The organism is Jeongeupia sp. HS-3 (assembly GCF_015140455.1).
GTDB lineage: Bacteria > Pseudomonadota > Gammaproteobacteria > Burkholderiales > Chitinibacteraceae > Jeongeupia.
Map to the genome: position 1 here is coordinate 624,931 of NZ_AP024094.1, position 57,671 is coordinate 682,601.

Genomic DNA, 57,671 nt, shown 5'->3' on the forward strand with positions numbered 1-57,671 from the left:
AGGCGGCTGGCGTAGATCGGGTCGAGCGCGTTTTCCGCGTCGATGTAGGCGGCGACGCCACCCAGCTTCTGGATTTCGGCAACGACATGCAGGCACAGCGTGGTTTTACCCGACGATTCCGGCCCGAAGATTTCGACCACCCGGCCACGCGGCAAACCGCCGACGCCGAGCGCGAGATCGAGACCGAGCGAACCGGTCGAAACGACTTGCAGGTCGTTCTCGATCTGGTTTTCGCCCATCTTCATGATGGAGCCCTTGCCGAACTGTCGTTCGATCTGGGCCAGTGCCGCCGCGAGCGCCTTGCTCTTGTTGTCGTCCATGTTCACCAATCCGCTGGGTCATTTATCTTGTTGCCGATTGTAGAACAATTGTTCTACGAATAAAAGGACGTCCGTCAGGATTGTCGTGGCCGGATCACCTTGGCAAAAGGATTGTTTTTTTCTGCAACAGATTTATCCAGATCAACGCGAGTCCAACTGGGCAGGCGGCTTGAAATCGCGCACGGCATAATGCGGGTCTTGCCGGGGGGAGGAGAGTCGCATGCGGGTGATCGTGCTGGGCGCAGGGGTAGTCGGGGTAACGTCGGCGTGGTTTCTGGCACAGGCCGGCCATGAGGTCACGGTGATTGATCGCGAGCCCGAGGCAGGGCTTGAGACCAGTTACGCCAACGGTGGGCAGATTTCGGTGTGCCATGCCGAACCGTGGGCCAACCCGAAGGCGCCGTGGAAAACCCTGCAGTGGCTCGGCGAGGAAGACGCGCCGCTGCTGTTCCGCTTGAAGATGGACCCGGCGCAGTGGCGCTGGGGGCTGCGCTTCCTGCAGGAATGTACGCCGGCGCGGGCGCGCAGCAATCTGCAGAATCTGGTCCGCCTCGGCCTTTACAGTCGGGCGCAACTGCAGCAAGTACGTGCCGATACCGGCCTGCATTACGACGAACTCTCGCGCGGCATTTTGCATTACTACACCGATGACGCCGACTTCAGCGCGGCGATTCCGGCGGCGGCGGCGATGCGCGAAATAGGCCTCGATCGTGAGGTGAAGAGCGCGGCCGAGTGTCTGGCGATCGAACCGGCGTTGGCGAACAGTCATTTGCCCATCGTAGGTGGTACTTATACGGCTACCGATGAGTCGGGCGACGCCTGCAAGTTCACCCAGGAACTTGCCGAACTGGCCGCGAGCCGCGGCGTGGTGTTCCGCTACCAGACGCGGATCGTCCGGCTGCGGCAGGCCGGCGGGCAGATCGCCGGGGTCGATATTGAATACGACGATGATGGCGAGGTGATGGCCGAAACGCTGGCCGCCGATGCGTATCTGGTCTGTTTGGGCAGCTATAGCCCGCTGCTGCTGCGCCAGGTCGGCATCACGCTGGATATCTATCCGGCCAAGGGCTATTCGGCGACGATTCCGCTGGTCGATACCGATCTTGCGCCAACGGTAAGCCTGACCGACGATGGCTATAAGCTGGTGTTCTCGCGCCTGGGCGACCGCTTGCGCGTGGCCGGCACGGCCGAGTTCAACGGCTACAATCTCGAGCTGAACGAGGTGCGCTGCAAGGCGCTGATTGCGCGAACCAGCGAAATCTTCCCGCAGATCGCCGGTTACGACGACGCCGAGTTCTGGTGTGGGCTGCGGCCGGCGACGCCGGGTAATCTGCCGTATATTGGCCGCAGCCGGATCGGCAATCTGTACCTGAACACCGGTCACGGCACGCTGGGCTGGACCGAGGCGTGCGGCTCCGCTCATGCGATTGCCGAGCTGATGTCCGGCCGCAAGCCGGAGGTCGATTTTCCATTTTTGTAAGGATCTGTTCTGATGCGTGCCTGCCTTGGCATCGTGATCGGTTTGATGATGGTGGCACAGGCCTTGGCCGCGAAGCCGGTCAGGCTCCGCGCGCAGGTGCAGGCCCCCGCTTGCAAGCCGGTGGACGCTGATTCCGCATCGCAAGGCTGTTCGGCGATGGTCAGGACGCAGTTCGAAGTCGACGGGTTGAGCGGATTGCAGTCGCGCCGCGTGCTGGTGGAGTACTGATGAAATACTGGATGACTGTTTTCTTGCTGTTGCAGGGCGGGTTCGCACATGCGGATACCCGCGGCATGCCGGTGACCGCGTCGGTAGTGGGGAGCTGCAAGTTCAGCAATGCCGACGATGTGGTCCTGGATTTCGGTTCGCTGGTTCCCGGCCAAGGGCAGCGGCAGGTGTCACAGCCGGTGGCGTTCACGTGCAGCAGCGGAACGAATTATACGGTGACGATGGATCTGGGCCGAAATCCGAACGGGTCGCAACGGCGCATGCGCGGCGATAACGACGCCTATATTCCCTATGCCCTGAGTGCGGATCCGATGGGGGGCACCGGTCAGGGCGAGCTGACGCCGATTACGCTGACGCTGACCGCGAGCGTTGACGCGACGGCCTATGTCGACAGCCCGATCGGCAGTTACAACGACAACGTGGTACTGACCGTCTCCCCCTGATGGGTGCGTGGGTTTTACCGTATTGCCCCGGTAATTTGATACATAAGTTGATTATCCCGTTTGGGTAATCTTGCTCCTGTCGAATCAATTCGTTTTCGGTTCGGAAACAACGGGAGAAAATAATGAAAAAGGGAATCTGCTGGGTTATTGGCGCCACCATGCTGGCGATGGCTGCGGGCGGTGCATATGCGGCCGACAAGAACGTGCAGGTCAAGGCAAAGGTTGAGGGGACATGCCAGTTCGTCGATGCCAACGACGTCGTGATCGACTTCGGCACGCTGACCCCGGGCGGCGGTGATCAGAGCAAGTCCGCCGGCACCAGCTTCTGGTGCACCAATGGCGTGAATTACACCGTGGCGCTCGATAACGGCCTAAATCCGGATGGCAGCAGCAAACGCCAGATGAAGGGCGCTACGGATACCGATTTGATCGGCTATACGCTGACCGCGGACAACACGACCGGGGCCGGCACCGGGTCGAGCACGCCGATCCCGGTGTTGCTGACCGCCGGCGTGAAAGGCACCGACTATCAGGATGCCAAGATTGGTGATTACAATGACACGGTGATTATGACTCTCGATCTGGCTCCGTGACCTTTAAAACCTTGATCAGTGCCGGCGTTGCCGGCCTGTTGTTTTCGGCAAGCGCCGCCCATGCGACCGGCTTCGGCGTGTCGCCGGTCCGCATCGACTTCACGCCACAAGATCGCGCCAACGCGATCACGGTAACCAATAACAGCGACGCCATGCTGCGGGTGGCGGTGTCGCTGAAGGCCTGGCAGCAGGATACGGCCGGCAAGGATCAATACACGCCATCCGATGCGCTGGTGTATTTCCCGCGCCAGCTCGAACTGCCCCCCAAGGGCAGCAAGGTGATCCGGCTCGGGCCAAAGGCCGCGCGTGGCGAAAAGGAACAGGCGTTCCGGCTCTACGTGAGCGAGCAGCCTGAAGCCGGCGCGTCCCGGCAGGGGCAGGTGGCGATGCTGGTGAGCTTCGGCATACCGGTGTTTGTCCAGCCGCTGCAGCCGGCGCCGTCGGCCAAGGTCACGCCGACAGTCGCCAAGGGCCGGCTCGATGTCAGGATCGAGAACGACGGCAACACGACGCTCAAGATCAAGCAGGCCAAGTTCTCCGACGGCAGCGCGGTCGATCATTTCGACGCGTGGTATTTGCTGCCGGGCGTTGCGCGCCGTTACGGCCTCAAGCTGCCCGAGGCGCTGTGCAAGCAGGAGAAGCCGGTGCTGACGCTGACATTCGATCAAAAGACGCTGGCCTTGCCGTTGGCTTTGAAACCGACCGACTGCAAAGCCTGATGTTGCGTTTTTGGTGGGGGCTGGTGCTCGTGTTGCTGGCCGGCACGGCCTGTGCCGAGGCCATTCTGGTCGCCGTGCGCGTCAACGATGTCGACCGTGGCGCGCAGCGCGCCTGGCTGGCGGACGGGCAGGTCTGGCTCGCCAGCGACGACGTGCGCCAGCTCGGGCTGAAGCTCGACGGCCAGTCGGCCGAGTTCGACGGCGTCCGCTATCTGCAACTGGCGTCGCTCAAGGACATCCGTAGCCACTACGACCCGGATCAGCTCGCCGTGTCGCTGACCGTGGCGCCCGAGCAGATTGGCGAGCAGACGATTTCGCTCTACGGTGTGTCGCGGCCGGCCGAGGTCTGGCGTGGCGGCGTTTCCGGCTATCTCAACTACAGCGCCTCGACCTTTCGCAACCCGGACGGCAGCGACGGTTACGGCTTTGCGCCGCTGGTCAATGTGGCTGCCGGCGGCTGGAATTTGCGCAGCGACCAGAACTATCAATCGTCCGGTCGTGACGAGCGCTGGCAGCGCGTCAGCACCACCGCGAGCTACGACTGGCCGGACAGCATGGCGCGGCTGACGCTCGGCGATCTGTCGCCGGTGACCGGCACGCTCGGCAGCGCACCGCAACTGGCCGGGATCGGCTATTCACGCGTGTTCTCGATGCAGCAGGATTTCGACAGTTCGCCGTCGATGTCGGCGAGGGTGCCGGTGACGACGCCGTCGACGGCCGAGGTCTACCTCAATGGCGAGCGCATCCGCACCGACAAGCTGAATCCGGGGCTGTACCAGTTCCAGGACCTGCGCTACTTCGCCGGGCTGCAGAACGTGCAGATCGTGCTGCGCGACGAATACGGCAACCGCCAGACGATCAGTGTGCCGTATTACTTCGATGACAGCCTGCTCAAGGCCGGGCTCAACGATTTCAACTACAACGCCGGCGTCTGGCGCCAGCCCGAAGGTTTCGACAATTACGGCGGCCTCGCGTATTCGCTGTATCACCGCTACGGTGTGAGCGATGCGCTGACCGTCGGCGCGCGCGCCGAAGGCAATCCGGATTACGACTCGGTCGGTGGCTTGCTGACGATGCGGCTCGGCCGCGCCGGCGTGCTGTCGGGCGCGTTCTCGTGGGCACGACACGACGATGGTAACGAAGGCGAGGCGCAATACCTGGCGTACCGCTTCGACGACCGCAGCTGGAGCCTGCGCGGCTTCGCCCAGCACATCGAACCGGGCTACGTCGCCGCCGACACCAGCTTTGCGCCGCCGCGCTGGAGCGGTGGCGCCGGTGCCAGCTGGGGGGCGCCGGTGTGGGGCAACTGGAGCCTCGACTGGTCGCGCCAGCTCGGCGGCGCGCTGCCGACGCAGAACCAGTGGCGGCTCGGCTATTCGGTGGCGCCGCTGCGATCGGTGTCGCTGTCGATGAACCTCAACGTCACCGACACCGGCGATCGCAGTACGCTCGGTGGCTATATCAACCTGTCGTGGTTCTTCGACAGCCGGAGCAGCGCGTCGGCCAGCAGCCAGCGCAGCAACGACGGCAACTGGCAGAGCACGCTGGCGCTGGCACGCTCGACGCCGTTCGGCGAAGGCTGGGGCTATCGGATCAATGCGGAGCACGGCGATAGCGGTGACGAGGTCGACGGTTCGGTCGATGGCCGTTTCGCGCCGGGGCAGCTGTCGCTGAGCGCGTCGCGCAGTGAAGGGCTGGAAACCGCCTGGCGGGCGAGCTGGGCCGGCTCGCTGCTGTATGCCGATGGCGCGGTCGAGCTGTCGCGCCAGGTGAACCAGAGCTTCGCGATTGCCGAGTTCCCGCTGGCCGGCGTAGGGGTCACGCAGAACGGCCAGATGATCGGCCGGACCGGCGCTGACGGTCGCGTGGTGCTGCCGGATCTGTCGAGCTACAACACCCAGCAGATCGCACTGGTGCAGAACGATATCCCGCTCGACTACGACGTGCCGCAGTTGCGCCGTGACGTCCAGCCCGCGTACAACGCCGGCCACGTCATCCGGTTTGCGGCGACGCCGATCCGCGCCTGGGCCGGGCAGTTGCTCGACGAGCAGGGCGCACCAATGGCCAATGCCGTGGTCCGGCTGGCCTTGCCCGAGGGCACGCGCAAGCTCGAGACCGTACTCGACGGCAGTTTCTATATCGACGACCTTGCCGCCGGCGAGTACCGTTTTGTCGTCACCGACGCGCAAGCCGTCCGCTGCCAGGGCACGCTGGTGCTGCCGGCCGGCAACGAAGCCGTTCAGCAACTGGCGCCGGTGCGCTGTGCAGGAGAAAGCAATGTTCCGAACGATTAGTATCCTGGCGCTGTTGTTCATGGCGCGGCTGGCCAGCGCGGGCTGCTCGATCGGCTCGGGGCAGGACCCGTCGTTCGGGCAGTACAACCCCGAACTGACGACGACCAGCATCCAGAACTTCTATATTGCGGTGGTTTGCGACACCGCGACCTCATACACGCTGCAGGCCGGTCCCGGCGCGCACAGCGGCAGCATCACCGACCGCTATATGGTCAGGGTGGGCGGCACCGAGCAGCTGAAATACCAGCTCTGTGTCGGAACCAACAACGTGAGTTGCTCGGCGATCTTCGGCGACGGGAGTTCAGGCAGCCAGACGATTACCGGCACAAACAGCGGCGGCGGCGCGACCACGCTGGCGAACGCCACTGCGCTGCTCTACGGCAGCCAGCAGGTGCCGGTGGGGGATTATGCCGATACCGTGCCGGTGACCTTGCTACCGTGAATTGCGCGGCCGCAATGTAGTCGTCCGCTTCCGGAACTACGTCAGCCGGAAGCGGTAGAATCGCAGTCGATTTCCAATCCACTCAATGGAGCTAAAGCATGACCAAGCTGTTCATCGAAGACTTGGCCCTCGCCGGCAAGCGCGTCCTGATTCGTGTCGACTTCAACGTCCCGGTCAAAAACGGCGTGGTCGAGAGCGACAAGCGCATCCGCGCCGCGCTGCCGACAATCCGCTACGCGCTCGAGCAAGGCGCGTCGGTTGTGCTGATGAGCCACCTCGGCCGCCCGAACGGTGCGCGCGTCGAAAAGTACACGCTGGCGCCGGTGGCCACCCGTCTGGCCGAGCTGCTCGGCAAGCCGGTGCACTTCCTCAATGACTGCGTCGGCCCTGAAGTCGAGGCCGCCGTGGCCCAGCTCAAGGCTGGCGATGTCGCGCTGCTCGAGAACGTGCGCTTCCACATCGAGGAAGAAGGCAAGGCCAAGGATCTTGAGGGCAACAGCGTCAAGGCCGATCCGGCCGCAGTCGAAGCGTTCCGCGCTTCGCTCTCCAAGCTTGGCGACGTGTTCGTCAACGACGCCTTCGGCACCGCGCACCGCGCGCATTCGTCGGTCGTCGGCGTCAACCTGCCGCGCGCGGCCGGTTACCTGCTGAAGAAGGAACTCGAATTCCTCGGCGACGCGGTCGATCGTCCGGTGCGTCCGTTCGTGGCGATCATCGGCGGCTCGAAGATCTCGGGCAAGATCGACGTGATCCAGGCCTTGCTGCCCAAGGTCGACAAGCTGATCATCGGCGGCGGCATGGCGTTCACCTTCCTCAAGGCCAAGGGCCTCGAGATCGGCAATTCGCTGTGCGAGAACGATCGTGTCGAACTGGCGCGCGAACTGATGGAAGCCGCCGGCGACAAGCTCGAACTGCCGTCGGACACCATGATCACCAAGCATCTGGACTTCGATGCCCGCACGCTCGACGGTCTGGTCCAGGTCGATTCGACCGCGATCCCGGCCGATCAGGAAGGCGTCGACATCGGTGAAGCATCGCGCAAGCGTTTCGCCGAGATCATCAAGTCGGCCAAGACCGTGCTGTGGAACGGCCCGATGGGCGTGTTCGAGATCGACGAGAGCGCACAAGGCACCTTCGCCGTGGCGCATGCGCTGAGTGAGGCGACAGCCAACGGCGCGATCACCGTCGTCGGCGGTGGCGACTCGGTCGCGGCGGTCGAAAAGGCCGGTCTGGAAGACAAGGTCTCGCACGTGTCGACCGGCGGCGGCGCTTCGCTCGAGTTCCTCGAAGGCAAGGCACTGCCGGGCGTCGTGGCGCTGAGCGACAAGTAAGCGTTCTTCGCTTCGCCAGAAACCGCAGCTTAGGCTGCGGTTTTTTTTCGTCCGCCGTGCAGAGGGGACGTTCGGTAACCGTCTGTAAGGAATCGGGAGAGTGAGAATGGAATTCATTTGATATTCCGCCTGTTCCGAGTCCGGGTGGGCAAGATGAGCGATACGGGCATGCCGTCGCGCTGGCGGCGCTGGCATATGTGGGCCGGTGTGATCCTGGCGCTGCCATTTCTGGCGATCTGCGTCACCGCCTTGCTGATCTCGCACAGCAAGACGCTGGAACTGAAAAAGATCGATGTATCGAGCCGCTGGCTGTCCGACTACGCGCCCGAGCGGGTCGAGGCGAAAGCGCTGCTGCAGCTGGCCGATGGCACGCTGATCATCGGCGGCAAGCACGGCCTGTGGGAAATCCGCGGCGGCCGCGCCGAGCCGGCGCTGACCGGCAAACGGATCGAGGTGTTCCATTCGTCAGTGCGCCACAGGGCGTGTTTGCCGCGACCAACAGCTGTCTGTACCCGAAACCGCGCTCCACTACGATCTGGCCAATATCGACGACGCCCTGAAGGGACTGACCGCTTACGCGACCTATGTGTACACCAGGGCGACGTCGGAGCAGGGCGCCTTCGCCGGCAAGGACCTGCCGTTCTACTCGCGCAATGTCGCCACGCTCGGCGCGCGCTACCAGCGCGCGCAATGGATGTTCAACGTCGACGGCTTCGCGCAGTCGAAGCAGCACTCATCGGGCGCCGGTCCGAACTACATCACCAGCGAAACGCCGGACGGCCGCTACGGCGACATCGCCGGCTACGCGACGTGGAACGTGCGCGGCGAATACGCATTCGGGCCGCAGTTCTACAACATGAAGCTCGCCGCCGGCATCAAGAACCTGTTCGACCGCGAGTACTACACCCGCTCGACCGACAACAACTACGGCAAGTACGTCGGCCAGCCACGGACCTACTTCATGCAGGCGTCGTTCGACCTCTGAGTGTAGCGATTGCCGGCTCACCGACCGTGAAGCCGGCAATTTGCTTGGATTCGACCGCTCGGTCCGTCGGGGCTGGGTCCCAGAACGGCAGGCGCACCATTTGCCCCAGCCCTTGATGAGGCAACCGGATCGGTAGCAGGTCTGGCGCAGTCTCTCTGCCGATTATCCGAGCTGATAACGGTAAGGCATTTAGCGCCGGGCGATGCTGCACCGACGCAGCGTTGGTGAAGTCTGCCGGTGCGCTTCAAGCTCCATTCATCCCGAAGACCCGCAGCGCCGACTGGGTACGTGACCCGTCGATCCGTCTTAAATCATGGAGCGATGGAATATGGGCGTACCGCATCCCGGGCTGGCGTGTGTGGGTGAATGATCGTCGTGACCGGGACGTGTGGTGTTCATGGACCAGGGTGCTGAACTGGTTGGCTTGGACCGGGGGGCCGTACAGATAGCCTTGTACACGTTCGCAGCCGAACTGGCGTAGCGGGATCAGATCGTCCTGGTCCTCGACACCTTCGGCAATGACGCAAATGCCGACCTCGCGGGCGAAGTCGAGAATGGTGCGCAAGGCCGCCATGAGTTTCGGATGACGCAGGGCATCGTGTACGAGCGAGCGGTCGAGTTTCATTTCGTCGAATGGTGCGGCCACCAGATTGCTGACCGAGGCATAGCCGCAGCCGAAATCGTCGAGCGAGGTCCGGAAACCGGCCGACTTCAACGCGGCGACCCCGGCGACGTAGTGGTCGAGCGTCGCGGTTCGGGTGGTTTCGGTGATTTCCAGCGTGACCCGGGCCGGGTCGCCGGCATGTGCCTCGACGACGGATCGTAATGCATCGGCGGTGCCGGGCTGCTGCAACAGCGTGCCGGGCAGGTTGAACGAGATCGGCACGACGTGGCCGGCGTCGGCCCAGCAAACTTGCTCGATCAGTGCACGCCCCAGCAGCAGCGCATTGAACGCTTCGATATGCGGCCCGTTCTCGATTTGATCGATGAAGTGCGCTGGCGCAACGATACCCCGCTCCGGGTGGTGCCAGCGGGCCAGCACTTCAACGCCGAGTAGCGTTCGGCCGTCGATGGAAAACTGCGGCTGAAACCAGGGTTCGAACTGTTTGGTCTCGATGGCATGCCGCAGGATTGCCTGGGAATACAGGGCCGCTTCGGGGGCGGACCGGCAAGGTCCGGATGCCTGTGTGGTCATCGCCGTCTCCTCGGTACATGAAACTGGAATATGCCGAGTAGACGTCGCCAGGACGCAGAAAAACTTGAGAAGGATCAAGAAGCGGCCTGTGTAATCAAGTGCCTACGCCAGCTTCGGATTTCCCCTGCATTGGGTACGGAAACGGTCGATTCCGACGGGGCGTTACATAGGACATGCCTTTCGATGTTTGACCCGATCGCCGCGAATGCCCTGGTTCTGGTGTTGTCGATTTCTGGTGGCGCTACTTATTCGTGCCGTCCTTTTTTTGATTCATAGTTTAACTACCTGAGCTTCAGAGTTTCCTGACATACGACATTGGCATCGATGCGCACACTGCAAGGCGTTCAAATACGCAAACGCAGGAGCAGCATCATGGCAAACCTCGACTACCGTTCGACCCCGAAAACGGGGATCAAGTGTCGCAGCCTCCCGGTACGTATGGCTACCTGGTTGTTTGCAGGGCTGGTCGGGTGCGGCATTGGGGACGCTGATGCTGATACCACGGTGGCAACCGCGGGCGGCGTGGGCATAGACAGCAGCGGCACACGCAGCGGTGAAACCGTCAAGCTTGGTGCGACAGGGACCACCGGTCTAGCAGCCGGCGCTGGCGAAAACATCCAGTTCGATACTGGGCGAGTCGAAAGCAGTGCGCTCAACGCAGCTCAGGCCAAGGATCAGCTTGGCTTTCACGCCATGGACGGCGGCCATATCGCTGCGAGCGGTAGCACCGTGATGCTAGAGCCCAAGACCGCTGCTGGTGCTGTTTTCACCGCCAACGACATGACTGGTGTGAAGGTTGAGACCGGCGGTACGGTGACATTGACCGATACCAGTGTGGTGGTAGGGGGAGGGGCCAAAGGTAACAACAATCGCGGCGTGGTCATTACCGGACCGGGATCCGAGCTGGATATGCGTGGTGGTTCGGTCGGCACGTCGTCGTGGGGTGCAGTCGGTATCCTGGTCGAGGATGGCGGTTCGGCCTTCTTGAGCAATGGCGCCACCATGACCACTACCGGTGCGCGCAGCGCCGCTACCGGCGGCAGTCACGGCGTGCGTGTGACCGGGGCCGACAGCCAGCTGCATGGCCGCGACATCACGGTCACCACCAGCGGCGGTTCGGCGTACGGCATGCGTGTTGACGCCGGTGGCCGCGCCGAGCTGATTGACGCTACCGTCAATACGGCTGGCGGCAATGGTCACGGCGTATTGGCCGATGGCGCGGAGGTCGACATCGATGGCGGTGCCATCGGCACCACTGGCAAGGGTTCGGTCGGGGTTTGGGCGCGCAATGGCGCGACCATCGCGCTGAGTGGCACCGAGGTGCGGACCAGCGGTGCAGCCGTCTCGACTGCGTCACCCGTCGATGGCGAGAAAGCGCTGAGTCTGAGCCACGGCCTGCTGGCAACCGGTGTAGGCACCATCATTGCAGCGGACGATGTGTCCTTGCTGATCGGCGGGACCAGTGCCAGTGCAGCGCGTGCCGAGGACGGCGCCAGAATCACGCTGACCGACAGCGCCATCGACGTGAGCAGCGGTGCAACCAGTACGACGACCACCGCGGCACTGCACGCGACCGGCGCCGGCCAGATCGTTGGCTCGGGGCTAGCGGTGAACGCTAGCGGGGTTAACGTCGGCGGCGTTCGCGCCGAAGGCGCCGGTAGTAGCGTCATGCTGGACGACAGCGTGGTGGATGTCAGTGGCGCGGGCAGCGTCGCCAATCCTGCTGCCGCCGCGCGTGCCCTCGATGGTGGTCGTGTCGTCATCGACCACAGCACGCTGACCGCAGAAGGCCAATATGGCCACGGTGTGTCGGTGGAAGGCGCCGGCTCGCAGGCCGAGGTAAGCGACTCGGACATCAGCGTTGGCGGCAACCGCGCTATCGGGCTCAATATCACCGGTGGCGCTAGCGGTAAGGTCGACAACAGCCGCATTACGACCACTGCGGTCGCCGGCGCGGTCGGCCCCTTTGCGCCGGGCGTGCTGGTCGAAGGCACTGGCTCCCGCCTGATGCTGGACAAGAGCGACGTACACACCACGCAAAAATCCAGCCACGGCCTGCAGGTGTCCAATGGCGCCGAGGTTGCGATCAATAGCGGCTCGATCACCACCGATGGCAATTACTCGACCGGGATCGGCGCCGGCCATGCCACCGTGACCGCCAACAACGTCACCGTGACCACGCACGGCAACGACAATGCGATGGGCGTGGTGGCCAACGATGCGTCGACCGTCACCCTCAACGGCGGCTCGGTCACGACCACCGGCAGCGGCTCGCCGGTGCAGTCCAACATGACCTTCCCGCACGCCCTGGCCTCGCGCAACCCGGGTGCATTGTTGATCGCCAGCGGCACCAGCGTCCTGACCCTGGGTACACAAGCCTATGGCGCGGCGGTCGACGATGGCGGCAGCATGGTGCTGAGCGACCTTGCGGTGAAGACCGAGGGAGCGCATTCGATCGGCCTCTATGCCGGCATCGGCTCGATCAAGCCCGGGCAGGTGCGCCTCGACGCGAACAACGTCAGCGTGGAAACACTGGGCGACCATGCCGCCGGCGCGCTCACCAGCCGGCGTTATCAGCAGGGCACCGCCGTCTTGAATCTGGCCGACACCACCATTCGTACCCACGGCCTGCAATCGCACGGCCTGCAGGCGGAGTCCGGGGCGGCACTCAGCGCCAGCAATACGGTGGTTTCGACGACCGGCATCGGCGCACTGGGCGCTGTGGCCAACAATACGGCGACCATCGGGCTCGACGTGGTCGGTGTGGCCACCAGCGGCAACCTCGCGCACGGCGTGGTGGCCAAGCAGGGCGGTACGGTTGACGGTCGCGATGTCGTCGTCACCGCGAGGGGGGAGCAGGCCGCCGCACTGTATGTGCAAGGTACCGATGCACTCAAGGGCACGGCCAATCTCGAGAACGCAGTGCTGAGCAACCGCGATGGCGCGACCGTTGCCGTGGCCGGGGTCGGGGATGTCGCGCTGCAGAATGCGATCGTCGGCGGCAGCGGCCAATGGCTGTATGTGGACCGTTCGCTGGCAAGTGCGGGTACCGCGATTCCCGACATGGGCACCGGCCAATGGCAGGGCGTCGGCCAGTCGTTCGACAGCGTGGGGCGGGCTAAGGTTGATCTGGCGGGCTCGGTGGTCACTGGCTCGGCGAACACCGCAGCGAGCAGTAGGTCCACGGTCACGCTGCGCGATACCAGCATCTGGAAGCTCACCGGTAATTCCAATCTCAGCACCTTGAGCAACAGTGGCAGCCTGATCGACTTCAGCAAGCCGCAGGGCGGCCAATACAAGCACCTGACCGTCAACGATTACCACGGTGACAATGGCACCCTCGCGCTGAACACCTACCTGTACGGCGACGGCTCGCCATCGGACCGGCTGGTGATCGACGGCGGCAAGGCCAGTGGCGGCAGCAATCTGCGGATCAGCAACGCCGGCGGCGCCGGTGCGCTGACGACCGGCAACGGCATCATGGTGGTTGACGCCATCAATGGCGGTGCAACCGAGGCGCAGGCATTCCGGCTGCTCGCTCAGGTCAAGGCTGGTCCGTACGAGTACACCCTGCACCGTGCCAGTCTCGACGCCAGCAATGGCGAGGCCTGGTATCTGCGTTCGACCAAGGATGCTGTCGATGTGCCCGCTCCGATCAACGAAAGCAAGGACGCGGGTGGCGAGGTGCCGACACCGCCGCAAGTGCCGAATTATCGTCCGGAGACCTCGCTCTACAGCGGCATTCCGGCACTGGCGCTGCGTTACGGCCGGATGCTGGTCGACACGCTGCACGAACGGGTGGGCGAGGAGCGCCGCCGCTCGGTCGATCCGCTGCCGCCTGAGGATCGGGAGCGCTATGAACCGTCGCTGGGCTGGGGGCGGCTGATCTATCAGCGCGGTGACGACCGGTATGGTGCGGCGGAAGAAGACTATACCGTGCGAGCCATGCAGCTCGGCCTCGATCTGTACAGGGGCGACGCCGCCGATGGCAGCACCGATCAGGCTGGTGTTTCGGCCAATCTGGGCAAGATCGAAGGCCGCGTGACCCATGACGACGGCCGCCACGCGGGTGACAACCGGCTGCGTGCCTGGGGGCTGGGCGGGTACTGGACCCATTTCTGGCCAGCGGGCGGTTATCTCGACGGGGTGCTGCAGTTCAACCGCTACCTGGTCGAGGCGCAGCCAACCGACATGGCGGCACTCGAGACCCGGGGGCGGGGCGTGACGGCATCGCTGGAGGTCGGCTACCCCTACCAGCCGGACGAGCACAAGACGCGCTATATCGAACCGCAAGCGCAACTGATCTATTCACGCGTCCGGCTCGATGACGCCCACGATGCTGCCGCCGATGTCCGTTTCGACCAGGCCGATTCGCTCACCGGGCGCGTCGGTGTGCGCCTGCATCGCGACTGGTTCCGCGTGGACGACAACGGCAAGGTCTATCGTTCCAATGGCTGGATCAGGCCGAGCCTCTGGCATGAGTTCAAGGGCAGAGCTACGACCGCGTTGTCGTCGCGCGACGGCGCCGTTCCGTTCACCGCCGACATGGGTGGCACCTGGGGAGAGCTCAACGTCGGCTTCGACCATGAGGCCAGCAAGGACGCCACGCTGAGCGGAACGCTCGGTTACCAGCAGTCACTGGATGGCGACGGAAGCAGCTACGAGGCGATGATCGAGGCAAAGATCCGATTCTGACGCGCAAACCAGGCTGATCCGGTCCGGTGCAACATCGGTCCGGGTCATCGTTTGACGCTGGTGAGCTGGAGTTGCACCGTCACCGTCGTACCGACACCGGGTTCGCTCTGCAGCGTGATTTCGCCCCCCATCTGCTCGACGAAGCGCTTGCACAGTAGCAGACCGAGGCCGCTGCTCTCCCGACCGGCGTAGGTGCCGGTTGGCGGCTGTGGTGCAAAAATCCGGCTTTGCCGATCGGGCTGAATGCCGATGCCGCTGTCTTCGATGCGCAGCTCGATGGTGGTGAGCCCCCACGCCGCCGCTTTCATCGCAAGACTCGCCCGGATAGCGCCCTGATCGGTGAACTTAACCGCATTGCTGAGCAGATTGCCGAACAGGAGCCGGAAGCACCGCACATCGCCCCATACATCCGGTTGGCTCACCGCAGTGGTATTCAGCTCGAGCTGCAACCTTTTGGCCCCAGCTGGTGCCATCGCACCGGTAACCTCAAGGCCGAGCAGGTCAGCAAGATTGACCGGCTCCGGCTCAAGCAGCGAATTGCTGGTATCGAGGCGGATTAGCGCCTGTAAATCGTCCAGGAAAGCGACCATGCGCCGGAGATCGGTACGCAAATTCTCGGTGGCAGCATCCTGCGTCAAGGCGTCTTCCAGTACTGGCTGCAGGCGCTTCAGTGGTGCGCCGAATTCGTGGCCAACTGCGGCAAGCAGCATGCTCTTGCTGCGGTTGGCCGCCTCGGCGCGCGCGGTGATGTTGCGAAGTTCGAGGAGCAGCAGGTCATGCTCGGTCAAATCGATATTGCCGCACAGCATGCCAAGATAGCGCCCGTCATCGCTCAGATAAGGGCTTCCCCAGTGACGTATTACTTTCTCGCGCCCGTTGATGGTGATCGTGCCGTCGCGGATGTAAGGCTGGCGTGTGGCCGCCACGGCCATCAGTGCCTTGTGTATGCGCATCCGGATTTCGGCGGGGAGTTCCTCGGTGTCGCACAGGCGCAGGCCACGGATGTCTTTGAAGTCGACGCCCGTCTGAGTCAGATAATGGCGGTTGCAAAGCAACATCCGGCCTTCCGGGTCACGCACCGAGATCGCGTGCGGCAGGTTATCGATGATTTTGCGCAGCAGTGCCAGTTCGTGTTGTTGTGCATCGTGGAACGGTGTTTCGACCGATGTTGTAGCAGGCTGCCCTTCGATCAGTCCGTGCCGGCGGCCGATATCGACGATTTCGAGCAAGGAACCGGCTTGAAACTTGCGGGCCAGCCTGGTTTTGTAGGTGCTGACCGTCTTGTCACTGAGCGCCATCTGTTCTGCAATGGCCATATTGCTCATGCCCTTGGACAGCAGCTGTAACACGCCGAGTTCGCGTGCCGATAGCGCAGGTAGCAGCGCTTCGCCATTGCTGGTCGGTGCGGAGTGCTTGACCGCGGACAGCAGTTGATCCCGGAAATGGCTGTGGCCGTTCAGTATGGCGTGAATGGCCGCTTTCAATTCATCGAGCGGCGCACGCTTGCCGACGAAGCCTGAAGCGCCGGCGTCGAGGCAGCGTACTGCAAAATATTCGGAATCCTGGCTGGTGAAGACCAGCACGCGCGGGCCGGCAGTGCTGGAACGGATGCGCTGGATGACCTCGAGTCCGCCGAGTCGCGGAATGTTCAACTCCAGAATCACCAGTTCGGCCTCGGTGTACCGGGCCAACTGGATTGCGTCCAGGCCGTTATCCGCTTCGCCTACACACTCATGGCCGTCGGTTTCAAGTAGCAATTTCAGTGCATGACGTGCGATCGGCTGCTCGTCGACAAGCAGAATTCGGGCCATGCTCCATCACTCCTGCCCAAAAATTAATTCGTCAACTGTAAGTATTACATCAATTAATATATAAATTTATTGTGATTTTATTGTTATTAATCTGTGGTTTGGCATCAGTTCAGTGTTTGATGGCATCAGATTGGACTTCTTAAAAAGGGGCCGTCGTCAGTTGCAGGCGCACGGTTATCGAGCGGTGACGCTTCAATGAGCCCGGTTCAGCGCAGGCTTCCATGCTCACGTGGATGGTCGATGAAGCTGTCAGCGGCCGGATTGTCGATGCAGAGCCGGATGCGGAGCACATTGTTGCGCTGGCGTCGGGTGCTTCGGTTTGCTGGCCGAACGTTACAGTACTGTTCATGATGATTTGAACGCAATGCTGGCGCAGGCCAGGGTATTGGCGGCCTTGCCGAGACGCAGGAAATGCTCGACTTCTGCGGCGAGCACGGCATCACCGCCGACGTCGAGGTCATCCCGATGCAGGACATCAACGTCGTCTACGAGCGGATGCTCAAAAGCGACGTGAAGTACCGCTTCGTCATCGACATGGCGACGCTGCGAGGTTGAGCCGGCCCCGCGTTCTGGCGCGCACGCGGGGTTTCAGTGTCAGGTTCGAGCCGGCTGCCCGCACTGCTAGGCATACCGCACCTAGCGGGCCGGACGCTGATCGTCACCTTCGGCAACGGCGATGACGCATATCGCCATTCAGGAAGTACAGGACGGCAAGACGGCCGACTTCATGGAACAGGTCAGCGACGTGCAGTACCAGGGTTGAGCGCGGGCGTTTTCAGCGCCCGTCCCGCGACTCCGGAAAGGATGCCGCTCCGTCCGCCGTCAGCCACGGCACGTCGTGGGCTGTCCAGATATGCGCGGCGGGGCGCTGGCCCGGGTCGGTATCTAGCGTTGCAACCCGAACGATCACGTGCGGCTGCACGGGCCGTTCGGCGACGAGGTGGGTGCCGCAGCGGCTGCAGAAATGCCGCAGCTTGCCCGGTGACGATTCGAACGACGCCAGCAGCGCTTCGCCACGAAGCCAGCGGAAATGCTCGCGCAGGACGCCGGCGGTGCTGGCGTAGGGCGCGGCGTGCGCCTTGCGGCAGGTCTGGCAGTGGCAATGGACGATCGGCATGTCGAGCCCGTCGATCTCGTACGCGATGCCCTTGCACAGACAGGCGCCGCTTAGCGTGTCGGTCATCGTGGCGGTCTCAGCCGAACTGCAGCATTTCGCCGTCGCGATCAAAGGCGAGGAACTGGCCGACGTGGCCCTGTTTGATCATTCCGACCATCCGTTCCAGCGGCTCGCCCGCTTCGTCGCTGCTCGGTGCCCGACCGGCGCGGCCGCCGAGGCTGGCCACGAAACCGATGTCCCAGCTCTGCGCGATCTGCGTCGACTCGGCCTTGAGCTGGGCGAAGTCGGCGATTTCGGACGGCAGCTTGTCGACACACATCACCGGTTCCAGCGTGCCGCCTTCGCCGCGCTCGAAGCGGGCCTTTTCTTCTGCGCTTGCATCGGCCGGCAGTTCGGCACGGGTGAAGACGAACAGCAGCCGCTGCGGCTCGGGTTGCTGGCTGGCGGCGATCAGGAAGTCGGTGAAGCTGGCAATCTGCATGGGGCATCCTTGGTAAGGGGGAGGGGGGGGATATCGTGACACAGCTTGGGCTTTCACGGCATAGGTCAAAGGTAGGGCATGAAAAAGCCCGGCAACAGCCGGGCTGGTGAAGGCGATGACTGTGCTCAGTTGGTGAGCGCAGGGTAGTCGGTATAACCGTGTTCGGCGCCGCCATAGAAGGTGCTTTGATCCGGCGTGTTCAGCGCCGCGCCGCGCCGGAAGCGTTCGACCAGATCCGGGTTGGCAATGAAGGACCGGCCGAAGCCGATCGCGTCGGCGCTGCCGCTCTTGATACGGGCTTCGGCGCTTTCGGCACTGTAGCCGCCGCAAGTGATGATTGCGCCCTTGTATGCCGTGCGTAGCGCACTGCGAAAGGCGTCGGACAGCGGCTCGCCGCCGACCCAGTCCGGCTCGGCGATGTGCAGGTAGGCAAGGCCGCGCTTGGCGAACTCGGCGGCCAGATATGTCGCCATCGGTTCGGATTCGGCGTCCTTGATGTCGTGGCCGATGAAGTTCGGCGACAGGCGCACGCCGACGTGATCAGCACCGATCTCTAACGTAACGGCGTCGACCACTTCAAGCAGCAAGCGTGCGCGGTTTTCCAGGCTGCCACCGTAGGCATCGGTGCGCTGGTTGCTGTTGGTCGACAGGAACTGGTGCAGCAGATAGCCGTTGGCGGCATGGATTTCGACAAAGTCGAAACCGGCGCGCTTGGCTCGCGCGGCGGCGGCGGCGTAGGCGGCGACGATGCCCGGCAGCTCGGCGAGGTCGAGTGCGCGCGGCGTGTCGGTTTGCAGGTTCGCCGGCGTGCCGTCTTCCTGCACCACGAAGCTGTTGGCGCCTTCGGCGCGGATCGCCGACGGCGCGACTGGCGCCTGGCCGTTTTCCTGCAGCAGCCGGTGCGAAATCCGGCCGACGTGCCACAGTTGCAAGGACAGCTTGCCGCCCTTGGCGTGCACGGCATCGACGATGTCTTTCCAGCCGGCTTCCTGCGCGTCGGTATAGATGCCCGGCGTCCATGCATAGCCCTGGCCCTGGCGCGAGATCTGCGTCGCTTCGGTTACGATCAGCCCGGCGGTCGCGCGCTGGGCGTAATAGGTGGCGTTGAGCGCGGTCGGTACGTCACCCGGTTGACCGGCGCGCGAGCGGGTTAGCGGCGCCATGATCAGCCGGTTGGGCAGCGTCGTGTGGCCGACGGTCAGCGGGGTGAGCAGTTTGTCGATGGTCATCTTGAATCCTGAATGAGTGGGGACAGGTAAAGCGTGCAATCAGTCGGCGACGCGGACGACGAGCTTGCCGAAGTTCCTGCCTTCCAGTAGCCCGATGAAGGCTGCCGGCGCGTTGGTGAGGCCGTCGACGATGTCCTCGCGGAACTTCACCCGGCCATCAGCAACCCAGGGCGCCATCGCGTCGAAGAATTCCTGATAGCGGTGGCCGTAGTCGTTCCAGATGATGAAGCCCTGCATGCGGATGCGGCTTTTCAGCAGGTGACCCATCAGCAGCGGCAAGCGGTCCGGGCCGGGCGGCAGCGATTCGGCGTTGTATTGCGAAATCAACCCGCATACCGGCACCCGCGCACGGGCATTCAGCAGCGGCAAGACCGCATCGAACACCGCGCCGCCGACGTTCTCGTAGTACACGTCGATGCCATTGCCGCAGGCGGCGGCCAGATCGGCGGCGAAGCTCGGGCTGCGGTGGTCGACGCAGGCATCAAAGCCCAGCTCGTCGACGACGTAACGGCACTTGGCGGCCCCGCCGGCGATACCGATAACGCGCGCGCCCTTGAGTTTGGCGACCTGGCCGACGACCGAACCGACCGCGCCGCTGGCGGCAGCGACGACGACGGTTTCGCCGGGTTGCGGGTTGCCGATGTCGAGCAGCCCCATATAGGCGGTGAAGCCGGGCATGCCGAGCACGCCGAGCGCCAGCGATGGCTGCGTCAGCGCCGGATCAAGCTTGGTCAGCCCTTCGCCGTTGGAGATCGCGTAGGCCTGCCAGCCGGTGAAGGCGAGCACCAGATCGCCGGGCTTGAAGTCGGCATGGTGCGATTGCTCGACCCGGCACACGGTGCCGCCGACCATGGTCTCGCCGATCTCGAGCGGCGGTGCGTACGACGGCGCGTCACTCATCCGGCCGCGCATGTACGGATCGAGCGACAGGTAGAGCGTTTTCAGCAGTAGTTCGCCAGCGCCCGGTGCCGGCAGCGTTTCGGTTTCGAGGCGGAAATCGTCCGGGGTCGGCGCGCCTTTGGGACGCGAGGCGAGGACGATGCGTTGATTGGTCGTCATGGGTGTGCTCCGGTGGAGGATCAGAGGGCGGCTTCGAGGACTTGGCGGCTCAGCGCCGGCGTGACGTTCTGCTTCTCGCCGAGCGCGGTCATGCCGTGCGCTTCGAGCTGCGTGAGCACTGCGTCGACCGCTTCGATGCCGAGGCCGTAGCCCGCCAGCGTGGTTTTGACGCCCATGGCTTCGAAGAAGTCGCGGGTCTTGGCGATGGCGGCATCGATGCGTTCATCCTCGGAACCGTCACGGATACCCCAGACGCGCTCGGCGTACTGCAGCAGCTTGGCGTGCTTGTCGGCGCGGCGGGTTTGCAGCATGGCCGGCAGCACGATCGCCAGCGTTTGCGCGTGGTCGAGTTCGTACAGCGCGGTCAGTTCGTGGCCGACCAGATGCGTCGCCCAGTCCTGCGGCACGCCGGCGCCGATCAGACCGTTCAGCGCCATCGTCGCGGCCCACATCAGGTTGGCGCGCACCTGATAATCGTGCGGGGTTGCCAGTGCTTTCGGGCCGACTTCGATCAGCGTCTGCAGCAGGCTTTCGGCAAAACGGTCCTGCACCGGCGCGTCGGTCGGGTAGGTCAGATATTGCTCGATCACATGCACGAAGGCGTCGACCGCGCCGTTGGCGACCTGCCGCGGTGGCAGGCTGTAGGTCTTGGTCGGATCGAGCACGGCGAACTGCGGGAACACCTGCTGGCAGTGGAAAGGCAGCTTGGTCTTGGAGGCCTCACGCGTGACCACGGCGCCGTTGTTCATTTCCGAGCCGGTGGCCGGCAAGGTCAGCACCGCGCCAAGCGGCAGGGCGCTGGTGATTTTTGCGCCGCCGGTGGTGAGGATCTCCCACGCGTCGCCGTCGTATTGCGCGGCGGCGGCGACGAATTTGGTGCCGTCGACGACCGAACCGCCACCGACGGCGAGCAGGAAGTCGATCCGTTCGGCTTTGACCTGCGCCACCGCCTTCATCAGCGTTTCAAAGCGCGGATTCGGCTCGATGCCGGCGAATTCGAACACCGTGTGGTCCTTGAGCGCAGCGATCACTTCGTCATAGGTGCCGTTCTTCTTGATGCTGCCGCCACCGTAGAGCACCAGTACGCGGGCGCCGGCTGGCACCAAGGTGCTCAGATCGGTGATGCGGCCTTCACCGAAAACGATGTTGACGGGGTTGTAGAAGTTGAACGATTGCATGGAAGGCTCCGTAAAAATTAGACCGGTCGTCTAGTTGTCGGGTCAAAGAAACGGCACTTGTGGTGCCGTCGTCGGTGGATTCAATCCGTGAGCTCAGTCGCTCACGTTCAGCATGGCGCGGGTGGCAGTCAGCGCGGTTTGCAGCGCACTGTCGTCGCGGCGGATCTTGGTCAGCAGGCTGGCGCCCAGCCAGAGCTGGTAGAGCATCGCCGCGGTATGGGCCGGTTCGAGCACGGCCGGCAACGAACCGTCGGCCAGACCGGCTTCGATCAGCTTTGCCAGCCGGGCGACGACGCGATCGGTGCCGCTTCTGATCGTGTCGCGGATCGGCTCGGACAAATCCGAGACTTCGGCCGACAGCTTGACCACGAGGCATTGTTCCTCGCTGCGGCAGGTGCCCTGGGTCGACAGCCAGCTCTGCCAGTACGCCATCAGCCGGGTCTGGGCGCTGCGGCCGTCATCAAGAAACAGCGCGTCGAGCCACGTCAGATAGTTGCTGAAGTAGTGCTCGAACAGCTCGTTGCCGAACTGCTCCTTGGATTTGAAGTAGTGGTAGAACGAGCCCTTGGGCACGCCGGCGGCGGTCAGGATCTCGGCCAGCCCGACCGCGGCAAAGCCTTTGCCGAGGATGATGGCTTCGCCGGTATCGAGGATGTGCTGCTTGGTGTCGGGCATATCGTGTTTCATGGGCTGTACTTTAATTGGAGTAGACCGGTCGGTCTAGTGGCTGCGGCGTGAAAATCGACAGACGGTTTTACAGTCCGGTATCCCACGGCGGCACCTCGCCCCAGGCGGCACCGAGGAAATCGACAAAGCTGCGCACCTTGGCCGAGAGAAAACGCCGGCTCGGATAAACCGCCCATGCGGTGTATTGCGGCAGCGGATGGGTGGCAAGGATGCGCACCAGCCGGCCGTCGCGCAGCGCGTCGCCGACGAGGAAGCTCGGCTGCGCGATGATGCCGGCGCCGGCGATCGCCGCCTCGACCAGCACATCGCCATTGTTGGCGCGCAAAAAACCGTTGACCTCGATGTTCTGCGGCGGCGTGCCGGCGAACTCCCAGCTCATGCCGCGATCGGTGTAGCTGTAACCGAGGCATTGGTGGCGGCCGAGATCGCGCGGTGACGCCGGCGTGCCGAATCGCGCCAGATAAGCGGGCGAGGCGCAGACGGCAACATGAATCGGCGCCAGCGGACGTGCGATCAACGTCGACGCCAGCGCTTGGCGGCTGATGCGTAGCGCCAGATCGAAGCCTTCGTCGACCAGATCGACGACGCGGTCGTTCACCGTCAGCTCGATGCCGACCTGCGGCTGCTGGGCGCGAAACTGCGGCAACAGCGGCGCGAGATGGCGGACCGCGAACGAGACCGGCGCATTGACACGCAGCACGCCGCTGGCGATCCGGCTGGCGTGGCTGACCGCCGCTTCGGCCTCAAGCAGTTCGGCCAGCAGCGAGACGCATTGTTCGTAATACAGCCGCCCGGCCTCGGTCAGCGACATGGTGCGCGTGGTGCGCTGCAAAAGCCGCACGCCCAGATGCGCCTCCAGCTCGGCCAGCTGGCGCGAGACGGCGGTGGTCGATTGCGCAAGCCGCTCGGCCGCGCGGACAAAACTGCCGGCGTCGACCACGGCGGTAAACACTTGCATCGCGGCAAAGCGATCCATCGCTGCGTCTCCATTGTTGCAATTTACGGGATGATCATTTGCATAATCGCAGATTTATCCCGAGTTCGTCGTGGCCTAAAGTGCAACCACCACAACGCAATGCCCAACGCGATACGCGTACCCACTGGAGTCAACCAATGATCGACAACCGCACCGCACCCTATGCCGCCTTCCTGCTCCGCCTCGCCCTTGGCGTGATGTTTCTCGCCCACGGCTTCACCAAGCTGCTGGTATTCACGCTGCCGGGCACGGCGCAATTTTTCGCCTCGGTCGGCTTCCCGGGCTGGCTGGCTTATCCGACCACGTTCGCCGAAATCGGCGGCGGCGCCTTGCTGATTCTGGGCGTGATACCGCGCCTGGTTGCCGTGCCGCTGACCTTGCTGCTCGCCGGCGCATCGACGGTTCACTTCGCCAACGGCTGGGCGTTCGGCAATCCGAACGGCGGCTGGGAATACCCGGTGTTCCTGACCGTCGCCGCCGCAGTGCTGGCCTTGCTGGGCGACGGCAAGTTCACGCTGGTGAAAAGCCCCGGCTCGAAGTAAAGCCTGGCCGTTGACGATGAACCCGGGTGGCCGCAGCCGGCCATCCGCCACAAGGATCAAGACCATGACCCGTTTGCCCACCTTCTATGTTTCGCACGGCTCGCCGATGCTGGCGCTCGATGCCGGCCATACCGGCGAAGCTTGGGCCGGGATCGCCCGGCATCTGCCCAAGCCGCGGGCGATCGTCATGGTCTCGGCCCATCACAGCGCCGCAATCACGACCATCGGCTCGGCGGCGCGGCACGACACCATCCACGATTTCTACGGCTTTCCCGCCGCCTTGTACCAGCAGCGTTACGACACCCAAGGCGATCCGGCACTGGCGCAGCAACTGGCGCTGGGGCTGGAAGCCGCCGGCTGGCCCACACAGCGCGATCCGCAACGCGGGCTCGATCACGGCGGCTGGGTACCGTTGAAGTCGTTCTATCCGGCCGCCGATATTCCGGTCGTACCGCTGTCCATCAATGCGCGCCAGAGCCCGGCCTGGCATTACCGGCTGGGCCAATTGCTGGCCGCGCTGCTGCCGGACGATGTGCTGCTGATCGCCTCGGGCAGCCTGACGCACAATCTGTACGAGTTCGAGCCTGGTTTCGACGGCGCACCGGCCTTGCCCTACGTGACTGCGTTTCAGGACTGGATGCACACGCGGCTGCAAGCTGCCGATCTGGATGCACTACTCGACTATCGGCGGCAGGCACCCGAGGCGGTGCGGGCGCATCCGACCGAAGAGCATCTGCTGCCGTTGTACGTGGCACTGGGGGCCGCCGGGCCGGGGACGACGGCCGTGCGCCATTACGATGGCGTGACCGAACGCATTCTGGCGATGGATATCTATGGTTTCAATCGGTGAAAGAATGAGGTTGTCTGTCATGGACAGGTTTTATTGGGATGCCGGCCGGCGCAGTTTTGCGCCGGCTTTTTTTTTGCCGGTTGCAGTTCGGGCTGAAAGCCGACCATTGGCGGCAGGCAAGGCAGGTCTGCGGAGATAACCGGGCTGGAGGCACCGAACTCCAGCATCCGGTGCACGATTTTCCTGCCGGTCATACCGTTCCGGTATGCCGTATTTTTCTGGTTTTTATCCGGTAATTTTTCCCAAGTTACTGATATTTATAGCAAATATTTATGTGTTCGGAAGCCGCTTTATTCCTTTCTGGATTGGCATTCGGCATTGGATTCACAAAAAAATCGGATTGGCACCACCCGTTCGGGTGGTTATCGGAAATATCAATGGCATGCATTGATCCATGTCAATAAGAATTCTCTTATATGTTGTTGCTGCTCGCGGGCTTCTCTATTCTCCGGCCGATGACATGGCGATGTAATTAATACAAAAAATCCGTCGTCATTTTCGAATGTCGTTGTGTTTTCTTACAAAAATAGGGAAGTGGAGAGATGCATGAAAACAGGGGTCAATCGGGTTCTGTCGTGGCTTGTTCAGGTCGGGGTACGATCATGAAAATCACGACCAAACTGGTGCTGTTGAACGCAGTCGGCATTGCAACGTTTGCGCTGCTGCTGGCGACGGTGTTCTGGCGGGTTTCGCTGGTCAAGACCGATGCTCATGACATCACCAGCAATATCGTGCCGACGCTGGCGACGGTGCCGCAGATCAATCAGGAGTTCGCCGAGGCGCGGCGTCAGGCGCTGTTGTGGGCATCCGTGCCGCCGCAGGACGAAAAGGCTGTCCGCGAAAGCTTCCTCGTGACGCGGACGAGCCTGGCGAAGGCGCTGCACGGCTATGAAAAGGCGATCGAGCTCGATGCCCCGGACATCAAGGCGCGCGACACCGAGCTTTTCAAGGCGGTCGTCGATGCCCAGGCGAAGTGGGTGGCGCTGACCGACCAGCTGATGACGCTCGAAGGCACGGACGTACAGATCGATTTCGTGCGCAAGGTAACCAGTCCGGCCGCCGACAAGGTGTTTGCCGCGGTCTCCGATCTGGTCCAGTTCAACGTTGACGTGGGCAACCGGCGCAGCACGGAGGTCGCCGCCGACATCCAGACGCTGTACAGCATGGTGATTGCGATCGGTGCCGCCGGCTGTGCTGCGCTGCTGGCGGTCGGCTTCGTGATTTCCCGCAGCATCGCGCAATCGTTGCGCCGGCTGCAGCAGGAAACGGACGCGATCGGCAAGACGCTGGATTTTACGCAGCGCTTCGACGCCCGCGGGCGTGACGAAATCGGCGTGACAGCGTCCGCGCTCAACGGCCTGCTCGACGTGGTGCAGCAGAGCCTGGGGGCGATTGCCGGCGTCAGCCGCAATGTCGGCATGCGCGCCGGCGAACTGGCGACCAGCACGACCGAGCTGTCCGCCGCCAATGAGATGGTCAGCAGTTCGTCGTCGGCGATGGCCGCGGCGGTCGAGGAAGTCACCGTGAGCATTGCCCACGTGGCCGAGCGCTCGCAGGAAACCCGCGTGCTGGCGCAGCAGGCCGGCGATCTGGCTGCGACCGGCGGCACGGCGATCACCGATGCGATCGCCAAGGTCGACCGGATTGCCGAGCGCGCCAACATGACCGCACAGCAGGTCGAGGCGCTGTCGCACAAGGCCACCAATATCAGTACCGTGGTCACTGCGATCAAGGAAATCGCCGAGCAGACCAACCTGCTGGCGCTGAATGCGGCGATCGAGGCGGCGCGGGCCGGCGAGGTCGGTCGCGGCTTCGCGGTGGTCGCCGACGAGGTGCGCAAGCTGGCCGAACGGACCGGCACGTCGACACAGGAAATCGCCCTGACCATCGAGCAGATGCAGCATGAGGCGCAGCAGACGGTGACGGCGATCCGGCTGACCGTGGAAGAGGTCGCCGCCGGCGTGAGCCACGTGACGTCGGCCGGCGAGGTGGTGGCGCAGATCAAGGACAGCGCCCAGGCGGTTCTGGCCAGCGTCAACGATATTTCGGATGCGATGCGCGAGCAGAGCATGGCCAGCAACAGCATGGCGCAGGAAATCGAGAAGGTCGCGCAGATGACCGAGGAAACCAGCGCCAATGCACAAGGCACGGCCGAAGTCGGCGGGCAGCTGAACGACTACAGTCAGGATCTGCTTGGCATCGTGTCGCGCTACAAGGTCTGACGGCCAGCTTGGCGGGAGCGGCGGCATGGCGCAGGAGATCGATAACGGTCGCGCAGATGACCGGGAAACCACTGCCAGCGCACAAGGATTACCGAAGTCGGCGGGTAGCCGAGCGACTACAGTCAAGGAACCGATTGGCGTCTTCGGGCACTGGCAGACCCAAGCCCGCTTCGGTGCGTTGCGCCCCGACGATGTAACTGGAGAAAGCACGGATGCTGGTCGTCGATCCTCCCCCGGCGCGGCCCGGGCTGATGGCTCGGCCGTCATTGCAGGCAAAGCTGAGCTCGCATCTGGCGTCATGCCGGGTGCTGGTCCTGCATGCGCCGGCGGGTTTCGGCAAAAGCTGCGCGCTGCTGCAGTTGTTCCAGTCGCTACCGGCGGGTGTGGCGCAGTGGTTGCTGCCGGAACCGGCCGACCGGCTGCCGCGTCACGCGATTCGGTCCATGCTGGCGCTGCTCGGCGAGCGCCCGGGTGCGGGCCGGCAACCGGTGCTGGTGTTCATCGACGCGCTGGAACGGGTACCCGCCGCGTGCGAAGGGCGCTGGTTGCGGGCCGTGCTGGATGCGCTGCCGGCGAACGTCACGCTGGTGATGGCTACGCGCAGCTTCGCACCGCATGCGCTCGAGCATCTGCGGATCTCCGGCGAACTGGTCGAATTCGGTGCGTCGACCTTGAGCATGAGCACCGACGAAGTGGCGACCATGTGCCGCCGCACCCCGGTGCGTCATCACGGCGAGGCCGGCTGCTGGGAACGTGCCAGCGCTGGCTGGCCCGCCATCGCGAGTCTGTTGCAGGTGAGCGCGGCCAATGACAACGCCGCGCCGGAGGCGGTGGTGCGGTCGGCGGCGTTTTGCCACCGTGTCCGTCGCTATCTGGACGACGAGGTCCTAGCCACAGGCAGCCATGACGAGCGGGCTTTCCTCGCCAGCATCGTGCCGCTGGGCGAGGTATCGGCACCGCTGTGCGACTGCTTGTTCGAGCGCAGCGACAGCGCACAGCGGCTGGCGCGGCTGGTGCATCACGGGATGCCGGTTGAAGCGCTGGGCGACGAGCTGTACCGGGTTCATCCGGTGCTGGTCGCGCACGCGGCAACGCTGGCCGGCGCATTGTCGGCGCAGGCGCAGGCGGCATTGCGCCGCCGGGCGGCCGAATGGTTCATCCGGCAGGGCCTGATCGAGCAGGCCGTCGGACACTGGATCGGCGCAGGCGCGTGGGACGACGCCATGCGGCACTTGCCGGCGCTGGCGCAAAGCCTGCTGTTCCGTGCGCGCTTCCAGCAGGTGGTCGACTGGTGTCAGGTCTTGCCGCCAGCGTATCTGTACAGCAACCCGGGCCTGAGCGTGAGTTATGTCTGGGGCCAGTTTTTTTGTGGAGACCTGCAACGGGCGTTGCAGGTTCTGAGAGAAGTGAAAACGAATATGCGTGGCATGTGTGATCCGCTCGTCGAGCAAACCATCAATCTGCAGGAGCTGATCCTGACCGATTATCCGCAATACGATTACGCCGCGCTCCTGCAAGGGGTCGAAGCGCTGATGCCGATGCTGGAAAACGTGGGCGACATGAACCGCGGCCGCATCTCCAACATGCTGGCGATGATCCAGATCAGCCAGGGCGAGCTGGCCAAGGCCGGCACGGCGGTGATGCAGGCCAAGCGCATCCATCGCGAAGCGGGCAATCTGCAGGGGCTGTTCACGTCCTATTTTCTTGAAGCAGCCACGCTGGCAACCGGTGGCGAACTGAAGCATGCGCTGGATGTGCTGGAAAACGCCGACGAGATGATCCAGTCGCGCTCGGTGCGCACGCTGACCGGCAGCATGCACGTGTTCTGCGTCGGCTATCGGCTGCAACTGCTGTACGAACTGGGGCAGTACGATCTGGCGCGCGACTGGCTCGATCGTTACCAGCGGCTGCACAAGGGCTCGCCATCGGTACTGTCGACCCTGCTCGCGGGCATCATCGATGCGCGGCTCACCCTGATCGACAGGGGCAGCGAACCGGCCTTGCTGGTGCTCGAACGGCTGGCCGACCGCTTTACCCAGGACGCGGCCGTACAGCGCCGGTTGGGTTTCGAAATGGCGCGCATTGCCATCGTCAGCCAGAACCAGGTGCGGCTGCGGGCGCTGGTCGGTGATTTGCTGGGGCATGCCGAGCTTCCCGCAGTCCAGGTCTTCGTCCACCCGAGCGAGGAGCTCGAGGGCGCCGGCATTGAAATGCTGCGGCTAATGCTGCACGCCGGCGAATCGTCCCGGGCCGTCGCGATGCAGCGGCTGGCGGTGCTGGTGACCGAGGCAACCCAGATCGGCCGGTCGTGGCGGCGGATGAAGCTTTATCTGCTGACGGCGGTCGGGCATCTGTGCGCCGGCGAGCAGTGGCTGGCGAGCAAGGCCTTGCACCAAGCACTGCGGCTTGCCACCGTCAACGGCACGATCAGTTCCTTCCTCGACGAAGGCCCCGCGCTGGTCGGGCTGCTGGCCAGCCTGCGCACCGGCGGCGGGCTGACCGGCGCCGAGCAGCGGCACGCCGACCTGATCCTGCAGATCCGTGATCAGGCCACCAAACCGGCGGCCAGCGTGTCGCTGGGCGTGCGCGAGCTCGAAATCCTGCGGCTCGTCGCCGACGGGCTGACCAACGAGCAGGTGGCATCGAGACTGAGCCTGGCCACACAGACGGTGAAATGGTATCTGAGCGGCATGTACGGCAAGCTCGGCGTGGGTAACCGGATTGGTGCCGTCGACAAATGTCGCCGGCTAGGCGTGCTCTGATGCCGGTTTCCCGATCGCGTTCTTACGAAGTCAAGCGCTGGCTGGTGCTGGCACTCGCCAGCGTTACGGTGCTGGCAGCAGTCAATGTCGGCCTTTACCAGTTCGCGCAGTACAGCGTGAAACAGGAGCTGGCCGGCGTGGCGACGACGCTGTCACAACGGGTGACGTCGGTGCTGGCCGAGTCCGGCGTGCTGGCGGACGATGTGCACAAACGCTGGCAGAACCGGGCATCACAGACCGAATCGTGCGATAGCGGCTTTGCCGACCAGCTTGGCAAGCAGGCCGACCTGCGGCCCTACGTCAAAGGCGTCAGCATTCTGAAGGGGCAGGCGCTGCTCTGCACCTCGCTGCCGGGCACCGCGCAAGCGCAGATCGACGGCATGCTGACCCGCTTGATGATCGGCAACGGGCTCCAGCCCGGTTCGCCGCTCAATCTGGACAGCCCGGGCCTGCTCACGCTCTACCCGTATGCCGACGGCTACAACGTGCTGAGCATCCTGCCGGTCGAGTATTTCTTCGACCTGCTGAGTACCCTGGACCCGAAGCGCTACGGACTGGTCGTGCTGCGCATCAACGGCACCTATCTGCGCTCGGACCGGCGCGCCGAAACGCATTTGCCGAAGTTCGGCAATGACTGGACCAGCGCATCGGCGCCGGGCAGCGTGCAGATCTATGTCGAAGCCAGCGACGATCTGTGGTGGCGTTACATCCGGGACAGCGTGGTGACCTGGAACGTCATCGCCATTGGGGCGCTCTGGCTGGTGTTCGGGTTTTCCCGCCGCTTCACCAGTCAGGATCGGGCATTCACGCGGGCGTTGCGCAAGGCGGTCGCCAGCAACGCCATCGTGCCGTACTACCAGCCGGTGTTCGATCTGCCCGATCAGACGCTGGCCGGGGTCGAAATTCTGGCGCGCTGGCAACTGCCCGACGGCCGCTTCGTGTCGCCGGAGCGCTTTATTGCCCAAGCGGAAGCAAACGGCCTGATCGCCGATCTGACCCGCTCGCTGATGACGCAGGTGATCGCCGATTTGCCGCTGCTGGACTTGCCGCCTGCGGCGCGGATGGCGCTGAATCTGCCGCACGAATCGCTCGGTGACGACGTCCTGTTTGCCTGTATCGAGAATTGGGCGAAAGTATTGCAGCAGCACGGTTTGCAGCCGGTGATCGAGGTGACCGAACGCGGCTTCGTGGCGATGTCGCAGACCGAGAAGGTCAACACCCTGTTCGGCCGTCTGCGCGAGCGCGGAATTCAGATTGCGCTGGACGATTTCGGCGCCGAATACAGCTCGCTTGGCTACCTGCACCGCTTCCGTTTCGATTACGTCAAGATCGACGGGCTGTTTCTCGACGGCGTGGGCAAGAGCCGCGAGGTTGAAAGCGTGCTCGACGCCGTGCTTGATGTGGCGGCCAAGCTCGATCTGAAAGTCGTGGTCGAAAAAGTGGAAACACCGGTCCAGTTGAGTTACCTGAACCGGCGCAAGGTGAACGCGGCCCAGGGCTATTACTTCGGCCGGCCGGTAGCGGCGGGCGCGTGGCAAAGCTATGCCAGACGTTGCGCCGTGTGCCGCCATGACTGCCGGCTCAGCATGACCGAATGCGAGCAGCGGTTCACCGTGAACGGGCTCGTGTTTTCCAGCGTACGTGCCGACTGAGTTCAGTCGGCCACGTGCAACACGATCTTGCCGCGCGCATGGCCGGTCTGGCTGTGTTCATGCGCTTCCCGCGCGCTTTCGAGCGGATAAACATCGTCAATCACCACGGTGATGATGCCAGCGTCGATCAGTGCGGCCAGTTCGGCCAGACGTGGGCCGTTGGGCACAACCCACGCCAGCACGCCGCGGGCGCGATGCTGTTTGGCGGTGTCCTGATCGGGCTCGGCGACGATGGAAACCATCACGCCGCCGGGCTTGAGGCAGGCCCACGATCTGTCCTGCGTTTCGCCGCCGATGGTGTCGAACACCACGTCGACATCGGGTGCGCGGACGATGAAATTCTCGCGGGTGTAATCGACGACATCGTCGGCGCCAAGCAGCCGCAGCAGTGCGAGGTTGTCGGTAGATGCGGTGGCAATCACGTGCGCGCCGGCGTGCTTGGCCAGCTGGATGGCGAAACCGCCGACGCCGCCGGCACCGGCATGAATCAGCACGCGCTGACCGGCTTGCAGCCCGGCCTCGTCGAACAGCGCCTTCCATGCGGTCAGCGCCGCCAGCGGCACGCCGGCGGCCTCGTCGAACGAGACGATTTCGGGTTTGAGCGCCGCATCGCTGGCCTTCATCACCATGTACTCGGCGTAACTGCCGTCACGGGCGATGTCGGGGCGGGCATAGACCGCGTCGCCGGGTTTGAATGCCGTGACCGCCGCACCGACGGCCTCGACCACACCGGCGACATCCCAACCCATCGTCAGCGGCAGTGTGTGCTGCAACATCCCGGCAAGCCAGCCTTCGCGGATTTTCCAGTCGACCGGATTGACACCGGCCGCCTTGACCCGGACGAGGATTTCATCGCCGGCCGGCACCGGGGTCGGCACGTCGTCGAGCTGCAAGACCTCGGGGCCGCCGTAGCGGTGGATGCGGATGGCTTTCAATCGTTACTCCTCGTTATCAACGGCCCGTTCGTTCCGGTGGTGACTTTATGTGCCCGCGCTCAGTGCCTTGCTGGCGATCTCGAAGGTATCACCCGACAACCCCGGCTCGCGGCTGATGCGCTCCAGCTCGGCGCGCATCAGTGCGCGGCGCTGTGGCTCCAGTCGAGTCCAGCGGTTGAAACACGAGGCGAGGCGCGCGGCGATTTGCGGGTTGAGCTTGTCGAGTTCGATGATCCGGTCGGCGGCAAATGCGTAGCCATAACCGTCGAGCGCGTGAAAGTGCGCCAGGTTCTGCTGGCAGAACGCGCCGATCAGCGCGCGCACCTTGTTCGGATTCTTGAGCGAGAACGCGTGGTGATTCATCAACGCCTGCACCGTCGAGAGCGCGCCGGGGCGGCTGCAGCTTGCCTGCAGCGCGAACCATTTATCCATCACCAAGGCGTCGTCCTGCCAGACCTTGCCGAAATCGTCGACAAAGGGCTCGCCATCATCGCGTTGCGCCAGTACTTTCAGCGCGGCGAGCCGGTCGGTCATATTGTCGGCATGGCGATACTGGCTGGCGAGCAACTCGGCGGTCAGCGGTTCGTCGAGTTCGCCCAGATAGTCGAGGCAAACGTTCTTGAGGGCGCGGGCGGCAACGGCGGCGCCGTCGTAGCGATACGGCGCGCCATCGTTGAGCTTCTGGTAAGTCGCCAGCAGTTGCGCTCGCAGGCTGCGCGCCAGCGCTTCCTTCAGACCCTGGCGTACCGCGCACAGCTTTTGTGGGTCGACATCGGATAGCGCTTCAAACAGCGCCGCTTCGCTCGGCAAGGTCAGCATCAGTGCCGCCAGCGCCGGGTCGAGTTGCGGGTTGGCCAGCACGGCGGCCATCGCGGCGACGAATTTCTCCGGTGCCGGTGTGTCGGTTTCACCGGCGCGGTAGCGCGCCAGCAGCAATTGCGTTGCGTACTGATTGGCGGCTTCCCAGCGGGCGAAAGCATCGTTGTCGTGGGCCATCAGGAAGATGAGGTCATCATCGCTGTACGGATAAACCAGTTTCACCGGTGCCGAGAAATCACGCAGCAACGACGGTACCGGGTGACACGGAACATTGACGAAGCGGAAGGTTTCAACCGGCTGGCGCAGCTCGAACACGCGGCTGTTGCCAATGGCTTCGGCTTCGTCGGCGAGCTGCAGTGGCAGCTCCTGGCCACGACGATCCAGCAAGCCCAGCGCCAGCGGAATATGGAATGGCAGCTTCACATCCTGCCCCGGCGTAGCGGGGCACGATTGCGTCACCGTCAGCGTGTAGGTTTGCGCGGCATCGTCGTAAACGCCCTCGACGTCGAGTACCGGCGTGCCGGCCTGGCTGTACCAGCGGGCGAACTGCGCCAGATCGGCGTTATTGGCGTCTACCATCGCGGTGCGGAAGTCGTCGCAGGTTACCGCCTGGCCATCGTGACGCTTGAAATACAGATCCATGCCGCGGCGGAAGCCGTCGATGCCGAGCAGCGTCGCGTACATGCGCACGACTTCCGATCCTTTCTCGTACACGGTCCAGGTATAGAAGTTGTTGATTTCCTGGTACTCGTCCGGACGAACCGGGTGCGCTTGCGGGCCGGCATCTTCGGCGAACTGGTATTCGCGCAGGCCGCGAACGTTCTGAATGCGTTGCACCGCGCGGCTGCCCAGATCACTGCTGAATTCCTGATCGCGGTAGACGGTGAGGCCTTCTTTCAAGCTCAACTGGAACCAGTCGCGGCAGGTCACACGGTTGCCGGTCCAGTTGTGGAAGTACTCGTGCGCCACCACCGAATCGATGCCGTCGAAATCGGCATCGGTCGCGGTCTCGGGCTTGGCCAGCACGTATTTGCTGTTGAACACGTTCAGGCCCTTGTTCTCCATTGCACCCATGTTGAAATCGCTGGTCGCGACGATCATGTAGGTGTCCAGATCATATTCAAGGCCGAAGCGTTGTTCGTCCCATGCCATGGCTTTTTGCACCGCTGCCAAGGCGTGATGGCAACGATCGACATTGCCGGGCTCGACGTAAATTTCAATCGCCACCTGGCGGCCGGAGCGCGTGGTGTGGTTGCCGGCGAGCGAGACAAAGCGCCCGGCGACCAGCGCGAACAGATACGCCGGCTTCTTGAACGGATCGACCCATTTGACCCAGTGGCGGTTCTTGTCGAGCGTGCCTTCACCGACGCGGTTGCCGTTGGACAGCAGTACCGGATACTTGGCCTTGTCGGCGATGATGGTCGTGGTGAACTTGGCCATCACATCAGGGCGATCAAGGTAGAAGGAGATGCGGCGAAAGCCCTCGGCCTCGCACTGGGTGATGAAGTTGCCGCTCGATTGGTACAGGCCCGAAAGCTCGGTATTGGCTTGCGGGTTGATGAGGGTAACGATTTCAAGAATCGCCGTATCGGGCATCGCCGGAATCGTCAGGGTATCGTCGGCGTGGGTGAAGGCGTCGGCTGCCAAGGGCACGCCATCAAGCTTGATCGAGGCCAGCGATAGCGACTCGCCATGCAGCACCAAGGGCGTATCGGCCTTGGTTTCGGCATTGCGCTGGATCACCAGACGGCTGGCGACGCGGGTGGCGGTGTCGTCGAGTTCGAAGGTCAGATCGACGCAGTCGATCAGATAGGCGGGAGCGGTGTAATCGAGACGACGAATGGCTTGGCGCGGCTGAGGCATGGCGGATGATCTTCTTGGATGAATCAATACAAGTGGCGTCAGCTTACCGCCGGTACAAGGGCGTCACAATCGCATAAATGGCGGCAACGGCCCCGCGCCTATCCGACTGCGGCCAGCCGGCGTGGTTCCGTCGCGCGCAGATGCCATTCTTATATAGCCAAAGCGTTGAAACTTATAAAAACACGGTTGTTCAGTCCATATGGCGGCAACTGGTACAATTGCCACTTCATGGGGGCGTGTGCGCTTGCCTATGCAGCACCGCAGCACCGTTTGAATTTCTTTCGCAGGCTTTAGGATCGCGATGTACGTTTACGACGAACTCGACCAGAAAATCGTGGATCAGCGCGTAGCGCAGTTCCGGGATCAGACTCGCCGCTACCTCGCGGGCGAGCTGACCGAAGAAGAATTCCGGCCGCTGCGCTTGCAGAACGGCCTGTATATCCAGCGCCATGCGCCGATGCTGCGGGTGGCGGTGCCGTATGGCGAGCTCGCCAGCCGCCAGGTGCGCGTGCTTGCCAAGATTGCCCGCACCTACGACCGCGACTATGGCCACTTCACTACGCGGCAGAACCTGCAGTACAACTGGCCCAAGCTGGAAGACGTGCCGGATATCCTCGCCGAGCTGGCGACGGTGCAAATGCACGCGATCCAGACCTCGGGCAACTGCATCCGCAACACCACCACCGACCAGTTTGCCGGCGTGGCGCACGATGAGCTTGTCGATCCGCGCCCGTGGTGCGAAATCATCCGCGAGTGGAGCACCTTCCACCCGGAATTCGCCCATTTGCCGCGCAAGTTCAAGATCGCCGTCAATGGCGCCGTCGAGGATCGCGCAGCGATTCGGGTGCACGACATCGGCATCATCGTGGCCAGGAACGAGGCCGGTGTGGTCGGCTTCCAGATTTACGTCGGCGGTGGCCTTGGCCGCACGCCGATCGTCGGCAGCCTGATCAAGCCGTGGCTGGAACAGGAGCACCTGCTGTCGTACCTGGATGCCGTGCTGCGTGTGTACAACCGCTACGGCCGCCGCGACAACAAGTACAAGGCGCGGATCAAGATTCTGGTCAAGGCGATGACGCCGGAAGCCTTCGGCGCCAAGGTCGAGCAGGAATGGGCGCATCTGAAAGATGGCCCGATGACGCTGACCCGTGGCGAAATCGACCGCGTGGCGAAATTTTTCACCGCCCCGGCGTATGAGCAATTTCCCGGTGACGATGCCGGTTTCCTTGCCGCGCGCAGCGAGACCAAGGCTTTCGGCCGCTGGGTCGAGCGCAATGTGTTCGGTCACAAGCAAGCCGGTTACGCCTGTGTGACCTTGTCGCTGAAAGCACCGGGCGTTGCGCCGGGCGACGTCAGCGGCGATCAGCTCGACGCCATCGCCGATCTGGCCGATAAATACTCGTTTGGCGAGCTGCGTGCCAGCCACGAACAGAATTTGATCCTGCCATACGTGAAACAGGCCGACCTGCTGGCACTGTGGAACGAGCTCAAGGCGCAGGGCCTGGCGACGCCGACGGTGGGTTTGCTCACCGACGTGGTGTGCTGTCCCGGTGGCGACTTCTGCTCGCTGGCGAATGCCAAGTCGATCCCGATCGCGCTGGCGATCCAGGAGCGTTTCGACAACCTCGATTACCTGCACGACCTTGGCGAAATCGACCTGAACATGTCGGGTTGCATGAACGCCTGTGGTCACCATCATGTCGGCAATATCGGCATCCTCGGCGTCGATAAGAACGGTTCCGAGTGGTATCAGGTCTCGCTGGGCGGGCGTCAGGGCAGTGGCGCCAGCATCGGCAAGGTGATCGGCCCGTCGTTCGCGCAGGACGAAATGCCCGATGTGATCGAAAAAATCATCAATGTCTTCGTTGAAGCGCGCGAAGGTGAAGAACCGTTTATCGACGTGTTCGACCGGATCGGTGCCGAGCCGTTCAAGGCGCGCGTTTACCCGGCCAAGGCCGCCAAGGCACCGAAGGAGGCCGTCGATGCCTAAGTTGATTGTGGATCGGCAGATTGTCGACAATACCGCTACGTTGCTGCGCAACGACGAAGCCGGCGAGTTCGCCGCAGTTCCGGCTGCCGGCACGGTGATCGTGCCGCTGGCGCAGTATCTGGCTCAAAAAGCGGCGCTGACCGCCCGTGGCGAGTTCGGTGTCTGGTTCGGGCCGGACGACGAACCCGAGGCACTAGGGGCCGACGCGGCAAGCCTGAGCCTGATCGCCGTCGAATTCCCGGCGTTCACCGATGGCCGCGGTTTCTCGATCGGTCGTCTGTTGCGCGAGCGTTATGGTTTCGCCGGTGAGTTGCGTGCGTTTGGTGATGTGTTCAAGGACACGCTCAATTACCTGACCCGCTGCGGCTTCAACGCCTTCGTGATTCGCGAGGACAAGGATATCGACGAGGCGCTCAAGGGGCTGGATGATTTCACCGAGTCCTACCAAAGCAGCGTCGCGCAGCCGATGCCGCTGTTCCGTCGTCGCCAGCTCGGCTGACCGATCGTCGGATACCTGAAAGGCGCACCAAGGTGCGCCTTTTTTCATGGGTAAGCCAGTGCCCATGCGATGAAAGTGCCATTGTCATCGGAATTGTTGCCAAGTTTGAGTGGCGACATTTCGTTGCAGATTACAACCGTGCCGATTAGAGTCAAAGTGATCAATCAAAGCCATCATCGCCATCGGAGATTCCCATGAAAGTGGACAAGGACGCACGGCTGTTACGGGAGCTGATCTATCGCTTCTTCATGGAAGAGCGAGACCAGCTCGCCAAGCTCGACCTGGGCCAGAACAGCCGGATCATCGAAATGATGTATCGCGTTGGGCCGATAACCCAGTCGGAGCTGGGGCAGATCCTCAATTTCGAGAAAAGCTGGATCAGCCGGATGGTCGATCAGCTGGTCGCCGAGGGCTGGGTTGAACGCACGCCCAACCCGCAAGACCGTCGCAGCAAGATCCTGATCCTGACCGAGGCCGGTCAGGCGCACGCGCGCGAGATCGGCGTGATGTTCGATGCGCATTCCCGTCAGGTGCTCGATCGCCTGGACGAGGCCGGGCTGGCCAATGTCCTGCGCGCCATGACGCATTTGTCGCAGGCGCTGCCATCGCGCTACGGCAAGCTTTAGGAATGGGGGCCACGGCACCACGTCCGAAGTGGGTTTCGATTGCCGCGATGAGTGGCATCTGTCTGGTGATGATGCTGATCGCGCTGGATCAGACCGTCGTCGGCACTGCCTTGCCGCGCGTTGTCGCCGAGTTGCAGGGTTATGCGCTTTATCCGTGGGTGGCGTCGGCCTATCTGATGACCAACGCGGTGATGATCGCGATCACCGGCCGTCTCGGCGATCTGTACGGCCGCAAACCCTTTGTGCTGGCGGCGATCGTGCTGTTCACGCTGGCTTCGGTCTTGTGCGGCATGTCGCAGAGCATGCTGCAGCTGGTGCTGGCGCGTGCCTTGCAAGGCATCGGCGGCGGCATGCTAGCCGGTGCGGCGTTCGCGTCGGTCAGCGATCTCTTTCCCGATCCGATGCAACGCGTGCGCTGGCAGGCAATGTTGTCGGCAACCTTCGGCATTGCCACGGCGATGGGGCCGGCGCTCGGTGGCTGGCTGACCGAACATCTGGGCTGGCGCAGTGTGTTCTACGTGAACCTGCCGATCGGCCTCTTGGCGCTGCCGGTGGTCTGGCGCTATCTGCCGCACGTGCTCAATCACGATGGCGATGATCGTTCGATCGACTGGCTCGGCGCTGTGCTGCTGGCCGCCTCGTTCTGCGCCATCCTGTTCACCACCGAACGCATCGGCATCATGGGGCTGTTGAACCCGTGGCTGTGGGCGATGCTCGCCGGTACCGCCCTGGTGTGTTGGCTGTTCATCCGCCATCAGCGCCGCAGCCGCGCGCCGATCATTCCGCCGCGGTTGTTTATCGAGCGCGCGGTGCGGCAGTTGTGTGCGCTGGGCTTTCTCACCGGTCTGGTGATGTTCGTGCTGATTTTCTATGCGCCGCTGTTGCTGCAGGGCGGCTTTGGCCTGTCGCCGAACACCGCTGGCGTGCTGGTCACGCCCCTCTTGGTCAGCATCACCATCGGCAGCATCATCAACGGTCGCTTGGTGCCGCGCCTGCCGCAGCCGGAAAAGCTGATTTCCTGGGGGCTGCTGGTGTTGATGTTCGGCGCGGCGATGCTGGCGACGCTGAATCACGCCACGCCGCACTGGTTGATGTCGCTGGGCTTCGCCGTGTGTGGCCTGAGCCTGGGATTCCAGCTGCCGAATCTGACCTTGCAGGTACAGGCCGCCGTCGCGCGCACCGATGTCGGCGTGGCCTCGGCGCTGATCCAGATGACGCGGATGCTCGGCAGCATGATCGGCGCCAGCGCCGCCGGGATGGCGGTCGATCTGCGCTACCGGCAGCAGGTGTCCGAATTGCTCGTGGGCGTCAGCAACCACGAGGTCGTGCGTTTGTTCGATAGTCCGCAGCTGCTGGTGCGCACGCAGGATCAACTGCAGCTGACGCAACTGGCTGCACCGCTGGGGCTGGATGCCCATGCCATGCTTGATGGTGCCCGCGCCGCGCTGGTCAGCGGTATTCATCTGGCGTTCGCTGCCTGCGTGGTGGTGATCGTCGTGAGTTATTTTGTTGCCCGCGGGCTGCCGCCGTTCGTGTCGACGCTGGCGCGCAAGCCGGCGGCAGGCTGATTGAGCGAGGCGATGCGCGAACATGGATCATGCCGATGGACTGATTTTCGGTATTTTGGCAAGCCCAAGTCGATCACGGCGAGCGCGAGCCCTGAAGCGGTAAGATGCGACGCATGAGCTTTATCGTACACAGATCATTGCGCCGGCATTGCGCCGTTATGGCGCTCGCCGTACTGCTGGCGGCCTGCGCCGGTACGCCCGATGCCGGCCCGGCGCCGGCCGGTTTTTATCGCGTCGCCCAGGGCGATACCCTGTGGCGGATCGCCACCAAGAACGGTCGCAGCGTGGCCGAGATCAGGCGCTGGAACAAACTCAACGGCAACGATATCCAGACCGGACAGCTTTTGCGGGTGACGCCACCGGGCACCGCTGCAAGTAGCGGTTCCGCAGCGGTGAGCAAGCCCGAGCCCGCGCCAGCGAAACCGGCCGTCGAGATGCAGCTGGCGTGGCCGGTGCCGGGGAAGGTCGTGTCGCGATATAACGGCAGCACCATCAAGGGGGTCGTCCTCGCGGCGCAGCCGGGTGAGCCAGTCAAGGCGGCGGCCGCCGGCAAGGTGATGTACGCGGGCAGCGGCATTCGCAGTTACGGCAATCTGATCGTGATCAAGCACAACGCCCGGGTGATTACCGTCTACGCGTACAACAGCCAGTTGCTGGTCAAGGACGGCGCCAGCGTTCAGGCCGGGCAGGTGATTGCCAAGGCTGGCGGTAGCGCGGGTGTGCCGAACGACAAGGTGCATTTCGAGGTGCGTGTCGACGGCAAGGCGGTTGACCCGCAGCCGTATCTGCCGCCGCGCTAACGGCGTTGCTGGCACGAGGGCAATTACTTGCGCGGATGTTCCGTCAGTTGATCGGCCAGCAGCAGCAAATCCTGCCAGGCCTTGGCTTTGTCGGGCAGATTGCGCAGCAGATACGCCGGGTGATAGCTGATCACCACCGGAATCTCGCCATGCCGGTGCACCTTGCCGCGTAGCGCGCTGATCGGCGCGTCGGTTTTCAACAGTGCCTGGATCGCGAAGCGGCCGACGGCGAAGATCACCGTCGGCTGGATCAACGCAATCTGCCGTGCCAGGAAGGGCGCGCATTCGGCGACTTCGGCTGGCTGCGGATTGCGATTGCCCGGCGGCCGGCACTTGAGCACATTGGCGATGTAGACACCGTCGCCACGTTTTTCACCAATCGCCGCGAGCATATTGTCGAGCAGCTTGCCGGCGGCGCCGACAAAGGGCTCGCCCTGCTTGTCTTCTTCCGCGCCGGGTGCTTCGCCGATGATGAGCAGCCTTGCGGTCCGGTCGCCGACGCCGGGAACCGCCTGAATGCGGCCCTCGCATAGACCGCAGGCGGTGCAGGCACGGATTTTCTCTTCCAGTACATCCCAATCCAGCGTCGCGATCTCGCGGCTGCGCGCGTCATCCTGCGATGTTTCGATTTTGGCCGGTGCGGCGCGCGTGCGCGCATCCGGCAGCACGATCACCGGCGCCTTGTTCGAGGGCCGGGCCGGCTTGGGTGTCGGGATTTGCGCACTCGCCGGTGCCGGCGCGGGCGCTGCAATCACTTCGGCCGCTTCAATCGCTTCATTCGTATCGGCGTCGGACGTATCGAAAGCCAGCGCGGCAAGTTGTTCGCGGCGTATCCAGATCGGCCCGAGGCCGAGCTCGTCGAGGGCATGCCGGCTCATTGCGCCGCTCCGTTCAAGGTAAACGTGTACAGCAAGGCATCCTCGCGGCCATTGGGCGCCGGGTAATAGCCCTTGCGTCGGCCGCTGACTTCACCGCCGCAGCCGGCGTACAGCGCTTGGGCGGCGGTATTGCCGGCGCGCACTTCCAGAAATAATTGTGTCGTGCCGGTCTGGCGCAGCTCGGCCAGCAAGGCCTTCAGCAGCAGGCGGCCGAGCCCCTGGCGCTGCTTGGCCGGCGATACGGCGATCAGCTGCAGTTCGGCCTCGTCGAGCACGCGGCTGGAGATGGCGAAACCGGCCAGTACGCCATCGTCATCGATGGCGCCGATGCCGTGATCGCGCACCAAAGCATCGGCCCACAGCTTGGCCGACCAAGGGTGAGGGTTGGTGGCGGCATCAAGTGCGACCAACAGATCCAGATCGTCGGGGCCAAGCGGGCGCAGTGTCACTTGACCGGGCGCTCGTGGGTTTTCAGCGCGACCTTGTCGCGCAGGTAAACGAGCGTGGCTTCGTGTGCCGGGCGGCCGAGGCCGGCGGCGAAGCGCGGTAGCGCCAGCGCCAGAATGTCACGCGCCAGCGGGAAGCGCTCCGGCTGCGTCGCGGCAAGCTTGTCGCCCAACTGCATGGCGAGCACCTCACCGTAGGCGGCAAAACCGCTGCCGCTGCCGGTCCAGCCATCGCCATCGGGCAGTGGCAGCGCCTCGGGATTACAGACCACCGCCTCGCCGACTTCCTGCCAGCCGCTCTCGTCGCGCGCATAACTGGCAACATAAATCTGCTGCATGCGTGCATCCAGACAGGCAATCACCCGCTCGGCGCCGCTGCCTTGCGCCAGTGCTTCCAGCGTCGAAACGCCGATCACCGGAATACCCAAGCCAAAGCCCAGCCCCTGGGCGATGCCGCAGCCGATGCGCAAGCCGGTGAACGAGCCCGGCCCCATGCCGAAGGCGAGCCCCTCGAGATCGGCGCGGGCCACGCCGGCCTCGGCCAGCAGCGCTTCGAGCCGGGGCAGCGTTTGCTCGGCGTGGCGCTGGCCGACGTGCCAGTCGTGCGCGGTGACGTGGCCATCGTGAAAGAGGGCGAGCGAAAGATGTTCGGTGGAGGTATCGAGGGCGAGGTAGGCCATGCGGCAGCCGGTCTGGAGGTAAGCGCCGATTTTATCATGCGTGGGGCAAGGCTGCGCCGGCTGCTAAGATTGCTCAAGACCCTCACGATAGCGATCGCCCATGCGCCTTGTTGCCGCTTTGCTGTTGATGCTTGCACTGGCGCCGGTACGCGCCGATTACGCTGTGGCCCTCGGCTACACCCCCAAGTACGCCGCCGGCTTCACGCACTTTGACTATGTGAATCCGACTGCGCCGGTCGGGGGCGAGCTGCGGCTGGCGGCGATGGGCGATTTCGACAAGTTCAACCCGTACACGCTCAAGGGCCGCGCCGCCGCCGGTCTTGGCGGTCTGGGCGACGGGCTGGTGTTCGAGAGCCTGACCATGCAGAGTCAGGACGAGCCGCTCTCGGCCTATGGGCTGCTGGCCGACGATATCCGTATCGCGCCCGACGGGCTGTCGGTGACCTTCCACCTGAATCCGAAGGCGCGTTTCAGCAACGGCCGCAAGGTCGGCGCCGACGATGTGCGCTTCTCGTTCGAAACACTGACCAGCAAGCGCGCCAGCCCGATGTTCCGGCAGTACTGGGGCGATGTCGCCGGTGTCGACGTGCTCGACGCCGAGACGGTGCGGTTTCGCTTCAAGCAGCACAACCGCGAGCTACCACTGACGATCGGTCAGCTGCCGGTGTTCGCCCGCGAGTGGGGCGGCGGCAAGCCGTTCGACGAATGGGTACGGCAAACGCCGATCGGCAGCGGCCCGTATGCGATCGAAAAGGTCGATCTGGGCAAGCGCATCGTCTACAAACGCCGCGCCGATTACTGGGGCTGGCAGCTGCCGGTACGGCGCGGCAGCTATAATTTCGAGCGCATCAGTTACCGCTATTACCAGGACGATACCGCCAGACTGGAAGCGTTCAAGGCCGGCGAGTTCGATTTCACTTTCGAGAATGTCGCCCGCCAGTGGGTGCGCGGTTATACCGGCCCGGCGTTCCGCGACGGCCGCATCGTCAAGAAGACCTTCGTGCACGAAAACAGTGCCGGCATGCAGGGCTATGCGATCAATCTGCGCCGGCCGCAATACAAGGACGTGCGTGTGCGGCGCGCGCTGGGGCTGGCGATGGATTTTGGCTGGATGAACCGCCAGCTGTTTTACGACCAGTACACGCGCTCGCCGAGTTATTTCTCCAATAGCGAGCTCGAAGCCAAGGGCAGGCCGGGGCCGGGCGAGTTGCGTTATCTTGAGCCCCTGCGCGGCAAGATCGATCCGTCTGTTTTTGTCACCGCGGCCATGCCGCCGACGACCACGCCGCCGGATAGTTTGCGCAAGAACCTGCTGCGGGCCCGGCAGCTGCTGCAGGACGCCGGCTGGAGCTATCGCGACGGCGCACTACGCAATGCCAGCGGTGAGCCTTTTGTGATCGACATGCTGCTGTACCAGAAGGCATTCGAGCGTCTGGTTGCGCCGTACGCGCGCAATCTGCAGACGCTGGGCATCACGCTCAATTACCGCGTGCTCGATCTGGCGCTGGCGCAGAAGCGGCTCGATGCCTTTGATTACGACATGACCGTGGTGACCTTTGGCGCAAGTCAAAGCCCCGGTAACGAGCTTTACGGTAACTTCGGTTCGCGTTCGGCCGACGAGCCCGGTTCGAACAACGCCATGGGGATCAAGGATCCGGCGATCGATGCGCTGATCGAGCAGATTGTCCAGGCGCCGGATCGTGCGGCGCTGGTCGATGCCGGCCGGGCGCTCGACCGGGTGCTGCGTGCCGGTGACTATCTGATACCCAACTGGTTCAACCGCGTCCACCGCGTCGCGTTTCGCGACCGTTACGCCTGGCCGGCGACGCTGCCGAAGTATTACGGAGCCGAGGAATGGGCGATCCAGACGTGGTGGCTCAAGCGCTGATCACGTTCGCTGCCGCTGCCGACGTAGGCGTTATTTGCGATGCAGCCGGCCGGATTCGTCGGTAAAGTCCGCCGGTTTGCTCCGACTTACCGAAACAGAGAAGACCGAATCGCTTATGAATGCCGTCCTGATTTCCGTGATGCTGATGCTGATGCTCTCGCTGGCGCGAGTGAACGTCGTCGTCAGTATCCTGCTTGCCGTGGTCACCGCCGGCTGGGTTGCCCATCTGCCGCTGGCCGATACGCTCACCGCCTTCGGCAGTGGCCTTGGCAACGGTGCCAGCGTGGCACTGTCCTACGGTCTGCTCGGCGCGTTCGCCCTGGCGCTGGCCGAATCCGGCCTGCCGCACGCGATGGCCGATGGCCTGGCGCGGATGGCCCGGAACGGCACGCGCGGCAGCTCGATCAAGTGGAGCATCATCGGTGCGCTGTTGCTGCTGGCGATCGCCTCGCAGAACATCCTGCCGATCCACATCGCCTTCATTCCGCTGGTGGTGCCGCCGCTGTTGTTTACGCTGGGGCAGTTCAAGGTCGATCGCCGGCTGATCGCCTGCGTGATCACCTTCGGTCTGGTCACGCCGTATATGTTCTGGCCGGTCGGTTTCGGCCATATCTTCCTGAACCAGATTCTGCTGGGCAATATCGCCAAAGCCGGGCTGGATGCCAGCCATGTCAACGTGATGCACGCGATGTTCATTCCGGCGATCGGCATGCTGTTCGGCCTGTTGATCGCGGTGTTCTTCAGTTACCGCAAGCCGCGCGACTACGACCTTGAGGCACTGGCGACGGTCGAGCGCGAAGGCGGGCGTTACACGCGGCGCTCGCTGATCGTCGCGGTGGTGGCGATGGTCGCCACTTTTGCCGTCCAGCTCTTTGCCGATTCGATGATCCTCGGTGCGCTGGCTGGTTTCATCGTCTGCGTACTCGGTGGCGCGGTGCAGTTCAAGCAATCCGACAGCCTGTTCCAGGAAGGCATGAAGATGATGGCCGGTATCGGCCTGATCATGATCGCCGCCAACGGTTTCGCCGCGGTATTGCAGGCCACCGGCGATGTCGAATCCTTGGTGAAGGGCTCGATGGCGATGATCGGCGATAACCGTCCGCTCGCCGCTTTCCTGATGCTGCTGGTCGGGCTGATCGTGACCATGGGCATCGGCTCGTCGTTCTCGACCGTGCCTATCATCGCGACGATCTACGTGCCGCTGGCGATGCACCTCGGCTTCTCGGCGACCGCGATCGTCTCGCTGATCGGCACCGCCGGCGCGCTTGGCGACGCCGGTAGCCCGGCCGCCGATTCAACGCTAGGCCCGACCTCGGGGCTGAATGTCGACGGCCAGCACGACCACATGTGGGACACCGTGGTGCCCACTTTCCTGCACTACAACCTGCCGTTGCTGGTGTTCGGCTGGGTGGCGGTGATGGTGCTCTGAGCCTACCCCATTAGGCGATTGCGCCTGCGCATTTTTCCCCCGTCCGATGCTCGGAACCCCGCAAGGGGGCTAACTTCGGGTCGTCCTCATGGACTTCATGGCGATGAAGGTTTCTGCGCTTCGGGCGGACGCAAACTGCTTTGGCTCGTTCGCCTACTGGAGCAGGCTGCGTGTCGATGCGCTCAGTTGAGCCGTGCGCTGTCGCTGCCGGTATCATAGCGGCATTGGATGGCCTGCGAACCTGCCAGCTTGGGGTAGGCGGTGACGGCAAGCTCCGTCGTCGACAGTGCATAGACCGATTCGATGCGGACCTCGGCATTCGTTTTTTGCGCGACCAGCGTAGCGCAGGCCCGCCTTGCTTCGTCGGCATGCGGAACGCTGGCGCAAGCGGTGAGGCCCAGTGTGGTGGCGAGGATGAACAACAGGCGCATGATGATCGGCAAGGAAGGCTGAAAAGACGAATTATCGCTGCTGCCATCGCCACTGTCCCGCCCATGCTAAGGTGGTACAAACCTCCGGAAGCGCAACGATGCCGCTCTATCTCGCCAAACGCTTGTTGCTGATGCTGCCGACGCTGTTCGGCATCCTGCTGGTCACGTTTGCGGTGATCCAGTTCGTTCCGGGAGGGCCGGCCGACGAGTTGATCCAGCAACTCAAGGGTACGGCGGCATTCGCGGAGGCCAGTGGTGGCGGCGGGGCGGCGTCGGCCAAGCTCGGCCATCGCGGGCTCGATGCGCAGCAACTGGCCGACATCCGCGCGCTCTATGGCTTCGACAAGCCAGTGAGCGAGCGCTTCTGGCTGATGATCAAGCGCTATCTGCAGTTCGATCTGGGCCAGAGCTATTTTCACCACGAGGACGTCTGGACACTGATCAAATCCAAACTGCCGGTGTCGGCCAGCCTGGGTGTGTGGAGCTTCATCATCGTCTACACGGTGTCGCTGCCGCTCGGCGTGGCCAAGGCGATGCGCCACGGCAGCCGCTTCGACTGGGTGACGACACTGGTGCTGATGATCGGTTACGCGATTCCCGGTTTCGTGCTCGGTGTGCTGCTGCTGGTGATGTTCGGCGGCGGCAGCTTCTGGCAACTGTTCCCGCTGCGCGGGCTGACTTCGGACGGCTGGGAGAGCCTGTCGCTGCTCGGCAAGGTGAGCGATTACCTGTGGCATCTGGTGTTGCCGATCTCGGCGATGGTCGTCGGCAGTTTTGCCTCGGTGACTTTGCTGACCAAGAACAGCCTGCTGGAGGAAATCCGCAAGCAGTACGTGCTGACTGCGCGTGCCAAGGGATTGTCGGAGCGGCGGGTGCTGTGGGGGCATGTGTTCCGCAACGCGATGATCCCTATCGTCACCGGCTTTCCGGCCGCCTTCGTTGGCGCGTTCTTCACCGGCAGCCTGCTGATCGAGACGCTGTTTTCGCTCGATGGCCTCGGCCTGCTGTCATACGAGTCGGTGATCCGCCGTGATTACCCGGTAGTGATGGGCGCGCTCTATTTATTTTCGCTGATTGGCCTGCTAACCAAGCTGCTGTCCGATCTGTGCTACGTGCTGGTCGACCCGCGTCTGCGCTTTGAAGGGGTCGAGGCATGAGGCCGATTCTCGAACCGGCGCTTGAGGCCGCCTTGCCGAGCAGCGCCGATCGCGTGCCGACCGCGCCGCTGTCGCCGTGGCGCCGGGCGTGGCGACGCTTTCGGTCCCAACGTATGGGTTTTTACAGCCTCGTGCTCTTGAGCTTGCTGTTCGTGCTCAGCCTCGGCGCCGAGCTGCTGTCGAACGACAAGCCCATCGTCGTCCGCTACCACGACACCTGGTATTTCCCGCTGCTGCAGACTTACCCGGAAACCGAATTCGGTGGTGATTTCCCGACGCCGGCCGATTACCTCGACCCGTATATCCAGGACCGTATCAGCAGCAACGGCAACTGGGCATTGTTCGCGCCGAACCGTTACGCAGCCAATACGATCAACTACTTCGCGCCGAGCCCGAACCCGGCGCCACCCTCGAAGGCCAACTGGCTCGGCACCGACGACCGCGGCCGCGACGTGCTGGCGCGGCTGATCTACGGCTTTCGCGTGTCCTTGCTGTTCGGTCTGGCGCTGACGGTGATCGGTTGCGCGCTCGGCATCGTCGCCGGGGCGATCCAGGGCTATTTCGCCGGCAAAATCGACCTCGTTGGCCAGCGCGTGATCGAGGTCTGGAGCGCGATGCCGGAGCTGTATCTGCTGCTGATTTTTGCGTCGATGTTCGAGCCCAGCCTGCTGATCTTGCTGGTGCTATTGTCGGTGTTCGGCTGGATGGGGCTCGCCGATTATGTGCGCGCCGAGTTCCTGCGCAACCGCAATCTCGAATACGTACTCGCGGCGCGCGCGCTGGGGCTGACCGATTGGCAGATCATCTGGCGGCACCTGCTGCCCAATTCGCTGACTGCGGTGATCGCCTTCCTGCCGTTCCGGATGTCGGGCGCGGTGCTGGCACTGACGAGCTTCGATTTTCTCGGCCTGGGCGTGCCGGCGTCGACGCCGTCGCTCGGCGAGTTGCTGGCGCAGGGCAAGGCCAATCTGGATGCGTGGTGGATATCGCTGCCGACCTTCGCGGTGCTGGTCGGCATGCTGCTATTGCTGGTGTTCATCGGCGAGGCGTTACGCGCGGCGCTCGATCCGCGCGCCGACACCTGAGCATGAAAAAACCGGCCAATGGCCGGTTCTTCGGGGCAAAACGCGCTCAGCAATTGCCTTTCTTGGCTTGCCCGGGTGGGCAGTGATAGCCACGGCGGTCGTCATCGTGGTCATCGTATTTGTTACCGTGTTTCTTGTCGTACTTCTTGGCGTTCTTCTTCCACCACTTTTCGTCGCGCCAATGGCCGCCGTCCCAGTAACGGCCGTGCGGATCGCGGTTGCCGTAGCGTGGGTGGTATTTCGGGTGAGACTGCCACCAGCGCTCATCGCGCCATTGGCCGTCATACCAGTAGTAGCCACGATCGTCGCGATCACCGATGTAAACCGACACCCCGGGTACCGAGATGCCAATGTTGACGTCGGCAGCCCGAGCGAAGATCGGCAGCGCGGCGAGCAGACCGATCAGCAAGATCTTTTTCATGGTGTTCATCCTGTTATCGAGCATTGATTTAGTGTACCGGCCGAACGTGATCTTGGCTGTGTTCCGACTCACATTCTCGAAGAAGGGGGCAAGCCGTTTCAGTGCCCAAGTTTCAAACCGACGCGGGTGATCCGTCCGCGCTCGACTTCGCGCACGATCAGCGTCATCGAACCAAAGTCGACCTGATCGCCAACGACGGCGGGGCGATTGAGTCTGGCGTGTATCAGTGCGGCAACGTCGAATTCGGCCTCGTTCTCGGCGACCGGGCAGTCATACAGCTCGGCGATGGCCAGCAGCGGCGCATCACCATCAATGACGAAATCGCCGAAGAACGTCCGCTCATAGGCCATGCGGGTGTTCTGCGCCTCGCCGTACCAGCGGCCCAAATCGGGCAAGGCATGTTCGGTTGCCGCGGCCACGACCAGATCACCCGCGCGCAGGTGCTCGGCCTGGCGCGGTAGCATCAGTCGAACTCCGCGCAACACGGCCAAGGGTTTGGCCCGGCCGTGTTCGAGGTGCGGTGCCGTGTGTGGCATGCTGTGCTCGGCTGGCGCACCGGCAACGACGCGATACTGAACGATCTGCCAGTCTGCCCGTCCCGGTTGGCGCAGACCGTGTCGGGCCAGCGGCTCGGGATAGTCGGGCACTTCGACCCGGCAACGCTTGGCCATCCACGGCACCAGCGTGCCCTGGATCAGCAGCGAGGCCAGCACCACGGCGAAGGCAATATCAAATAGCGCGACCGAGCCGTTGACGCCGGCCATGATGGGAAATGTCGCCAAGACAATGGGGACTGCGCCGCGTAGCCCGACCCAACTGACAAAGAGGATCTCGCGGCGGCTGAATTTCAGTGGAATGAGGCACAGCGCCACGGCAATCGGTCGGGCAATGAACATCAGGAGTGCCGCGAAGGCGAGACTGGGGCCGATTTCCGGTAGCAGTCGGCTCGGCGTTACCAGCAGGCCGAGCAGCAGGAACATCCCCGCCTGTGCCAGCCAGGCGAGGCCATCCATCATGCTGCGCACGCTCTCGCTGGCCGGTAGCGGCCGGTTGCCGATGACAAGGCCGGCAAGGTAAATGCCGAGGAAACCACTGCCACCGAGACTGTTGGTGGCCGCAAAGATCATCAGCCCGCCGCCGAGGATCAGCAAGGGGTAAAGGCTTTCGGCCAGGCTGAACCGTGATGCCGCCCGCGAGATCAGCCAGCCACCAGCCAGCCCGCCGACGGCCCCCAGGCCGAACTGGCGAACGAATTCGATCAGCATGCCCGTAGCACTGGGCTGGCTGGCCCCCGAAACCACGGTCAGCAATGTGACCACCAGAAAAATCGCCATCGGATCGTTGGCGCCCGATTCGATCTCCAGCGTCGCGCCGACCCGCTCGTTCAGGCGTACCCCGCCGTAGCGCAGCTGCGCAAATACCGCAGCGGCATCGGTCGAGCCGACGATGGCGCCAAGCAGCAGCGCATGCAGCCAGGGCAGATCAAGCAACCAGTGTGCGAACACACCGGCCAAGCCGGCCGAGACCAGCACGCCGACGGTGGCCAGCGATAAGGCGGGCTTGAGCGCAACCCGAAAGCTCTGGATCCGGGTTTGCAGGCCACCGGCGAGCAGAATCACCGCCAGTGCGACATTGCCGACGCCAAAGGCGAGCGGATAGTTGCTGAACTGGATTTGCCCGGGGCCACTGTCGCCGGCGAGCATGCCGACACCGAGAAAAACCAGCAACAGCGGCAGGCCGAGCCGGGCGGTAATGGTGCTCGACAGCGTAGCGAGCAGGAGCAAAAAGCTGCCAAGCAGCAGCCAGTAATTGAGTTGTGCCATTGAAAACCAGAAAAATCTGTGGTCAGAAAATGCCCCGTGCAGGTTGCCGGTGGCGAAGCGCGAGTAGCGGCGCTGTAGCCCCGTTTCCAGCTCGAATCTCGTACGCTTTGCTGCCAGGCTGGCAAGCGAGTGCCAAATGCAGCGGGGATGCTGGTTTGTAACATAAGATGATCCCATGATGCCGCAAGCCGATACGCCGCTCCTTGATGTGCAAGCACTTAGCGTGCATTACGCCGATGGCGTAGTGCCGGCCGTTGATCGCGTCAGCTTTACCGTGGCCGCAGGTGAAACGCTGGCGATTGTCGGCGGTTCAGGCTCGGGCAAGAGCGTCACCGCCCGCGCGCTGATGCGGCTTGATCCGGACGCGCGTTGCCGCGGTCGTATCCTCTTTGAAGGCAACGATGTGCTGGCGATGTCGCCCAAGCAGCTGCGCCGCTTGCGCGGTGGTGGTATCGGCATGGTGTTTCAGGAGCCACTGTCGGCGCTGAATCCGGTGATGAGCGTCGGCGCGCAACTGGGCGAGGCGCTGGCGCTGCAACGCGGTTTGTCCGGCCGGGCGGCGCAGGCTGAAATGACGAGCCTGCTTGCGCGCGTCGGCCTTGATGATCCACGGCGGATGCTGGCGAGTTTTCCGCACCAGCTGTCGGGTGGGCAGCGCCAGCGCGTGCTGACGGCGATTGCGCTGGCCGGCTCGCCCAGACTGCTGGTTGCCGATGAACCAACGACTGCCCTTGATGCCCATTTGCGTCGGCAGGTTCTGGAACTGCTCAAATCGTTGGCGACCGAATCGGGCATGGGCTTGCTGCTGATTTCGCACGATCTGCCGCTGGTGCGCGACTTTGCCGATCGGGTTGCGGTGATGCACGAGGGCCGCATCGTCGAAATGGCGCCCACGGCGACGTTGTTCGCCGCGCCAACGCATCCGTACACCAAGGCGCTCTTGGCGGCACGCAGCATCCGGCTGGCCCGGCCACTGGCCGACGATGCCAGGCTGCTGCTGCAAGCCCGTGGCCTGCACTGCCGCTATCGCCGCTCGCGCGGCTGGTTTCGCCGGCCCGAGCATTTCGATGCGCTGGTGTCGGCCGATTTTTCGCTCTCGCGCGGTGAAACGCTGGGTGTGGTCGGCGCCTCGGGCTCGGGCAAAACCACGTTGGGCTTGGCGGTGTTGCGGCTGGTGCGCGAGGCCAAAGGACAGATCGAATTTCACGGCGACAATGGCACGGTGCCACTCGATACGCTGACCGGCGCACCGCTGCGACGGGCGCGACGGCATTTGCAGGTGGTGTTGCAAGACCCGTTCGCCTCGCTGTCACCGCGAATGACGGTCGGAGAGATTGTCGGCGAAGGGCTGCGTGTGTATCAGCCGGAACTGGGCGACGCAGAGCGTCGATCACGGGTGGTTGCCGCGCTGGCCGAAGTGGGGCTTGGCGCCGAGGTGATCGATCGTTATCCGCACGCGTTTTCCGGCGGCCAGCGCCAGCGCATTGCCATCGCCCGTGCGCTGATCGTTTCCCCCGATATTCTGGTGCTCGACGAGCCGACGTCTGCGCTGGATGCGCATATTGCGGTGCAGGTGCTGAGCTTGCTGGCCGAGTTGCAGCACCGGCATGGCATGAGTTATTTGCTGATCACGCACGATCTGACCATCGTCCGCGCGATGGCGCACCGGGTGATGGTGATCGAATCTGGCCGGATCGTGGAGCAGGGAGGCGTGGAGGCCGTGTTCGCATCTCCGGCGAATACTTACACAAGGTCGCTGATTTCCGCTGCTGCGCTGCCGCCCGTATCCGGGCCGATTTGAACTGTTTCATAAATGTTTCAATCAGATTTGTTCTATCAGCATTTCATGATGGATTGAGTTAACATGCCGCTCGTCACTATAACCATAAGAAAATTAGGGGTATTGGCGTGCGTCGAAACGAACCAGTTACAGGCAGGGAAATCAAGGTCGACCCGCGTCGACCACTTGTCAGCAAAACGGATTTGAAGGGGCGCATCACCTATGCAAATCCCGCCTTTGTTGACATCAGCGGCTTTGCTCGCGAGGAGCTGCAGGGCAGCCCGCACAACATCGTGCGTCATCCGGAGATGCCCTCGGCGGCATTCGACGACATGTGGCAAACCTTGAAGTCCGATCAGCCGTGGCGCGGGGTAGTGAAAAACCGCTGCAAGAGCGGCGACCACTACTGGGTCGAGGCGTTTGTCACGCCGCTGTACCAGAATGGCGAAAAAGCCGGCTACATGTCGGTGCGCAATGTGCCGAGCAAGGCACAGGTCGAGGCCGCCGAGCGGCTGTATGCCGGGGTCAACGCCGGCAATGCCGTGCTGCCTGCCACCCGCTGGGCGCGCACGATGGCGCTGGAGTGGCGACTCGCGATTGTTCTGGCACTGATTCTGATGTTTTCCATGCTGTCACTGGTGTTGCCGCCGGCCTACTGCCTGCCGTCGGCACTCGCTGCTGCAGTTGCCGGCTGGGTGTGGCTGCGTGCGAGCTGGGGCGCATCGCTGCGCGCGGCAAGCGACGCGATCGGCCAGTTGGCCGAAGGCAACTTCCGCGCCGAAACCCGTACCGAGGCGCCGCGCGAGTATTCGCAGCTGCTGCTGCAGATTGAAGGCATGCGGATCAATCTGCGCGCCATCATGGCCGACGTAGTTTCCGCGGCCAACACCGTCGAGGCGCATGCCGGCTTGGTGGCGACCGAAGCGGGGAGGATGACCGAGCGCGCGAGATCCCAGTCCGATGGCGTGGCCGGTGTGGCCGCTGCGCTGGAAGAACTCACGGTCTCGGTCGGTGAAATCCAGGATTCGACCCGTCAGGGGGCTGCGCATGCCGATCTAGCGGGCGGGCTCGCCCGGCGCGGCAGCGGCGAAATGCATTCGGCGCAGCTGGCCACCCAGCAGGTGGTCGGCGTGGTTGACGATGCCCGCGAGACGATCAATACGCTGTCCGAAGCGGTGCGCAGCATCAACATGCTGGCGCAGACGATCGGCGAGATTGCCGACCAGACCAATCTTCTGGCGCTGAATGCGGCGATCGAGGCTGCGCGAGCCGGCGAGCAGGGGCGCGGTTTTGCCGTGGTGGCCGACGAGGTGCGCAAGCTGGCGGAGCGCACCACCGAGAGCACCGGAGCGATCACGGCGACCGTTGCCACGATCACCGAGCGCGCGGGGCTGGCGCTGACGAGCATGGCACAGGCGGTCGATGCGGTGCGGCACGGTACGGCGATGATCGACGATTGCGACCGGACGCTGCAGCAGATCTGCGAGGCCAGCGAAGGCGTCGCGCTGTCGTCGCACGAGATCGACACGATGCTGAAGCAGCAATCGCAGGCCGCCAGCGATGTCGCGGTACGGATGGCGCGGATCAGCGCGATGTCCGAGCAGAATGATGCCGCGATCACCGGCATGAGCGGTGCTGCCGGGCAGCTGGAAGCGGTCGCGCACGAGTTGCACGCATTGCTGCGGCAGTTCGAAAAATCGCTCTGAGCGAGGCGAGCCGGCGTCGTGCGCCGGCAGCGGGTGACTAGATTACCGGCTGGTGATCCTGTTGCGGCGCCGCGACGCGAAAATGCGCCGGCAACAGTTCGAGCAGTCGCACGCACACGCCCGGTGCCATGTCGTGTGCCATTCCCGGCACCTCGACCCAGCGTGCGCCGGGTATTTTGCTCGCGACATCATGACCGCAGGCCGGTGGAATCAGCGGGTCGTCTTTGCCGTGAATGACCATGCTCGGTGCGCGTATGGTGGCAAGCAGCGGGCTGCGATCCGGCGCTGCGGCGACGGCGATCAACTGTCGCAACACGCCGACCGGATGAATGGCGCGATCCAGCGCGCGGCGGATTCGCGCTTTTTGCATTTCGATTGAGGTGGGGAAGCCAGGGCTTTGAATTACCTCGAAATTGCGCTGCATGAAATCGACCAGTATCTCGCGTTGCCCGGGCGTATTGCTGCCCCGCGGTGGGCGACGGATAAGCGCGGCCTGCGCCGCAGCTTGAGGCCCGGGCAGGCCGGGGGCGCCACTGGTGCTCATGATGCTGGCCAGGCTCAACACCCGATCCGGCGCGCGGGCCGCGACGAGCTGGGCGATCATCCCGCCCATCGACACGCCGGCGACGTGCGCTTGCGCAATGCCGAGCGCATCCAGCAGACCCAGCGCGTCGGCAGCCATATCGTCGAGCGAGTAAGGTGCCTTGATGGTCAGCCCGAGGCTGCGCTTGAGCAGGTTCCACGGCAGGTTGGGTTTGCCGAGGTGGTCGAGATGGCTGGAAAGCCCGATGTCGCGGTTGTCGAAGCGGATGACCTGAAAACCTTCGGCGGCGAGCGACTGGCAGAACTCGTCGGGCCAGCCGACGAGCTGCATGCCCAGGCCCATGATCAGCAACACGGCCGGATGGTCGCTGTTGCCGAAGCGCTCGTATTCGATGTTCAGTCCGTTGGCACTGGCTTGGGGCATGTCGTCTCCATTCGATTCCGGCCCGGCGGGCATCCCCGCGTCAAGCCCCGATCTTTTGGACATCGGGGCGCACGAGAAGGGATCAAGTTGTCATTATGCCGAAACAGGGCGTGACAACGGACAACCCCCTGCAAGAGGGGTGTTGTCCGTTGCGTGTGCTGCTCTAGTGCTTGAAGCTGATCTTGCCGTTGTCGACGTTGACGTCGACCCGAACCACATCCTTGGCGCCGAATTCGCCGGCCAGAATCTGCTTCGCGAGCGGATTTTCGATCTCGCTCTGGATCGCACGCTTCAGCGGCCGTGCACCGTAGACCGGGTCGAAACCGGCTTCGGCGATTTGCGCCAGCGCGGCTTCGCTGACTTCCAGACCGATTTCCAGCGCGGCCAAGCGGCTTTCGAGGCGCTTGAGCTGGATCGCGGCAATGCCCTTGATCTGCTCCTGTTCGAGCGCGTGGAACACGACGATCTCGTCGATCCGGTTGACGAACTCGGGACGGAAGTGCGCCTTGACCTCGGCCAGTACGGCGATCTTGGTCAGCTGGTAATCCTCGCCGGCCATCATCTGGATCTGCTGGCTGCCGAGGTTGCTGGTCATCACGATCACGGTGTTCTTGAAGTCGACCGTGCGACCTTGGCCATCGGTGAGCCGGCCATCGTCGAGCACCTGCAACAGCACGTTGAAGACGTCCGGGTGTGCCTTTTCGACCTCGTCGAGCAGGATCACGCTGTACGGCTTGCGTCGCACCGCTTCGGTCAGATAACCGCCTTCCTCATAGCCGACATAACCCGGCGGCGCGCCGATCAGCCGCGCCACGCTGTGCTTTTCCATGAACTCGGACATGTCGATGCGGATGATGTGCTCATCGGTATCGAACAGAAACTCGGCCAGCGCCTTGGTCAGTTCGGTCTTGCCGACCCCGGTCGGCCCGAGGAACAGGAAGGAACCGTACGGGCGGTTCGGATCGGCCAGACCCGAACGCGAACGGCGGATCGCATCCGACACCACGGTGATCGCCTCGTCCTGGCCGATCACGCGCTTGTGCAGCGCATCCTCCATGTTCAAGAGCTTCTCGCGCTCGCCCGACATCATTTTGCTGACCGGAATCCCGGTGGCGCGGCTGACGACCTCGGCGATTTCCTCGGCGCCGACCTGCGTGCGCAGCAGCCGGTTCGGCTTGTCGTGGCCCTCGGCCGCTTCGGCGGCCTTGAGCTTGGCTTCAAGCTCGGGCAGCTTGCCGTATTGCAGCTCGGAGGCCTTGTCCCATTCGCCACGGCGCTGCGCGGCGTCCATCGCCGTGCGCGTCTGCTCGATTTCTTCCCGGACCGATTGCGAGCCAAGTACGGCGGCCTTTTCGACCTTCCAGATTTCTTCCAGATCCGAATATTCTTTTTCCAGCGTGCCGATTTCTTCTTCGATCAGGCCGAAACGGCGCTGCGACGCCTCGTCCTTCTCGCGTTTGACCGCTTCGCGCTCAATCTTGAGCTGGATGATGCGGCGTTCGAGCTTGTCCATCGATTCCGGCTTGGAGTCGATTTCCATCTTGATCTTGGCCGCGGCTTCGTCGATCAGGTCGATGGCCTTGTCGGGCAGGAAGCGGTCGGTGATGTAGCGGTGGCTCAACTCGGCCGCGGCGACAATCGCCGGGTCGGTGATGTCGACACCGTGATGGATCTCGTACTTCTCCTGCAGACCGCGCAGGATCGCGATCGTTGCTTCGACGCTCGGTTCGTCGACCAGCACCTTCTGGAAGCGGCGCTCGAGCGCGGCGTCCTTCTCGATGTACTTGCGGTACTCGTCGAGCGTGGTCGCGCCGAGGCAGTGCAGCTCGCCGCGCGACAGCGCCGGCTTGAGCATATTGCCGGCGTCCATGGCCCCTTCGGCCTTGCCGGCGCCGACCATGGTGTGGATTTCGTCGATGAAGATGATGGTGTTGCCTTCATCCTTGGCGATGTCGCTGAGCACGGCCTTGAGGCGTTCCTCGAACTCGCCGCGATACTTGGCGCCGGCGAGCAGGGCGGCCAGGTCGAGCACCAGCAGCCGCTTGTGCTTCAGCGACTCGGGCACTTCGCCGTTGACGATGCGCTGCGCCAGCCCTTCGACGATGGCGGTCTTGCCGACGCCGGGTTCGCCGATCAGCACCGGGTTGTTCTTGGTACGGCGCTGCAGCACCTGGATCGCCCGGCGGATTTCGTCGTCGCGGCCGATCACCGGATCGAGTTTGCCGGCGCGGGCGCGCTCGGTCAGGTCGACGGTGTACTTGGACAGCGCTTCGCGTTGTTCCTCGGCATTGGCGTCATTGACGCTGGCGCCACCGCGCACAGCTTCAATCGCCGCTTCAACGGCTGCCTTGTTGCCACCATGCTGTTTCAGCAAGCGGCCGGCTTCGCCTTTGTCGTCGGTCAGCGCCAGCAGGAAGAGTTCGCTGGAAATGAACTGGTCACCGCGCTTGAGCGCGGCCTTGTCGGTCAGGTTCAGCAGGTTGGCCAGATCGCGCGAGACGTTGATCTCGCCGCCGGTGCCTTCCACCTTGGGCAGGCGGGTCAGCGCGTCGTTGACGGCGGTTTTCAGCGGCGGCACGTTGACGCCGG

48 protein-coding genes (2 of these 48 only partly in view) are annotated in these 57,671 nt (G+C 63.6%); 28 read left to right on the forward strand and 20 right to left on the reverse strand.

Annotated elements, in window-relative coordinates; genetic code table 11:
- Nucleotides 1–320, reverse strand: the start of a protein-coding gene (gene recA, locus JLC71_RS02965; RefSeq protein WP_200917194.1) for a recombinase RecA. 733 nt of this gene lie to the left of the window's left edge; only the first 320 of its 1,053 coding nucleotides appear in the window; it begins with the start codon at nt 318–320; the stop codon falls past the left edge of the window.
- Nucleotides 321–540: 220 nt separating this feature from the next.
- On the opposite strand from recA, the gene JLC71_RS02970 reads away from it, so the two are divergent.
- From JLC71_RS02970 to JLC71_RS03010, 9 genes are all read left to right on the forward strand, one after another.
- Nucleotides 541–1,800: a D-amino acid dehydrogenase gene (locus JLC71_RS02970; protein WP_200917195.1), complete on the forward strand. Its 1,260-nt coding sequence runs from the start codon at nt 541–543 to the stop codon at nt 1,798–1,800.
- Between the two features lie 12 nt (nt 1,801–1,812).
- Nucleotides 1,813–2,028: a hypothetical protein gene (locus JLC71_RS02975; RefSeq protein WP_200917196.1), complete on the forward strand. Its 216-nt coding sequence runs from the start codon at nt 1,813–1,815 to the stop codon at nt 2,026–2,028.
- Nucleotides 2,028–2,471, forward strand: coding sequence for a spore coat protein U domain-containing protein (locus JLC71_RS02980; RefSeq protein ID WP_200917197.1), 444 nt, complete (start codon nt 2,028–2,030; stop codon nt 2,469–2,471). The genes JLC71_RS02975 and JLC71_RS02980 overlap by 1 nt, the downstream gene beginning before the upstream one ends.
- Before the next feature lie 122 nt (nt 2,472–2,593).
- Nucleotides 2,594–3,064, forward strand: a complete 471-nt coding sequence (locus JLC71_RS02985) for a Csu type fimbrial protein (protein WP_200917198.1) — start codon at nt 2,594–2,596, stop codon at nt 3,062–3,064.
- On the forward strand, nt 3,061–3,783 hold the full coding sequence (locus JLC71_RS02990) for a fimbrial biogenesis chaperone (RefSeq protein WP_200917199.1): 723 nt from the start codon (nt 3,061–3,063) through the stop codon (nt 3,781–3,783). Before JLC71_RS02985 ends, JLC71_RS02990 begins: the two co-directional genes overlap by 4 nt.
- A complete protein-coding gene (locus JLC71_RS02995; protein WP_200917200.1) occupies nt 3,783–6,077 on the forward strand; it encodes a fimbria/pilus outer membrane usher protein in 2,295 nt (764 codons plus the stop codon). Before JLC71_RS02990 ends, JLC71_RS02995 begins: the two co-directional genes overlap by 1 nt.
- Nucleotides 6,061–6,519: a Csu type fimbrial protein gene (locus tag JLC71_RS03000; RefSeq protein WP_200917201.1), complete on the forward strand. Its 459-nt coding sequence runs from the start codon at nt 6,061–6,063 to the stop codon at nt 6,517–6,519. Before JLC71_RS02995 ends, JLC71_RS03000 begins: the two co-directional genes overlap by 17 nt.
- 98 nt (nt 6,520–6,617) lie before the next feature.
- Complete coding sequence (locus JLC71_RS03005; RefSeq protein WP_200917202.1) at nt 6,618–7,850, forward strand: phosphoglycerate kinase; 1,233 nt, start codon at nt 6,618–6,620, stop codon at nt 7,848–7,850.
- Nucleotides 7,851–8,436: 586 nt separating this feature from the next.
- Nucleotides 8,437–8,835: a TonB-dependent receptor domain-containing protein gene (locus JLC71_RS03010; protein WP_200917203.1), complete on the forward strand. Its 399-nt coding sequence runs from the start codon at nt 8,437–8,439 to the stop codon at nt 8,833–8,835.
- 244 nt (nt 8,836–9,079) lie between these two features.
- Here the strand turns inward: JLC71_RS03010 and JLC71_RS03015 are convergent, their stop codons facing one another.
- A complete protein-coding gene (locus tag JLC71_RS03015) occupies nt 9,080–10,030 on the reverse strand; it encodes an EAL domain-containing protein (RefSeq protein ID WP_200917204.1) in 951 nt (316 codons plus the stop codon).
- Between the two features lie 504 nt (nt 10,031–10,534).
- Between JLC71_RS03015 and JLC71_RS03020 the strand changes: the two genes are divergently transcribed.
- Complete coding sequence (locus tag JLC71_RS03020; RefSeq protein WP_200917205.1) at nt 10,535–14,725, forward strand: autotransporter outer membrane beta-barrel domain-containing protein; 4,191 nt, start codon at nt 10,535–10,537, stop codon at nt 14,723–14,725.
- 44 nt (nt 14,726–14,769) lie between these two features.
- On the opposite strand, the gene JLC71_RS03025 is transcribed toward JLC71_RS03020, so the two are convergent.
- Nucleotides 14,770–16,536 (reverse strand): ATP-binding protein, encoded by a 1,767-nt coding sequence (locus JLC71_RS03025; protein ID WP_200917206.1) that lies wholly within the window; start codon nt 16,534–16,536, stop codon nt 14,770–14,772.
- A gap of 221 nt (nt 16,537–16,757) precedes the next feature.
- Between JLC71_RS03025 and JLC71_RS03030 the strand changes: the two genes are divergently transcribed.
- Together JLC71_RS03030 and JLC71_RS03035 are read left to right on the forward strand one after the other, a co-directional pair.
- Nucleotides 16,758–16,895: a hypothetical protein gene (locus JLC71_RS03030; protein WP_200917207.1), complete on the forward strand. Its 138-nt coding sequence runs from the start codon at nt 16,758–16,760 to the stop codon at nt 16,893–16,895.
- A 52-nt stretch (nt 16,896–16,947) separates the two neighbouring features.
- Complete coding sequence (locus JLC71_RS03035; RefSeq protein WP_305066879.1) at nt 16,948–17,091, forward strand: hypothetical protein; 144 nt, start codon at nt 16,948–16,950, stop codon at nt 17,089–17,091.
- Nucleotides 17,092–17,311: 220 nt separating this feature from the next.
- On the opposite strand, the gene JLC71_RS03040 is transcribed toward JLC71_RS03035, so the two are convergent.
- The 7 genes from JLC71_RS03040 to JLC71_RS03070 form a co-directional block, all read right to left on the reverse strand.
- The gene (locus JLC71_RS03040; RefSeq protein ID WP_200917208.1) at nt 17,312–17,719 is read right to left on the reverse strand and encodes a GFA family protein; all 408 of its coding nucleotides are present in this window, start codon (nt 17,717–17,719) and stop codon (nt 17,312–17,314) included.
- A gap of 10 nt (nt 17,720–17,729) precedes the next feature.
- Nucleotides 17,730–18,134, reverse strand: coding sequence for a ribonucleotide reductase subunit alpha (locus JLC71_RS03045; RefSeq protein WP_200917209.1), 405 nt, complete (start codon nt 18,132–18,134; stop codon nt 17,730–17,732).
- 125 nt (nt 18,135–18,259) lie between these two features.
- On the reverse strand, nt 18,260–19,363 hold the full coding sequence (locus JLC71_RS03050) for an alkene reductase (protein ID WP_200917210.1): 1,104 nt from the start codon (nt 19,361–19,363) through the stop codon (nt 18,260–18,262).
- Between the two features lie 39 nt (nt 19,364–19,402).
- On the reverse strand, nt 19,403–20,422 hold the full coding sequence (gene curA / locus JLC71_RS03055; protein WP_200917211.1) for an NADPH-dependent curcumin/dihydrocurcumin reductase: 1,020 nt from the start codon (nt 20,420–20,422) through the stop codon (nt 19,403–19,405).
- 20 nt (nt 20,423–20,442) lie between these two features.
- The gene (locus JLC71_RS03060) at nt 20,443–21,600 is read right to left on the reverse strand and encodes an iron-containing alcohol dehydrogenase (RefSeq protein WP_200917212.1); all 1,158 of its coding nucleotides are present in this window, start codon (nt 21,598–21,600) and stop codon (nt 20,443–20,445) included.
- A gap of 93 nt (nt 21,601–21,693) precedes the next feature.
- Complete coding sequence (locus tag JLC71_RS03065; RefSeq protein WP_200917213.1) at nt 21,694–22,287, reverse strand: TetR/AcrR family transcriptional regulator; 594 nt, start codon at nt 22,285–22,287, stop codon at nt 21,694–21,696.
- 67 nt (nt 22,288–22,354) lie between these two features.
- Nucleotides 22,355–23,263, reverse strand: coding sequence for a LysR family transcriptional regulator (locus tag JLC71_RS03070; RefSeq protein ID WP_236250958.1), 909 nt, complete (start codon nt 23,261–23,263; stop codon nt 22,355–22,357).
- Between the two features lie 137 nt (nt 23,264–23,400).
- Between JLC71_RS03070 and JLC71_RS03075 the strand changes: the two genes are divergently transcribed.
- From JLC71_RS03075 to JLC71_RS03095, 5 genes are all read left to right on the forward strand, one after another.
- Nucleotides 23,401–23,805: a DoxX family protein gene (locus JLC71_RS03075; RefSeq protein ID WP_200917214.1), complete on the forward strand. Its 405-nt coding sequence runs from the start codon at nt 23,401–23,403 to the stop codon at nt 23,803–23,805.
- A 64-nt stretch (nt 23,806–23,869) separates the two neighbouring features.
- On the forward strand, nt 23,870–24,655 hold the full coding sequence (locus JLC71_RS03080) for a dioxygenase family protein (protein WP_200917215.1): 786 nt from the start codon (nt 23,870–23,872) through the stop codon (nt 24,653–24,655).
- Between the two features lie 602 nt (nt 24,656–25,257).
- Entirely contained in the window at nt 25,258–26,877 is a 1,620-nt protein-coding gene (locus tag JLC71_RS03085; protein ID WP_200917216.1) for a methyl-accepting chemotaxis protein, read from the forward strand.
- A 212-nt stretch (nt 26,878–27,089) separates the two neighbouring features.
- Nucleotides 27,090–29,639, forward strand: a complete 2,550-nt coding sequence (locus JLC71_RS03090) for a LuxR C-terminal-related transcriptional regulator (RefSeq protein ID WP_200917217.1) — start codon at nt 27,090–27,092, stop codon at nt 29,637–29,639.
- On the forward strand, nt 29,639–31,291 hold the full coding sequence (locus JLC71_RS03095; protein ID WP_200917218.1) for an EAL domain-containing protein: 1,653 nt from the start codon (nt 29,639–29,641) through the stop codon (nt 31,289–31,291). Before JLC71_RS03090 ends, JLC71_RS03095 begins: the two co-directional genes overlap by 1 nt.
- 2 nt (nt 31,292–31,293) lie before the next feature.
- Here JLC71_RS03095 and JLC71_RS03100 read toward each other — a convergent pair whose 3' ends face one another.
- Together JLC71_RS03100 and pepN are read right to left on the reverse strand one after the other, a co-directional pair.
- A complete protein-coding gene (locus JLC71_RS03100) occupies nt 31,294–32,226 on the reverse strand; it encodes an NADP-dependent oxidoreductase (RefSeq protein ID WP_200917219.1) in 933 nt (310 codons plus the stop codon).
- 45 nt (nt 32,227–32,271) lie between these two features.
- A complete protein-coding gene (gene pepN, locus JLC71_RS03105) occupies nt 32,272–34,908 on the reverse strand; it encodes an aminopeptidase N (protein ID WP_200917220.1) in 2,637 nt (878 codons plus the stop codon).
- A gap of 301 nt (nt 34,909–35,209) precedes the next feature.
- On the opposite strand from pepN, the gene JLC71_RS03110 reads away from it, so the two are divergent.
- The 5 genes from JLC71_RS03110 to JLC71_RS03130 all read left to right on the forward strand — a co-directional run bounded on the left by JLC71_RS03110 (nt 35,210) and on the right by JLC71_RS03130 (nt 40,391).
- Complete coding sequence (locus JLC71_RS03110) at nt 35,210–36,898, forward strand: nitrite/sulfite reductase (RefSeq protein ID WP_200917221.1); 1,689 nt, start codon at nt 35,210–35,212, stop codon at nt 36,896–36,898.
- Entirely contained in the window at nt 36,891–37,397 is a 507-nt protein-coding gene (locus tag JLC71_RS03115) for a DUF934 domain-containing protein (RefSeq protein WP_200917222.1), read from the forward strand. Before JLC71_RS03110 ends, JLC71_RS03115 begins: the two co-directional genes overlap by 8 nt.
- Nucleotides 37,398–37,591: 194 nt before the next feature.
- Nucleotides 37,592–38,023, forward strand: a complete 432-nt coding sequence (locus tag JLC71_RS03120) for a MarR family winged helix-turn-helix transcriptional regulator (protein WP_200917223.1) — start codon at nt 37,592–37,594, stop codon at nt 38,021–38,023.
- 47 nt (nt 38,024–38,070) lie between these two features.
- The gene (locus JLC71_RS03125) at nt 38,071–39,591 is read left to right on the forward strand and encodes an MDR family MFS transporter (RefSeq protein WP_200917224.1); all 1,521 of its coding nucleotides are present in this window, start codon (nt 38,071–38,073) and stop codon (nt 39,589–39,591) included.
- A gap of 158 nt (nt 39,592–39,749) precedes the next feature.
- Entirely contained in the window at nt 39,750–40,391 is a 642-nt protein-coding gene (locus JLC71_RS03130) for a peptidoglycan DD-metalloendopeptidase family protein (protein WP_236250959.1), read from the forward strand.
- A gap of 23 nt (nt 40,392–40,414) precedes the next feature.
- Here the strand turns inward: JLC71_RS03130 and JLC71_RS03135 are convergent, their stop codons facing one another.
- Genes JLC71_RS03135 through tsaB form a run of 3 tightly spaced genes read right to left on the reverse strand, consistent with a single transcriptional unit; the run spans nt 40,415 to nt 42,395 of the window.
- Nucleotides 40,415–41,269, reverse strand: coding sequence for a uracil-DNA glycosylase (locus JLC71_RS03135; RefSeq protein WP_200917226.1), 855 nt, complete (start codon nt 41,267–41,269; stop codon nt 40,415–40,417).
- On the reverse strand, nt 41,266–41,718 hold the full coding sequence (gene rimI / locus JLC71_RS03140; RefSeq protein WP_200917227.1) for a ribosomal protein S18-alanine N-acetyltransferase: 453 nt from the start codon (nt 41,716–41,718) through the stop codon (nt 41,266–41,268). The genes JLC71_RS03135 and rimI overlap by 4 nt, the downstream gene beginning before the upstream one ends.
- Nucleotides 41,715–42,395 (reverse strand): tRNA (adenosine(37)-N6)-threonylcarbamoyltransferase complex dimerization subunit type 1 TsaB, encoded by a 681-nt coding sequence (gene tsaB, locus JLC71_RS03145; protein ID WP_200917228.1) that lies wholly within the window; start codon nt 42,393–42,395, stop codon nt 41,715–41,717. Before tsaB ends, rimI begins: the two co-directional genes overlap by 4 nt.
- A gap of 100 nt (nt 42,396–42,495) precedes the next feature.
- Between tsaB and JLC71_RS03150 the strand changes: the two genes are divergently transcribed.
- Both JLC71_RS03150 and JLC71_RS03155 read left to right on the forward strand, forming a co-directional pair.
- On the forward strand, nt 42,496–44,283 hold the full coding sequence (locus JLC71_RS03150; protein ID WP_200917229.1) for an extracellular solute-binding protein: 1,788 nt from the start codon (nt 42,496–42,498) through the stop codon (nt 44,281–44,283).
- A gap of 115 nt (nt 44,284–44,398) precedes the next feature.
- Entirely contained in the window at nt 44,399–45,712 is a 1,314-nt protein-coding gene (locus JLC71_RS03155) for a Na+/H+ antiporter family protein (protein ID WP_200917230.1), read from the forward strand.
- Nucleotides 45,713–45,894: 182 nt separating this feature from the next.
- Here JLC71_RS03155 and JLC71_RS03160 read toward each other — a convergent pair whose 3' ends face one another.
- Nucleotides 45,895–46,143, reverse strand: a complete 249-nt coding sequence (locus tag JLC71_RS03160; protein ID WP_200917231.1) for a hypothetical protein — start codon at nt 46,141–46,143, stop codon at nt 45,895–45,897.
- Between the two features lie 98 nt (nt 46,144–46,241).
- On the opposite strand from JLC71_RS03160, the gene JLC71_RS03165 reads away from it, so the two are divergent.
- Together JLC71_RS03165 and JLC71_RS03170 are read left to right on the forward strand one after the other, a co-directional pair.
- Nucleotides 46,242–47,300 (forward strand): microcin C ABC transporter permease YejB, encoded by a 1,059-nt coding sequence (locus JLC71_RS03165; protein WP_200917232.1) that lies wholly within the window; start codon nt 46,242–46,244, stop codon nt 47,298–47,300.
- The gene (locus tag JLC71_RS03170; protein WP_200917233.1) at nt 47,297–48,385 is read left to right on the forward strand and encodes an ABC transporter permease; all 1,089 of its coding nucleotides are present in this window, start codon (nt 47,297–47,299) and stop codon (nt 48,383–48,385) included. Before JLC71_RS03165 ends, JLC71_RS03170 begins: the two co-directional genes overlap by 4 nt.
- 46 nt (nt 48,386–48,431) lie before the next feature.
- Here the strand turns inward: JLC71_RS03170 and JLC71_RS03175 are convergent, their stop codons facing one another.
- Nucleotides 48,432–48,806, reverse strand: a complete 375-nt coding sequence (locus tag JLC71_RS03175) for a DUF2502 domain-containing protein (protein WP_200917234.1) — start codon at nt 48,804–48,806, stop codon at nt 48,432–48,434.
- Nucleotides 48,807–48,904: 98 nt separating this feature from the next.
- Nucleotides 48,905–50,629 carry a potassium/proton antiporter gene (locus JLC71_RS03180; RefSeq protein ID WP_200917235.1) on the reverse strand — a complete coding sequence of 575 codons (1,725 nt, stop codon included), beginning with the start codon at nt 50,627–50,629 and terminating at the stop codon, nt 48,905–48,907.
- A 175-nt stretch (nt 50,630–50,804) separates the two neighbouring features.
- On the opposite strand from JLC71_RS03180, the gene JLC71_RS03185 reads away from it, so the two are divergent.
- Both JLC71_RS03185 and JLC71_RS03190 read left to right on the forward strand, forming a co-directional pair.
- The gene (locus JLC71_RS03185; protein WP_236250960.1) at nt 50,805–52,430 is read left to right on the forward strand and encodes an ABC transporter ATP-binding protein; all 1,626 of its coding nucleotides are present in this window, start codon (nt 50,805–50,807) and stop codon (nt 52,428–52,430) included.
- Between the two features lie 182 nt (nt 52,431–52,612).
- A complete protein-coding gene (locus tag JLC71_RS03190) occupies nt 52,613–54,115 on the forward strand; it encodes a methyl-accepting chemotaxis protein (protein ID WP_200917236.1) in 1,503 nt (500 codons plus the stop codon).
- A gap of 37 nt (nt 54,116–54,152) precedes the next feature.
- On the opposite strand, the gene JLC71_RS03195 is transcribed toward JLC71_RS03190, so the two are convergent.
- Both JLC71_RS03195 and clpB read right to left on the reverse strand, forming a co-directional pair.
- The gene (locus tag JLC71_RS03195; RefSeq protein ID WP_200917237.1) at nt 54,153–55,082 is read right to left on the reverse strand and encodes an alpha/beta fold hydrolase; all 930 of its coding nucleotides are present in this window, start codon (nt 55,080–55,082) and stop codon (nt 54,153–54,155) included.
- 163 nt (nt 55,083–55,245) lie between these two features.
- Nucleotides 55,246–57,671: the 3' portion of an ATP-dependent chaperone ClpB gene (clpB, locus tag JLC71_RS03200; protein ID WP_200917238.1), read on the reverse strand. Its footprint extends 157 nt past the window's final position; only the last 2,426 of its 2,583 coding nucleotides appear in the window; its start codon lies off the right edge, out of view; it ends in the stop codon at nt 55,246–55,248.

Bases quoted from the DNA above. Each gene is read 5' to 3' on its own strand.
- JLC71_RS03090 (WP_200917217.1), top strand. From the start codon at position 27,090: ATGCTGGTCGTCGATCCTCCCCCGGCGCGGCCCGGGCTGATGGCTCGG.
- JLC71_RS03195 (WP_200917237.1), bottom strand. From the start codon at position 55,082: ATGCCCCAAGCCAGTGCCAACGGACTGAACATCGAATACGAGCGCTTC.
- curA (WP_200917211.1), bottom strand. From the start codon at position 20,422: ATGACGACCAATCAACGCATCGTCCTCGCCTCGCGTCCCAAAGGCGCG.
- JLC71_RS02970 (WP_200917195.1), top strand. From the start codon at position 541: ATGCGGGTGATCGTGCTGGGCGCAGGGGTAGTCGGGGTAACGTCGGCG.
- JLC71_RS03155 (WP_200917230.1), top strand. From the start codon at position 44,399: ATGAATGCCGTCCTGATTTCCGTGATGCTGATGCTGATGCTCTCGCTG.
- JLC71_RS02995 (WP_200917200.1), top strand. From the start codon at position 3,783: ATGTTGCGTTTTTGGTGGGGGCTGGTGCTCGTGTTGCTGGCCGGCACG.
- JLC71_RS03180 (WP_200917235.1), bottom strand. From the start codon at position 50,629: ATGGCACAACTCAATTACTGGCTGCTGCTTGGCAGCTTTTTGCTCCTG.
- JLC71_RS03110 (WP_200917221.1), top strand. From the start codon at position 35,210: ATGTACGTTTACGACGAACTCGACCAGAAAATCGTGGATCAGCGCGTA.
- JLC71_RS03025 (WP_200917206.1), bottom strand. From the start codon at position 16,536: ATGGCCCGAATTCTGCTTGTCGACGAGCAGCCGATCGCACGTCATGCA.
- JLC71_RS03170 (WP_200917233.1), top strand. From the start codon at position 47,297: ATGAGGCCGATTCTCGAACCGGCGCTTGAGGCCGCCTTGCCGAGCAGC.
- JLC71_RS03185 (WP_236250960.1), top strand. From the start codon at position 50,805: ATGATGCCGCAAGCCGATACGCCGCTCCTTGATGTGCAAGCACTTAGC.
- JLC71_RS03165 (WP_200917232.1), top strand. From the start codon at position 46,242: ATGCCGCTCTATCTCGCCAAACGCTTGTTGCTGATGCTGCCGACGCTG.
- JLC71_RS03005 (WP_200917202.1), top strand. From the start codon at position 6,618: ATGACCAAGCTGTTCATCGAAGACTTGGCCCTCGCCGGCAAGCGCGTC.
- JLC71_RS03035 (WP_305066879.1), top strand. From the start codon at position 16,948: ATGCTCGACTTCTGCGGCGAGCACGGCATCACCGCCGACGTCGAGGTC.
- JLC71_RS03130 (WP_236250959.1), top strand. From the start codon at position 39,750: ATGGCGCTCGCCGTACTGCTGGCGGCCTGCGCCGGTACGCCCGATGCC.
- JLC71_RS02985 (WP_200917198.1), top strand. From the start codon at position 2,594: ATGAAAAAGGGAATCTGCTGGGTTATTGGCGCCACCATGCTGGCGATG.
- JLC71_RS03030 (WP_200917207.1), top strand. From the start codon at position 16,758: ATGCTCACGTGGATGGTCGATGAAGCTGTCAGCGGCCGGATTGTCGAT.
- JLC71_RS03060 (WP_200917212.1), bottom strand. From the start codon at position 21,600: ATGCAATCGTTCAACTTCTACAACCCCGTCAACATCGTTTTCGGTGAA.
- JLC71_RS03065 (WP_200917213.1), bottom strand. From the start codon at position 22,287: ATGAAACACGATATGCCCGACACCAAGCAGCACATCCTCGATACCGGC.
- JLC71_RS02975 (WP_200917196.1), top strand. From the start codon at position 1,813: ATGCGTGCCTGCCTTGGCATCGTGATCGGTTTGATGATGGTGGCACAG.
- JLC71_RS03045 (WP_200917209.1), bottom strand. From the start codon at position 18,134: ATGCAGATTGCCAGCTTCACCGACTTCCTGATCGCCGCCAGCCAGCAA.
- JLC71_RS03135 (WP_200917226.1), bottom strand. From the start codon at position 41,269: ATGAGCCGGCATGCCCTCGACGAGCTCGGCCTCGGGCCGATCTGGATA.
- JLC71_RS03075 (WP_200917214.1), top strand. From the start codon at position 23,401: ATGATCGACAACCGCACCGCACCCTATGCCGCCTTCCTGCTCCGCCTC.
- JLC71_RS03000 (WP_200917201.1), top strand. From the start codon at position 6,061: ATGTTCCGAACGATTAGTATCCTGGCGCTGTTGTTCATGGCGCGGCTG.
- JLC71_RS03095 (WP_200917218.1), top strand. From the start codon at position 29,639: ATGCCGGTTTCCCGATCGCGTTCTTACGAAGTCAAGCGCTGGCTGGTG.
- JLC71_RS02980 (WP_200917197.1), top strand. From the start codon at position 2,028: ATGAAATACTGGATGACTGTTTTCTTGCTGTTGCAGGGCGGGTTCGCA.
- tsaB (WP_200917228.1), bottom strand. From the start codon at position 42,395: ATGGCCTACCTCGCCCTCGATACCTCCACCGAACATCTTTCGCTCGCC.
- JLC71_RS03050 (WP_200917210.1), bottom strand. From the start codon at position 19,363: ATGACCATCGACAAACTGCTCACCCCGCTGACCGTCGGCCACACGACG.
- JLC71_RS03115 (WP_200917222.1), top strand. From the start codon at position 36,891: ATGCCTAAGTTGATTGTGGATCGGCAGATTGTCGACAATACCGCTACG.
- JLC71_RS03150 (WP_200917229.1), top strand. From the start codon at position 42,496: ATGCGCCTTGTTGCCGCTTTGCTGTTGATGCTTGCACTGGCGCCGGTA.
- JLC71_RS03085 (WP_200917216.1), top strand. From the start codon at position 25,258: ATGAAAATCACGACCAAACTGGTGCTGTTGAACGCAGTCGGCATTGCA.
- JLC71_RS03070 (WP_236250958.1), bottom strand. From the start codon at position 23,263: ATGGATCGCTTTGCCGCGATGCAAGTGTTTACCGCCGTGGTCGACGCC.
- JLC71_RS03175 (WP_200917234.1), bottom strand. From the start codon at position 48,806: ATGAAAAAGATCTTGCTGATCGGTCTGCTCGCCGCGCTGCCGATCTTC.
- JLC71_RS03120 (WP_200917223.1), top strand. From the start codon at position 37,592: ATGAAAGTGGACAAGGACGCACGGCTGTTACGGGAGCTGATCTATCGC.
- JLC71_RS03040 (WP_200917208.1), bottom strand. From the start codon at position 17,719: ATGACCGACACGCTAAGCGGCGCCTGTCTGTGCAAGGGCATCGCGTAC.
- JLC71_RS03015 (WP_200917204.1), bottom strand. From the start codon at position 10,030: ATGACCACACAGGCATCCGGACCTTGCCGGTCCGCCCCCGAAGCGGCC.
- JLC71_RS03160 (WP_200917231.1), bottom strand. From the start codon at position 46,143: ATGCGCCTGTTGTTCATCCTCGCCACCACACTGGGCCTCACCGCTTGC.
- JLC71_RS03080 (WP_200917215.1), top strand. From the start codon at position 23,870: ATGACCCGTTTGCCCACCTTCTATGTTTCGCACGGCTCGCCGATGCTG.
- JLC71_RS03125 (WP_200917224.1), top strand. From the start codon at position 38,071: ATGAGTGGCATCTGTCTGGTGATGATGCTGATCGCGCTGGATCAGACC.
- pepN (WP_200917220.1), bottom strand. From the start codon at position 34,908: ATGCCTCAGCCGCGCCAAGCCATTCGTCGTCTCGATTACACCGCTCCC.